The organism is Pelomonas sp. CA6, from assembly GCF_022549225.1.
Lineage (GTDB): Bacteria > Pseudomonadota > Gammaproteobacteria > Burkholderiales > Burkholderiaceae_C > Roseateles.
In genome coordinates this window covers 344,040-387,646 of the sequence record NZ_JAKZFD010000004.1, presented here as the reverse complement: position 1 = coordinate 387,646, position 43,607 = coordinate 344,040, and the positions used below count along the sequence as shown (strand labels likewise).

43 protein-coding genes (1 of these 43 only partly in view) are annotated in these 43,607 nt (G+C 69.3%); 31 read left to right on the top strand and 12 right to left on the bottom strand.

Annotated elements, in window-relative coordinates:
* Nucleotides 1–495, bottom strand: a 495-nt coding sequence (locus LZ017_RS09765) for an IS110 family transposase (RefSeq protein ID WP_241396629.1), incomplete at its 3' end; no start/stop codon positions are given.
* Nucleotides 496–839: 344 nt separating this feature from the next.
* On the opposite strand from LZ017_RS09765, the gene LZ017_RS09760 reads away from it, so the two are divergent.
* The 5 genes from LZ017_RS09760 (at nt 840) to LZ017_RS09740 (ending at nt 2,642) form a co-directional block, all read left to right on the top strand.
* On the top strand, nt 840–995 hold the full coding sequence (locus LZ017_RS09760) for a hypothetical protein (RefSeq protein WP_241396604.1): 156 nt from the start codon (nt 840–842) through the stop codon (nt 993–995).
* Between the two features lie 2 nt (nt 996–997).
* Complete coding sequence (locus LZ017_RS09755) at nt 998–1,213, top strand: hypothetical protein (RefSeq protein WP_241396601.1); 216 nt, start codon at nt 998–1,000, stop codon at nt 1,211–1,213.
* A gap of 79 nt (nt 1,214–1,292) precedes the next feature.
* Nucleotides 1,293–1,574, top strand: coding sequence for a hypothetical protein (locus LZ017_RS09750; protein WP_241396599.1), 282 nt, complete (start codon nt 1,293–1,295; stop codon nt 1,572–1,574).
* 120 nt (nt 1,575–1,694) lie between these two features.
* Nucleotides 1,695–2,093 carry a DUF2946 family protein gene (locus tag LZ017_RS09745; RefSeq protein WP_241396597.1) on the top strand — a complete coding sequence of 133 codons (399 nt, stop codon included), beginning with the start codon at nt 1,695–1,697 and terminating at the stop codon, nt 2,091–2,093.
* Nucleotides 2,094–2,141: 48 nt separating this feature from the next.
* A complete protein-coding gene (locus LZ017_RS09740) occupies nt 2,142–2,642 on the top strand; it encodes a copper chaperone PCu(A)C (protein WP_241396595.1) in 501 nt (166 codons plus the stop codon).
* A gap of 30 nt (nt 2,643–2,672) precedes the next feature.
* Here the strand turns inward: LZ017_RS09740 and LZ017_RS09735 are convergent, their stop codons facing one another.
* Nucleotides 2,673–3,389 carry a Crp/Fnr family transcriptional regulator gene (locus LZ017_RS09735; protein WP_241396592.1) on the bottom strand — a complete coding sequence of 239 codons (717 nt, stop codon included), beginning with the start codon at nt 3,387–3,389 and terminating at the stop codon, nt 2,673–2,675.
* Between the two features lie 357 nt (nt 3,390–3,746).
* Between LZ017_RS09735 and kdpF the strand changes: the two genes are divergently transcribed.
* From kdpF to kdpE, 8 genes are all read left to right on the top strand, one after another.
* Nucleotides 3,747–3,836: a K(+)-transporting ATPase subunit F gene (gene kdpF / locus LZ017_RS09730; protein ID WP_241396591.1), complete on the top strand. Its 90-nt coding sequence runs from the start codon at nt 3,747–3,749 to the stop codon at nt 3,834–3,836.
* Complete coding sequence (gene kdpA / locus LZ017_RS09725) at nt 3,836–5,635, top strand: potassium-transporting ATPase subunit KdpA (RefSeq protein WP_241396590.1); 1,800 nt, start codon at nt 3,836–3,838, stop codon at nt 5,633–5,635. The genes kdpF and kdpA overlap by 1 nt, the downstream gene beginning before the upstream one ends.
* Nucleotides 5,636–5,644: 9 nt before the next feature.
* Entirely contained in the window at nt 5,645–7,738 is a 2,094-nt protein-coding gene (gene kdpB / locus LZ017_RS09720; RefSeq protein WP_241396589.1) for a potassium-transporting ATPase subunit KdpB, read from the top strand.
* Between the two features lie 13 nt (nt 7,739–7,751).
* Nucleotides 7,752–8,339: a potassium-transporting ATPase subunit KdpC gene (gene kdpC / locus LZ017_RS09715; RefSeq protein WP_241396588.1), complete on the top strand. Its 588-nt coding sequence runs from the start codon at nt 7,752–7,754 to the stop codon at nt 8,337–8,339.
* 142 nt (nt 8,340–8,481) lie between these two features.
* A complete protein-coding gene (locus LZ017_RS09710) occupies nt 8,482–9,336 on the top strand; it encodes a TorF family putative porin (RefSeq protein WP_241396587.1) in 855 nt (284 codons plus the stop codon).
* Nucleotides 9,337–9,373: 37 nt separating this feature from the next.
* Entirely contained in the window at nt 9,374–10,348 is a 975-nt protein-coding gene (locus tag LZ017_RS09705) for a magnesium and cobalt transport protein CorA (RefSeq protein WP_241396586.1), read from the top strand.
* Nucleotides 10,348–13,074: a DUF4118 domain-containing protein gene (locus LZ017_RS09700; protein WP_374109905.1), complete on the top strand. Its 2,727-nt coding sequence runs from the start codon at nt 10,348–10,350 to the stop codon at nt 13,072–13,074. The genes LZ017_RS09705 and LZ017_RS09700 overlap by 1 nt, the downstream gene beginning before the upstream one ends.
* Nucleotides 13,067–13,768, top strand: a complete 702-nt coding sequence (gene kdpE, locus LZ017_RS09695; RefSeq protein WP_241396580.1) for a two-component system response regulator KdpE — start codon at nt 13,067–13,069, stop codon at nt 13,766–13,768. The genes LZ017_RS09700 and kdpE overlap by 8 nt, the downstream gene beginning before the upstream one ends.
* On the opposite strand, the gene LZ017_RS09690 is transcribed toward kdpE, so the two are convergent.
* The gene (locus tag LZ017_RS09690; protein ID WP_241396577.1) at nt 13,750–14,499 is read right to left on the bottom strand and encodes a type 1 glutamine amidotransferase; all 750 of its coding nucleotides are present in this window, start codon (nt 14,497–14,499) and stop codon (nt 13,750–13,752) included. The genes kdpE and LZ017_RS09690 overlap by 19 nt on opposite strands.
* A gap of 195 nt (nt 14,500–14,694) precedes the next feature.
* On the opposite strand from LZ017_RS09690, the gene LZ017_RS09685 reads away from it, so the two are divergent.
* Nucleotides 14,695–15,096, top strand: a complete 402-nt coding sequence (locus tag LZ017_RS09685) for a hypothetical protein (RefSeq protein WP_241396575.1) — start codon at nt 14,695–14,697, stop codon at nt 15,094–15,096.
* A 170-nt stretch (nt 15,097–15,266) separates the two neighbouring features.
* On the opposite strand, the gene LZ017_RS09680 is transcribed toward LZ017_RS09685, so the two are convergent.
* Nucleotides 15,267–16,802, bottom strand: a complete 1,536-nt coding sequence (locus LZ017_RS09680) for a peptide MFS transporter (RefSeq protein WP_241396574.1) — start codon at nt 16,800–16,802, stop codon at nt 15,267–15,269.
* Between the two features lie 218 nt (nt 16,803–17,020).
* On the bottom strand, nt 17,021–17,515 hold the full coding sequence (locus LZ017_RS09675) for a PEP-CTERM sorting domain-containing protein (RefSeq protein ID WP_241396572.1): 495 nt from the start codon (nt 17,513–17,515) through the stop codon (nt 17,021–17,023).
* A 340-nt stretch (nt 17,516–17,855) separates the two neighbouring features.
* Here LZ017_RS09675 and LZ017_RS09670 point away from each other — a divergent pair, with 340 nt between their 5' ends.
* Nucleotides 17,856–19,397, top strand: coding sequence for a methyl-accepting chemotaxis protein (locus tag LZ017_RS09670; protein ID WP_241396570.1), 1,542 nt, complete (start codon nt 17,856–17,858; stop codon nt 19,395–19,397).
* A gap of 15 nt (nt 19,398–19,412) precedes the next feature.
* On the opposite strand, the gene LZ017_RS09665 is transcribed toward LZ017_RS09670, so the two are convergent.
* Nucleotides 19,413–20,201 carry an exodeoxyribonuclease III gene (locus LZ017_RS09665; protein WP_241396568.1) on the bottom strand — a complete coding sequence of 263 codons (789 nt, stop codon included), beginning with the start codon at nt 20,199–20,201 and terminating at the stop codon, nt 19,413–19,415.
* A 260-nt stretch (nt 20,202–20,461) separates the two neighbouring features.
* Between LZ017_RS09665 and LZ017_RS09660 the strand changes: the two genes are divergently transcribed.
* From LZ017_RS09660 to LZ017_RS09650, 3 genes are all read left to right on the top strand, one after another.
* Nucleotides 20,462–22,696 carry a TonB-dependent receptor gene (locus tag LZ017_RS09660; RefSeq protein WP_241396567.1) on the top strand — a complete coding sequence of 745 codons (2,235 nt, stop codon included), beginning with the start codon at nt 20,462–20,464 and terminating at the stop codon, nt 22,694–22,696.
* Between the two features lie 81 nt (nt 22,697–22,777).
* Nucleotides 22,778–23,452 (top strand): orotate phosphoribosyltransferase, encoded by a 675-nt coding sequence (pyrE, locus tag LZ017_RS09655; RefSeq protein WP_241396566.1) that lies wholly within the window; start codon nt 22,778–22,780, stop codon nt 23,450–23,452.
* Nucleotides 23,452–24,144: a hypothetical protein gene (locus LZ017_RS09650; protein WP_241396565.1), complete on the top strand. Its 693-nt coding sequence runs from the start codon at nt 23,452–23,454 to the stop codon at nt 24,142–24,144. The genes pyrE and LZ017_RS09650 overlap by 1 nt, the downstream gene beginning before the upstream one ends.
* Before the next feature lie 20 nt (nt 24,145–24,164).
* Here the strand turns inward: LZ017_RS09650 and LZ017_RS09645 are convergent, their stop codons facing one another.
* From LZ017_RS09645 to gatC, 4 genes are read right to left on the bottom strand one after another with little or no spacing between them, the layout of a single operon-like run.
* Nucleotides 24,165–24,968, bottom strand: a complete 804-nt coding sequence (locus tag LZ017_RS09645) for a phosphodiesterase (RefSeq protein WP_241396563.1) — start codon at nt 24,966–24,968, stop codon at nt 24,165–24,167.
* Between the two features lie 22 nt (nt 24,969–24,990).
* Nucleotides 24,991–26,448 (bottom strand): Asp-tRNA(Asn)/Glu-tRNA(Gln) amidotransferase subunit GatB, encoded by a 1,458-nt coding sequence (gene gatB / locus LZ017_RS09640; protein WP_241396560.1) that lies wholly within the window; start codon nt 26,446–26,448, stop codon nt 24,991–24,993.
* A gap of 2 nt (nt 26,449–26,450) precedes the next feature.
* Nucleotides 26,451–27,938, bottom strand: a complete 1,488-nt coding sequence (gene gatA / locus LZ017_RS09635) for an Asp-tRNA(Asn)/Glu-tRNA(Gln) amidotransferase subunit GatA (RefSeq protein ID WP_241396557.1) — start codon at nt 27,936–27,938, stop codon at nt 26,451–26,453.
* A complete protein-coding gene (gene gatC / locus LZ017_RS09630; RefSeq protein WP_241396556.1) occupies nt 27,938–28,237 on the bottom strand; it encodes an Asp-tRNA(Asn)/Glu-tRNA(Gln) amidotransferase subunit GatC in 300 nt (99 codons plus the stop codon). The genes gatA and gatC overlap by 1 nt, the downstream gene beginning before the upstream one ends.
* A gap of 300 nt (nt 28,238–28,537) precedes the next feature.
* Here gatC and LZ017_RS09625 point away from each other — a divergent pair, with 300 nt between their 5' ends.
* The 5 genes from LZ017_RS09625 to rodA all read left to right on the top strand — a co-directional run bounded on the left by LZ017_RS09625 (nt 28,538) and on the right by rodA (nt 34,493).
* On the top strand, nt 28,538–29,581 hold the full coding sequence (locus LZ017_RS09625; protein ID WP_241396554.1) for a rod shape-determining protein: 1,044 nt from the start codon (nt 28,538–28,540) through the stop codon (nt 29,579–29,581).
* A 129-nt stretch (nt 29,582–29,710) separates the two neighbouring features.
* Entirely contained in the window at nt 29,711–30,712 is a 1,002-nt protein-coding gene (gene mreC, locus LZ017_RS09620; protein WP_241396551.1) for a rod shape-determining protein MreC, read from the top strand.
* On the top strand, nt 30,709–31,230 hold the full coding sequence (gene mreD / locus LZ017_RS09615) for a rod shape-determining protein MreD (protein WP_241396550.1): 522 nt from the start codon (nt 30,709–30,711) through the stop codon (nt 31,228–31,230). Before mreC ends, mreD begins: the two co-directional genes overlap by 4 nt.
* 27 nt (nt 31,231–31,257) lie before the next feature.
* Nucleotides 31,258–33,339 carry a penicillin-binding protein 2 gene (gene mrdA, locus LZ017_RS09610; RefSeq protein ID WP_241396547.1) on the top strand — a complete coding sequence of 694 codons (2,082 nt, stop codon included), beginning with the start codon at nt 31,258–31,260 and terminating at the stop codon, nt 33,337–33,339.
* Nucleotides 33,336–34,493: a rod shape-determining protein RodA gene (rodA, locus tag LZ017_RS09605; protein WP_241396544.1), complete on the top strand. Its 1,158-nt coding sequence runs from the start codon at nt 33,336–33,338 to the stop codon at nt 34,491–34,493. Before mrdA ends, rodA begins: the two co-directional genes overlap by 4 nt.
* A gap of 17 nt (nt 34,494–34,510) precedes the next feature.
* Here rodA and LZ017_RS09600 read toward each other — a convergent pair whose 3' ends face one another.
* Both LZ017_RS09600 and LZ017_RS09595 read right to left on the bottom strand, forming a co-directional pair.
* On the bottom strand, nt 34,511–36,010 hold the full coding sequence (locus tag LZ017_RS09600; protein ID WP_241396541.1) for a sensor histidine kinase: 1,500 nt from the start codon (nt 36,008–36,010) through the stop codon (nt 34,511–34,513).
* 10 nt (nt 36,011–36,020) lie between these two features.
* On the bottom strand, nt 36,021–36,692 hold the full coding sequence (locus LZ017_RS09595) for a response regulator transcription factor (protein WP_241396538.1): 672 nt from the start codon (nt 36,690–36,692) through the stop codon (nt 36,021–36,023).
* A 349-nt stretch (nt 36,693–37,041) separates the two neighbouring features.
* Between LZ017_RS09595 and recA the strand changes: the two genes are divergently transcribed.
* From recA to LZ017_RS09555, 8 genes are all read left to right on the top strand, one after another.
* Complete coding sequence (recA, locus tag LZ017_RS09590; protein WP_241396529.1) at nt 37,042–38,085, top strand: recombinase RecA; 1,044 nt, start codon at nt 37,042–37,044, stop codon at nt 38,083–38,085.
* Between the two features lie 6 nt (nt 38,086–38,091).
* Nucleotides 38,092–38,616, top strand: coding sequence for a hypothetical protein (locus LZ017_RS09585; RefSeq protein WP_241396521.1), 525 nt, complete (start codon nt 38,092–38,094; stop codon nt 38,614–38,616).
* Nucleotides 38,613–39,137, top strand: coding sequence for a regulatory protein RecX (locus LZ017_RS09580; RefSeq protein WP_241396518.1), 525 nt, complete (start codon nt 38,613–38,615; stop codon nt 39,135–39,137). Before LZ017_RS09585 ends, LZ017_RS09580 begins: the two co-directional genes overlap by 4 nt.
* A 151-nt stretch (nt 39,138–39,288) precedes the next feature.
* Nucleotides 39,289–39,873, top strand: coding sequence for a DUF2889 domain-containing protein (locus LZ017_RS09575; protein WP_241396516.1), 585 nt, complete (start codon nt 39,289–39,291; stop codon nt 39,871–39,873).
* Nucleotides 39,874–39,897: 24 nt separating this feature from the next.
* Nucleotides 39,898–41,058: an ADP-forming succinate--CoA ligase subunit beta gene (gene sucC, locus LZ017_RS09570; protein ID WP_241396515.1), complete on the top strand. Its 1,161-nt coding sequence runs from the start codon at nt 39,898–39,900 to the stop codon at nt 41,056–41,058.
* A 27-nt stretch (nt 41,059–41,085) separates the two neighbouring features.
* Nucleotides 41,086–41,979, top strand: a complete 894-nt coding sequence (gene sucD, locus LZ017_RS09565) for a succinate--CoA ligase subunit alpha (RefSeq protein WP_241396512.1) — start codon at nt 41,086–41,088, stop codon at nt 41,977–41,979.
* A 159-nt stretch (nt 41,980–42,138) separates the two neighbouring features.
* On the top strand, nt 42,139–42,870 hold the full coding sequence (locus tag LZ017_RS09560) for a TerC family protein (protein WP_241396510.1): 732 nt from the start codon (nt 42,139–42,141) through the stop codon (nt 42,868–42,870).
* An 18-nt stretch (nt 42,871–42,888) separates the two neighbouring features.
* On the top strand, nt 42,889–43,607 hold the 5' portion of the coding sequence (locus LZ017_RS09555; RefSeq protein ID WP_241396507.1) for a serine/threonine-protein kinase. The gene runs 367 nt beyond the window's last position; only the first 719 of its 1,086 coding nucleotides appear in the window; it begins with the start codon at nt 42,889–42,891; its stop codon lies off the right edge, out of view.

Here is a 43,607-nt window from a genome sequence, read left to right as displayed (position 1 = left end):
CCTGGATCCATTGGGCACGGCGATGCCGAACTCCAGCAGCAGGCCGCGAATGCGATTGATGCAGGCCGTGCGGTCCGCCTTGAGGCCTTCGCGCAGGCGATGCACGCACAGCAGGCTCTGCTGCTCGACGCTCTTGACCGGAACAAAGCGCATGTGAGGGCGGCTCGCCGCCTCGCAGATGGCCGCGGCGTCGTTGGCGTCGTTCTTGCCGCAGTGGCCCTCGGCGCGATAGGGGGCGGCCAGGTGAGCCGAGATGATGCGGGCGTCCAGCCCCATCGCGCGCAGGGCCCGGGCCCAGTGGTGTGCGCTGGAGCTGACCTCCATCACCACCATGCAGCCGGTCTGCAGCAGCGCACACCAAGCGAGGAACTTGTCGCGGGCCAGCGCCCGGTTCGTCAACACGCGGCCACCGCCGTCAACGGCGTGCACCTGGATGACTCGCTTAGAGAGATCCACGCCTACGCGCACCGCTGGAACTTGGGTATTCTTGTCCATGGACTTCCCCTTTCGAAATGGCTGCAGATTGATGATCGACACCACCAATCTTGGCGCTTTGACGCCGTTGCCTGAAGGTGGGAAGTCCCTTCGTATTCCTTATATGGACTCCCCCACAACGGCAAAGGCCTGATCGATAGTGACTGGCTGGGAGAAGTATCTGCAGTCGTAGATCCGGCATCTGGTGTGGGATCGAGTTGGTCCCGTGCCGACATGGAATCATGACGGCAATGCGGCGGATAGTGTTAGTTCACTGCCCGGCGCCGCTCGACCGCATCCACTGCGTAGTGGTCTTTCATTGCCGGACGGCAGCTTCAGTCTTCAAGACTTGAATTCAGGCGCCCATGAAGATCCTCGCGGCCACGCTTGTCAGTGCAGCGGACGGCCACGCGGCCCGTGATCCGCAGGGAGTCTTCCAGGTGATCCAGGCGGTATCTCCGGGCATGGCGCTTGCCTCGCCGTTTTCCATGCCCGGGTCCCCGACCCGGACCGGAGACTGAGCATGCCCACCTCTCACACCCCGCGCCCCGCACCGACCAGACCCGCGCCCGTCGACACGGGCCTGGAACGCGCCCGCGAGCGCGAGGAGTCCGCGCTGGACAATGTGCGCGAGGGCTACGACGACCCGCCTGACAGGCCCGATCTGCCGGCGGGCGGACCCGGCGATGCGCCGCGCCCGCCCGCCCCCGGCCGCAAGGACACGGGAGCGCCGGCATGAGGCGGAGCGCGCCCGCCCAGAAACCTTTGGCAACCGTCTTTCGCACGTGGCGACACGGGCACAGGCCACAATCGCCGCAATGAGCAGTTCTTCCCCCGCGCAGACCGCCGACCAGCGCTTCATCGACAAACAGATGGCCGGCGTGATCGAAGCCATCCTGATCCAGAGCTACAGCATCGCCAACAAGGGCTTCATCCCGTCCGATGCCCAGCTCGCCTCCTACATCGCCGGGCTGGACAGCGAGACCCTGCTGGGCCTGATACGCCGCCATCCCGGCGCCGTGGCCACGCGCGCCCAGACCGCCGACGACGCCGAGCTGCTGCGCTGGGCCGGGCTGGTGGGCGCGGCGGCCCGCCGCTGAGCCTCGCGCCGCCCATCGCTGGGCGGCAGTCGCCCGGCGACGCGACGACATCCTGACGCCGCGCGCACCGGCCCGCGCGCAGAGGCCGGGGGGCGCGGGGCGCGTGCCAGAATGCGCGCCATGCAAGCCCTGCAGGCCTTCAAGACGCGCTTGGCATGGATGGCCAGCGCCGCGCTGCTGCTGGCGGCGCTGATGCCGGCGTTGTCGCAGCTGCTGGCGGCCGCCACCGGCGCCGCGGACTGGACCGAGGTCTGCACGCGCGGCGGCGCGCGACTGGTGCGGCTGGACGGCGCGACACCGGCGACGCCGGACCTGCCGCGCGATCTCGGCGCCACGGGCCTGGAACACTGCCCCTATTGCGCCATCCACCACGGCGCGCCGGGGCTGCCGCCCGCGACGTCGGCGCCGGCCTTGCTGCAGACGCTGGACTTTCCTCCTCCCGCACGCTTCGCCACCCAGCCCCGGCCGCTGTTCGCCTGGGCTGCGGCGCAGCCTCGCGCGCCGCCTGCGCGCGCCTGAGCCCCGTCCCCCCGTCTGCTTCTTTCTTTTTTTCACGAGGAGTGCGTCATGTCGTACGCCAAACAATGGTTGCTGGCCGCCGCGGCCGGCCTGTCTTTCCTGTCCGCCCCGGTGCTGGCCCAGGTCCAGGTGCAGGACGCGTGGATACGCGCCACGCTGCCGCAGCAGAAGGCCACCGGTGCCTTCATGAAGATCCAGGCCGAGCGCGCGGTGCGTCTGGTCGGCGTGGGCTCCAGCGCGCTGCCGGTGGTCGAGCTGCACGAGATGCGCATGCAGGACCAGGTGATGAAGATGCGCCGCATCGACACGCTGGACCTGGCCGCCGGCCAGACGCTGGAGCTCAAGCCCGGCAGCTACCACCTGATGCTCATGAACCTGGACCGCGCGCTGCAACCCGGCGAGCGCATTCCGCTGGAGCTGCAGTTCGAGGACGCCAAGGGCACGCGCAGCCGCGTGCAGGTGCAGGCCGAGGTGCGCGCGATGACGCCGCCCGCCGCGCCGGCCTCGCAGGGCCAGAACCACGGGCACGGGCACGGCCACGGCCATTGAGCCGCGGTCGGCCGGGCCTGCCGCTTTGCGTCAGGCCCAGCAGCGCCGCCGGCCGCCGCCTTCGCCCAGGCTAGCGGCGCGCAGCGCCTGCAGCAGCGGCTCCAGCGCGAGCCGGGCGCGGCGCACGCCCACCAGTTCCAGCAGCCCGTCCTGGCGGCAGGCCGAGACCAGGCGGCTCGCGGTTTCCAGCGTGATGCCCAGCATGTCGCCGATCTCCTGGCGGCCGGGCATCCAGATCAGGCCCAGATCGTCCGTGTATTCGCTGAGCTTGAGCAGCAGGCGCAGCATGCGTTCGCGCGCGCTGCCGCGCGCCAGCTCCACGCGCCAATCCTCGACTTCGTCGAGCGCGTGCTGCCATTGCCGCATCAGCTCGCGCTGCAGGCCGGCGTGCTGGGCGCACAGCTCTTCCACCAGTGGCCGCGACAGGCGGCAGACCTCCAGCTCGCCGCAGGCGCGCGCGTCGGCGCGGTAGGGCTGGCCCAGCAGCGCTTCCAGGCCTACCAGGTCGCCGGGGCCGGCCAGGCGCACGATGCAGCGGCCGCCATCGTGGCTGCTGCGTTCCAGGCGCAGGATGCCCGAGCGCAGCGCATAGGCGGCGGTGCCCTGCTTGTGCGTGGCGTAAAGCCGGCCGCCGGGCTCCAGCCGCAGCGTGCTCAGCCGCGGCTGCAGGCGCGCCAGCGTGGCGGGGTCCAGGCTGCCCAGCAGCGCCAGCGGCGGTGGGTTCGTCGGGTGTAAGGGCGGTGTCAACGCGGACGCCGGCCCGGGCAAGGCAAGAGTCATGGGGAGGGGCTGAAATGCGCTGGAGGCAGTGCCCCCATGGCACGCCATGCTGCCGCGCGGCCCGCGCCGCGACAAGGCGCAGCGGGCGGCTTTCTCATGCGTAGCAGTTGGCCGGATGTGCCGAGCAGGTGTCGTCTTGATGGTTTCTTGATACCGCTGCCGACAGCTTCTACGGGCTCTTGAGGCCTCTGTTTCTAAGCTTCCGCTCATCCCCACAGACTCATGTGAGATGACGATGGATGCGATCTTTCTGGGCCTGAGCACCCTGCTCTTCGCCCTGGCATTGGGGCTGGCCGCGTTGAGCCAGCGCCTGGAGCCGCGCTCATGAGCGCGCTGTACTGGGCCAGCGGCCTGCTCGCCGCGGCGCTGTTTGTCTACCTGCTCTACGCGCTGCTGCGCGCCGAGGAGTTCTGATGACTCAGCTCGCTTGGATCAACCTGGCCCTGTTCCTGGGCCTGCTCTTCCTGGCGGCCTGGCCGCTGTCGCGCTGGCTCACGGCCGTGGCCCAGGGCCGGCTGCCGGGCTGGATGTTGCGCGTGGAGCGCGGTCTGCTGCGCGCCTGTGGCGTCGCCGACCCCGAGGAAGGCATGCACTGGCGCCGCTATGCGCTGGCGCTGCTGCTGTTCAACTTCCTGGGCGTGTTGGCGGCCTATGCGCTGCAGCGCCTGCAGGGCCTGCTGCCACTGAACCCGCAGGGCATGGGCGCGGTAAGCCCGGACTCGGCCTTCAACACCGCGATCAGCTTCGTCACCAACACCAACTGGCAGGGCTACGGCGGCGAGTCGACGATGAGCTACCTGACCCAGATGCTGGCGCTGACGGTGCAGAACTTCGTCTCCGCGGCCACCGGCATCGCGGTGGTGTTCGCGCTGATCCGCGGCTTCATTGGCAAGCTCAGTGGCCAGGTGGGCAACTTCTGGACCGACCTGACGCGCGTGACGCTGTGGGTGCTGCTGCCCATCTCCTTCGTGCTGGCGCTGTTCTTCGTCAGCCAGGGCGTGATCCAGAACCTGGACGCCTACAAGGACGTGACGACGCTGGAGGTGACGCACTACGACGCGCCGCGCCTGGACGCCGACGGCCAGCCGATGAAGAACGAGCAGGGCGAGGCGCTGACCGAGCCCGCCGAAAGCGCGACCCAGCAACTGGCGATGGGCCCGGTGGCCTCTCAGCTGGCGATCAAGATGCTGGGCACCAATGGCGGCGGCTTCTTCAACGCCAACTCCTCGCACCCGTTCGAGAACCCGACCCCGCTGTCCAACCTGTTCCAGATCCTGGCGATCTTCCTGATCCCGGCGGCGCTGTGCTTCAGCTTCGGCCAGATGGTGGGCGACCGCCGCCAGGGCGTGGCCATCCTCGCCGCGATGACGGTGATGTTCGCGACCGGCGTGATCGCCGCGACCAGCGCCGAGCAGGCCGGCAACCCCGCGCTGACGGCGCTGTCCGTCGACCAGCGCGCCAGCGAGCTGCAGGCCGGCGGCAGCATGGAGGGCAAGGAGACGCGCTTCGGCATCAACGCCACCACGCTGTTCGCGGTGGTGACCACCTCGGCCTCCTGCGGCGCGGTCAACGCGATGCACGACTCCATGACCCCGCTGGGCGGCATGGTGCCGCTGGTGATGATGCAGCTGGGCGAGGTGGTCTTCGGCGGCGTCGGCACCGGCCTGTACGGCATGCTGGTGTTCGCGATGCTGGCGGTCTTCATCGCCGGGCTGATGATCGGCCGCACGCCTGAGTACCTGGGCAAGAAGATCGAGAGCCATGAGATGAAGATGGTGGCCCTGGCCATCCTCGTCACGCCGGTGATGGTGCTGGTGGGCACCGCGATCGCGGTGCTGGCCGCGGCGGGCAAGGCGGGCATCGCCAACCCCGGCGCGCACGGCTTCAGCGAGGTGCTGTACGCGCTGACCTCGGCGGCCAACAACAACGGTTCGGCCTTCGCCGGCCTGTCCGCGAACACGCCCTTCTACAACACCCTGCTGGGCATCGCGATGTGGGTGGGCCGCTTCGGCGTGATCGTGCCGGTGCTGGCCCTGGCCGGCAGCCTGGCGGCGAAGAAGCGCATCCCCGCCGGCGCCGGCACCCTGCCCACGCATGGCCCGCTGTTCATCGTGCTGCTGATCGGCACCGTGCTGCTGGTGGGCCTGCTGAACTACGTTCCTTCCCTGGCCCTGGGGCCGGTGGTCGAGCACCTGATGCTCTGGGCCGCCTGAGGACTGACCATGACGAGCTCTAACCAACAATCCCTGCTGGATCCGCGCCTGATCAAGCCGGCCCTGATCCAGTCCTTCACCAAGCTGGACCCGCGCGTGCAATGGCGCAATCCGGTGATGTTCGTGGTCTATGTGGGCAGCCTGCTGACCACCGCGCTGTGGGCCATCAGCCTGGGCCAGCCCGCGCTGGCGGGCGCCGAGGGGCCGGGCTTCATGCTCGCGATCGCGTTGTGGCTGTGGTTCACCGTGCTGTTCGCCAACTTCGCCGAGGCCATCGCCGAGGGCCGCTCCAAGGCCCAGGCCGCCGCGCTGCGCGGGCTCAAGGCCAAGGCCTGGGCCAAGAAGCTGGAGGCGCCCCGCCATGGCGCGTCCTGGCATCCGGTGCAGAGCGAGGAGCTGCGCAAGGGCCATGTGGTGCTGGTCGAGGCCGGCGACCTCATCCCGCTGGACGCCGAGGTGATCGAGGGCGTGGCCTCGGTGGACGAGAGCGCCATCACCGGCGAGTCCGCGCCGGTGATCCGCGAGTCCGGCGGCGACTTCGCGTCCGTCACCGGTGGCACCCGCGTGCTGTCGGACTGGCTGGTGCTGCGCATCGCGGTCAACCCCGGCGAGTCTTTCCTGGACCGCATGATCTCCATGGTCGAGGGCGCCAAGCGCCGCAAGACCCCCAACGAGATCGCGCTGACCATCCTGCTGGTGGCGCTGACCCTGGTCTTCCTGGTCGTCACCGTGACCCTGCTGCCCTTCTCCCTCTTCAGCGTGGAGGCGGCGGGCTCGGGCACGGTGGTGTCGGTGACGGCGCTGGTGGCACTGCTGGTGTGCCTGATCCCGACCACCATCGGCGCGCTGCTGTCGGCCATCGGCGTGGCTGGCATGAGCCGCATGATGCAGGCCAACGTGATCGCGACCTCCGGCCGCGCGGTGGAGGCGGCCGGCGACGTGGACGTGCTGATGCTGGACAAGACCGGCACCATCACGCTGGGCAACCGCCAGGCCAGCACCTTCGTGCCGGCGCCGGGGGTGGGCGAGCAGCAGCTGGCCGACGCCGCGCAGCTGGCCTCGCTGTCCGACGAGACCCCGGAGGGCCGCAGCATCGTCGTGCTGGCGAAGAACCGCTTCGGGCTGCGCGAGCGCGAGCTGTCGCCGCTGCAGGCGCACTTCGTGCCTTTCACCGCGCAGACGCGCATGAGCGGCGTGGACTTCGGCCCCGCCGAGGCCCCGCAGCGGCGCATCCGCAAGGGCGCGGCCGACGCGATACGCCGCCATGTCGAGCAGTTGGGCGGCCGCTTCCCGGCCGAGGTGCAGCAGGCGGTGGACGAGGTCGCGCGCCGCGGCAGCACGCCGCTGGTCGTCGCCGACGACGCGCGCGTGCTGGGCGTGGTGGAGCTCAAGGACATCGTCAAGGGCGGCATCAAGGAGCGGTTCGCCGAGCTGCGCCGCATGGGCATACGCACGGTGATGATCACCGGCGACAACAAGCTCACCGCCGCCGCGATCGCTGCCGAGGCCGGCGTGGACGACTTCCTGGCCGAGGCCACGCCCGAGGCCAAGCTGAAGATGATCCGCGACTACCAGGCCGAGGGCCGCATGGTGGCGATGACCGGCGACGGCACCAACGACGCGCCCGCGCTGGCCCAGGCCGACGTCGCCGTGGCGATGAACAGCGGCACGCAGGCGGCCAAGGAGGCCGGCAACATGGTGGACCTGGACTCCAACCCCACCAAGCTGCTGGAGATCGTCGAGACCGGCAAGCAGCTGCTGATGACGCGCGGCTCGCTGACCACCTTCTCGATCGCCAACGACGTGGCCAAGTACTTCGCGATCATCCCGGCGATGTTCGTCGGCGTGTACCCGCAGCTCGGCGCGCTCAACGTGATGCAGCTGCACAGCCCGTCGTCGGCCATCCTGTCCGCGGTGATCTTCAACGCGCTGATCATCATTGCGCTGATCCCGCTGGCGCTCAAGGGCGTGGCCTACCGCGCGATCGGCGCCGGGGCGCTGCTGCGCCGCAACCTGGCCGTCTACGGCCTGGGCGGCCTGATCGTTCCCTTCATCGGCATCAAGGCCATCGACCTGGTCCTCGTGGCCCTGGGCATGGCCTGAAGGAGAGTCCCTCATGTTCAAGAACACCCTGCGCCCCGCGCTGTCCTGCCTGGTGCTGCTGTCGGCGGTGGTGGGCCTGGCCTACCCCTTGCTCGTCACCGGCGTCGCCCAGAGCCTGTTCCCCAAGCAGGCGGCGGGTTCGCTGATCGAGCGCGACGGCAAGGCCGTCGGCTCCGAGCTGATCGGGCAGAACTTCAGCAGCCCGCGCTATTTCTGGGGCCGGCCCTCGGCCACCGCGCCCATGGGCAACAACGCCGCCGGCTCCACCGGCTCCAACCAGGGCCCCAGCAACCCGGCGCTGGCCGACGCGGTGAAGGCGCGCGTGGAGGCACTGCGCGCCGCCGATCCGGGCAACACCCAGGCCGTGCCCGCGGACCTGGTCACCGCGTCGTCCAGCGGCCTGGACCCGCACATCACCATGGCCGCGGCGCGCTACCAGGCGCCGCGCGTGGCGCGCGAGCGTGGCCTCTCCCTCAAAGAGGTGGAGCGCCTGATCCAGGCCCACACCGATCCGCGCGACCTGGTCGTGCTGGGCGAGCCGCGCGTCAACGTGCTGCGCCTGAACCTGGCGCTGGACGCCGCGACGGCGCCGCCGCGCTGAGGCGTCGCGCACGCCTTTCTTCTTCCGCCCGGTCGCCGCAGGCCGGCCCCCTTTCGACGAAGCCCGAGGAGAGCCCGGGCCCATGGACCCGGTGCGCACACGGGGGAGGGGCTTCGTCGTCTTTTCCAAGAACCATCCGTCTATGAAGACCTTGCCATCGAAGATCCCGAGCCGCGCGCTGCCGGCGCTGGCCGCCTCGGCCCTGCTGTCGCTGGTCCAGCCCGCGCTGGCGCAGGACGCGCCCGCGTCCCAGCCCGCGCCCGAATACACGCTGACCGGCAACCTGAGCTTGAACAGCGACTACCGCTTCCGCGGCATCAGCCAGACCTGGCGCCTGCCGGCCGTGCAGGGCGGGCTGGACTACAGCCACCGCAGCGGCTTCTACCTGGGCAGCTGGGCCTCCAACGTCTCGGGCAACAGCTACATCAACGGCGCGGGGCTGGAGGTGGACCTCTACGGCGGCTGGCGCTTCAGCCCCGCCGCCGACTGGACCCTGGACCTGGGCGTGCTGGCCTACCTCTATCCCGGCGCGCGCATGAACAGCGCGCCCGGCGTCGCCACCGATCGCCGCTACGACAACGTCGAGCTCTACGCGGGCCTGAGCCGCGGCGGGTTCAGCGCCAAGCTGTCCTATGCGGCGACCGACTACTTCGGCCTCAATGCGACCACGGCGGGCTACGCCTTCTTCAGTGCGCTGCCGGAGCGTGGCGGCTCGCGCGGCAGCCTCTACCTGGACCTGAACTACAACCTGGACCTGGGCCATGGCGTCACGCTGGGCGCCCACCTGGGCCACCTGAAGGTGCGTCACTATGGCGAGCTGTCCTACACCGACGCCAAGCTCAGCCTGAGCCGCGAGATGCTGGGCCTGAACTGGAGCGCCGCCCTCGTCGGCACGAATGCCGACAAGGCCTTCTATCAGGCCGGCAACGCCGCCGGGCAGGACGCCAAGCGCCTGGGCCGCAGCGGCGTGGTGCTGAGCGTGGCGAAGACCTTCTGACGGTCTCGCGGCCGTCGCCTGCGTTGACAATGTCAGGATGCTGATCAACTGTGCGGCCTACCAGGCCGGGCGCAAGGTCGCCGATTTCGCGCCCGAGAACCTGGACGAACTGTCGGGCTGGCTGGAGCAGCCCGGCTGCTTCGTGTGGATCGCGCTGCGCGACCCGGCGCCCGACGAGCTGCAGCCCTACCAGCGCCTGTTCAACCTGCACCCGCTGGCGGTCGAGGATGCCAGCCATGGCCACCAGCGGCCCAAGGTGGAGGAGTACGGCGATTCGCTCTTCGCGGTGATGCACCTGGTCGACTGGGTGCAGGCCGAGCTGAGCCTGGGCGAGATCGCGGTGTTCTGTGGTCCGAACTACGTGCTGTCGGTGCGCAGCGGCAGCAGCGCCCATTTCCTGGGCGTGCGCGAACGCTGCGAGCGCGAGCCCGAGCTGCTGGCCCACGGCCCCAGCTTCGTGCTGTATGCGCTGATGGACGCGGTGGTGGACCGCTACTTCCCCATCCTGGACCGGCTGGAGTCCGAGCTGGAGGAGATCGAACAAAGCATCTTCACCCCCGGCGCGCAGCTGGACAACATCAAGCGCCTCTACGAGCTCAAGCGCCGGCTGATGCTGCTGCGCCGCGCCGTGGCGCCCATGCTGGAGATGCTGTCCAAGCTGCATGGCGGCCGCACGCCGCCGCTGTGCGCGCGCACCGGCGATTACTTCCGCGACGTGGCCGACCATCTGGCGCGCATCCACGGCGCGATCGAATCGGTGCGCGACACGCTGGGCACGGCGATACAGGCCAACCTCTCCATGGTGGCCATCGACGACAGCGCGGTGACCAAGCGCCTGGCCGCCTGGGCCGGCATCTTCGGCGTCGCCACCGCTTTCGCGGGCATTTGGGGCATGAACTTCGAGCACATGCCCGAACTGAAATTCGCCTGGGGCTATCCGGCGGCGCTGGGGCTGATCGTCTCGGTCTGCGGCCTGCTGTGGTGGCGCTTCCGGCGCGCGGGATGGCTGTGATGGACGCCGAGGCAAGACCCGACCCCGACACGCTGCTGGCGCAGCTGCGCGACGAGGAGCGCAGCGCCAGCCGCGGCCGCCTGCGCATCTATTTCGGCTCGTCGGCCGGCGTCGGCAAGACCTACGCGATGCTGGCCGCGGCGCGCAAGCTGCAGGGCGAGGGCACGGACGTGCTCGCCGGCGTGGTCGTGACCCATGGCCGCAGCGAGACGCAGGCCATGCTGGACGGCCTGCCGCAGCTGCCGCTCAAGGCGGTGGCCTACCGCGGCCGCGCGCTGCCCGAGTTCGACCTGGACGGCGCGCTGGCGCGCCGCCCGGCGCTGATCCTGGTCGACGAGCTGGCGCATTCCAACGTGCCCGGCTCGCGTCATCCCAAGCGCTGGCAGGACGTCGAGGAGCTGCTGGCCAACGGCATCGACGTCTACAGCACGCTCAACGTCCAGCACCTGGAGAGCCTCAACGACATCGTCGGCGGCATCACCGGCGTGCGCGTGCAGGAGACCCTGCCCGACACCTTCTTCGACGCCGCCCACGAGGTGGTGATGGTGGACACGCCGGCCGACGAGCTGCTCGCGCGGCTGGCGGCAGGCAAGGTCTACATGGGGCCGCAGGCGGAGCGCGCGGCGCGCAACTTCTTCCGCAAGGGCAACCTGATGGCGCTGCGCGAGCTGGCGCTGCGCCGCACCGCCGACCGCGTCGAGGACGACGTGCAGGCCTGGCGCAGCAACCAGCGTGTCGCCGAGGTGTGGAAGACCGAGGCGGCGCTGCTGTGCGCGATCGGGCCGGATGCCGCGTCCGAGGCGGTGGTGCGCGCCGGCGCGCGCCTGGCCCAGCAGCTCAACGTCTCCTGGCATGCGGTGTATGTGGAAACGCCGGGGCTGAGCCGGCTGCCCGACGCGCGGCGCGAGCGCATCCTGCGCGTGGTGCGCCTGGCCCATGAGCTGGGCGCGCAGACCGCAGTGCTGAGCGCGCAGGACGTGACCCAGGCGCTGCTGGCGCATGCGCGCGAGCACAACCTGTCCACGCTGGTGCTGGGCCGCGGCGAGGGCGGCGGGGCCGGCTGGCGCCGCTGGGCGCAGCGGCTGGGCCTGCCCACACTGGCCCAGCGCCTGCAGCGCCAGGCCGAGGAGCTGGACGTGCTGACCGTCGCGGCCAGTCCGGCCGCACGCGGCGCATCGGCGACGCCCGCGCAGCCGCCTCTCGAGGCCTGGCCCGACGTGATGCGCCGCTACGGCGCCGCGGCGCTGGCCTGTGTCGGCGCGACGCTGCTGTGCTGGCCGCTGCAATTCCATTTCGCCCAGCCCAACATCGTGATGCTCTTCCTGCTCGCGGTGCTGGGCGTGGGCCTGAAGCTGGGGCGCGGGCCCGCGGTGCTGGCCAGCTTCCTCAGCGTGGGCCTGTTCGATTTCTTCTTCGTCTCGCCCAAGCTCAGCTTTGCGGTGTCCGACGTGCAGTACCTGCTCACCTTCTCGGTGATGCTGGCCGTGGGCCTGATCACCGGCCAGCTCACCGCCGGGCTGCGCTACCAGGCCGAGGTGGCGGCGCAGCGCGAGCGGCGCGCGCGGCTGCTGTTCGAGCTGACCAGCGACCTCGCCGGCGCGCTGCAGACCGAGCAGGTGCTGCAGGTCGCTGAGCAGACCCTGGCCCACGAGGTCAACGGCCAGGCGCTGATCTTCACGCTGGACCTGGAGGAGCGGCTGCAGCCCTCGCCGCGCATGGCCCAGCTGGCCGAGGCCGAGCGGCCCGACCCCGGCACCGCGCGCTGGGCTCTGGACCACCGCCAGCCCGCCGGACTGTCGACCGACACCCTGCCCGGCAGTGCCTGGTTCTTCCTGCCGCTGGCCGCACCCATGCGCGCGCGCGGCGTGCTGGCGCTGCGCCCCGGTGCCGCGGCCGTGCTGATGCAGCCCGAGCTGCGCGCCCAGCTGGACACCTGCGGCCGCATCGTCGGCCAGGCGCTGGAGCGCGTGCACTACGTCGAGGTGGCGCAGCAGGCGCTGGTGCACATCGAGTCGGAGCGGCTGCGCAACTCGCTGCTGTCGGCGCTGTCGCACGACCTGCGCACGCCGCTGGCCGTGGTCTATGGGCTGTCGCAGACCCTGGCCGGCATGGACGGGCTGCCGGGCGCGGCGCGCGAGCTCAGCGAATCGCTGCTGCAGCAGACCCGCCGCGTCGGCGCGATGGTCGGCAACCTGCTGGACATGGCGCGGCTGCAGAGCGGCAATGTGCAGCTCAACCGCCAGTGGCAGCCGCTGGAGGAGGTGGTGGGCACCAGCCTGCAGGCCATGCAGCCGCTGCTGGGCGCGCATCCGGTGGAACTGGCGCTGGATCCCGGCCTGCCGCTGCTGGCGCTGGACGCGGCGCTGATGGAGCGTGTGCTCTGCAACCTGCTGGAGAACGCCATCAAGTACACGCCGCCGGACGCGCGCATCCGCCTTGCCGCCACGCTGGACGGCGACGCGGTGCGCCTCACGGTGGCCGACGACGGCCCCGGCCTGCCGGCCGGGCGCGAGGAGCAGCTGTTCGCCAAGTTCAGCCGCGGCGAGCGCGAATCCAGCACGCCCGGCGTGGGGCTGGGGCTGGCCATCTGCCGCGCCATCGTCGAAGCGCATGGCGGCCGCATCTGGGCGGAGCGCAGCGAACTGGGCGGCGCCGCCTTCGTGATCCGCCTGCCTCGCGGCGAACCGCCCGCCGTGCCCGAACTGGAAGAGATCGAACATGAGTGAGCCCACTCCCGTGGCCCTGCTGGTCGAGGACGAACCCGGCATCCGCCGCTTCGTGCGCCTGGCGCTGGAAAGCGAAGGCTGGCAGGTGCACGAGACCGGCACCGTGCGCCAGGGCCTGGTGGACGCTGGCACGCGCCACCCGGACCTCATCATCCTGGACCTGGGCCTGCCCGACGACGACGGGCTGGAGCTGCTGCGCGACCTGCGCGCCTGGTCCGGCGTGCCGGTGATCGTGCTGTCGGCGCGCGCCGGCGAGGCCGACAAGATCGCCGCGCTGGATGCCGGCGCGGACGACTACCTGAGCAAGCCCTTCGGCATTGGCGAACTGATGGCGCGCGTGCGCGTCGCGCAGCGGCGCAGCCAGTCGGCCGCGCGTTCGGGGGAGCCGGCGCAGAGCCTGTTCCGCTTCGGCGACGTGGAGGTGGACCTGCTGCACCGCCGCGTGACCCGCGCCGGCGCCCCGGTGCATCTGACGCCCACCGAGTACCGGCTGCTGACGCACCTGATCGCGCATGCCGGCAAGGTGCTCACGCACCGCCAGCTGCTCAAGGCCGTGTGGGGGCCAAGCCATGTGGACGACAACCACTATCTGCGCGTGTACATGGGCAATCTGCGCCAGAAGCTGGAGGCGCAGCCGGCCACGCCGCGCCACCTGCTGACCGAGACCGCGGTCGGCTATCGGCTGATGGCCTGAGCGGCCGCGAACGGGGCGCCGACGCGCACGCGCGGTGGGCGCAGCAGGCCGGCGGTCCAGTGCTGGTAGGCGCAGCGCGCCAGCCCGTGCAGGCGCTGGGTGCGGCGCGGCAGTTCGCGCAGCAACTCGGCCTCGGACTGGATCGCCGGTCCTTGCAGCTGCAGCTCGTGGCGGCCCATGCGGCACCAGTCGCGCACGCTGTTCTCGGTCACCTCCAGATGGCATTGCAGCGCCAGATGCGGGCCCAGCGCGAAGCCCTTATTCAGGCAGTGCGGCCCGAACAGCAGCCGGCGGCCGCCGCGCGGAATCTCGAAGGTGTCGTAGTGCCAGTTGAAGACCTCGACCAGCGGCTCGCCGCGGAACAGCGCGCGCGCGTCTGGCGTGACCCAGACGCGCGACCAGCCGATGTTGGGCCAGGCATTGCGCGCCACGCGCGCGCCGGCGGCCACGGCGAGCAGCTGGGCGCCGAAGCAATGGCCCAGCACCGGCACCTCGCGGGCCAGCGCGTCCTGCAGCAGCGCGCGTTCCGGCGCGATCCAGGCGACGTCGTCATGCACGCCGTGTTCGCTGCCCAGCACGACGATGCCGGCGAAGTCCGCGGCACGCCGCGGCATCGCGTCGCCCAGGTCGGGGCGGATCAGTCGGTAGCGCAGGTCCTGCTGTTCCAGGAACTGCTGCAGATACCCCGGGCCCTGGTGGGGCTCGTGCTGGATCAGGGCGATCGGTCTCATAGGGTGGGCCGCGACGCGGGCGCGGCCGGTGGTTGCGGTGACGCCAGTCTCCCCGCGGGGCCGTCAAGACACCGTCAAGACTGCGGGGCTGGGCGTCAAGAGCGCATGAAGCGTGGCGCGGGGGTGCGCAACGGGGCGGCCAGGCGCGACAATCGGCAACAAGGGAAAGCGGCCGCAACAGACGGCGGAGGAGCGATGGCCAAGGGATTCGGCTGGGGTCAAGTCTTGCGCGACCGTGTCGTCGGGCCGGTGCTGGCTTGGCGCGCGGGCGGCCGGATGAGCATACGGCGCCAGGGCGCCTTGCGGCTGGAGCTGGTTTCCCGGCTGGGGATGCTGGCCGCGGATCGCCGCGACCGCATGCTGAGCCGCAACGGGCGGCTGCTGGCGCGCTTCGAGCAGGTGCGCTCGGTGGACATCGTCCACCTGCCCGGCAATGAGCACGAGCCCCACCGCTGGGAGCTGCGCCTGCAGCTGCACGGCAGCGATGGCGCGCTGGCGCTGGGCAGCGCGCCCAGCGCCACCCAGGCCTCGCGCATCGCCGAGCGGCTGTCCGACCATCTGCAATGCGAGCTGATGGCGTGGACCGAATGGCTGTGAGCTAAGGCCTCTCGCCCCGCGGGACCGCTGGGCTGCCCCCCGCGGGGGCGGCGATGCCGGCGGCATTGAGCCGCCAGCACATCGCCACGTGGGCCGGCCCGGCGCTCGGCCCGGAAGCCAAGACACAGGCCCCCGCCGCGCGCGGGGGGGCGCCGTCCCAACGAGCCGAATCAATGCACGCCGTGCATCTTCTTCTTCATCCAGGGGCTCAGCAGCATCAGCAGCACCCCGGCACCGGCCGGGATCAGCGTGAAGATCAGGAAGAAGGTGGACATCGAGTAGGCGCTGGAGATCTCGTCGATGTAGGCCCCGGTGGAGCCGGCGATCTTGTTGGCGATCGCGGAGTTCAGGAACCAGACGCCGAACATCAGGCCCAGCAGGCGCGCCGGCGCCAGCTTGGAGATGTAGGACAGGCCCACCGGCGACAGGCACAGCTCGCCCATGGTGTGCAGCAGGTAGGCCAGGGTCAGGAACATCATGCTGACCTGGGCGGTCTTGGCGCCGGCCGGGATGCCGGCCGAGCCATAGGACAGCACCGCGAAGCCCAGGCCCAGCAGCACCAGGCCGACGCCGAACTTCACCGGGCCGCTGGGGTTCCAGTGCCGCTCCCACATCTTGGAGAACATCGGCGCCAGGATCACCAGGAAGAAGGAGTTCAGCACGCCGAACCAGGTGGCCGGCACTTCGGACTGCTCCATCGCGAACTCGCGGCCCAGCATCCACAGCGCCAGGCCCCAGATGATGGCCAGCGCGCCCCACAGCAGCAGGTTGGCCTTCAGGTAGCGCGAACCGGTGCCGCGCTGCAGCTGCACCAGCAGCCAGCTCAGGATCATCAGCGGGATGACGGTCATCAGCGAGTTGATGATCTTGAACACCAGGCCGCCGGTGCCCGCCAGCGCGCGGTCGGTGTAGTCGGCGGCGAAGATGGTCATCGACCCGCCGGCTTGTTCGAACGCGAACCAGAAGAAGATGGTGAAGAAGGAGAACACCAGGATGGCCATCAGGCGGTCGCGCACCACATGGCTGGGCGTGTCGTCCACCTCCTCGACGCGCGCGACGCTGCGGTCCGGCACCCCGCCGATCTTGCCGAAGATGGCCTGGCTGAAGAAGAACTGCAGCGCGCCCAGGATCATGAACACGCCGGCCAGACCGAAGCCCAGGTGCCAGGAGATCTTCTCGCCGATGTAGCCGCACAGCGAGATGCCGAAGAAGGCGCCCGCGTTCACGCCCATGTAGAACAGCGTGTAGCCGCCGTCGCGGGCACCTTCGTTGTCCTTGTCATAGAGCTGGCCGACGATGGCCGAGATGTTGGGCTTGAACAGGCCCGTGCCCGCGATCACCAGCGCCAGACCCAGGTAGAAGGTGGTGCGCGAGTCGAAGAACAGCGAGACGTGGCCGGCGGCGATGATGAAACCGCCCAGCAGCACCGCGCGGCGCGTGCCGAGGAACTTGTCGGCGATGTAGCCGCCCAGGATGGGCGTCAGGTACACCAGCATGGTGTAGGTGCCGTAGAGGCTGGTTGCCTCGGCCCGGCTCCAGCCCCAGCCGCCCTTGGCGGTTTCGGAGACCAGGAACAGCACGAGCAGCGCCCGCATGCCGTAGTAGGAGAAGCGCTCCCACATCTCCGTGAAGAACAGGACGAACAGGCTGTCGGGTTGGCCGAGGATGGTGTGCTGCGGCGCCCCGGGGGTTTGAATTTTGTTCAAACGACGCTCCGATAGGGTCAGAAGGAAAGCTCCGGAGCAGGGCAAGAGGTCCCCACGGCGGGCGCGATATTGTCAGCCAAGGGTCAGGCCTTGCCCCGTTTGTGCGACCTAGGGACAGCCCTAGGTGTCATAGGTCACCGTGACGGCCGGATCGCCATGAAAAAAGGCCGCCGGCCCGGTGCGGGCGGCGGCCTGGTCGCCGAAGGCGGGACGGGGGCTCAGTCCGCGCGGCGGCGGCGGCTCAGCGCCACGCCGGCCAGGCCCAGCGCCACCAGGGCGGCGGACATGGGCTCGGGCACCTGGTTGGTGGGCTTGTCGACGCGGAAGGCGTAGTTGAACGCGTTACGGCTGCCGGCGTTGTCGCGCACCATCGCGCTGGTGTCGCCGCGGACGTCGTACTTGCCGTTGTGGTTGCTGTCGACCTTGTAGTCTTCGGCGAACTTGGCCACGCCGATGTAGATCTGGTCCAGCCAGGCCATGTGGTCGATCTTGGCCACGTCTTGGCCCTGGGTGGAGATCACGTAGTCGCTGGCGACGCCGCCGAACAGCTGGGCGGCGGCTTCCTGGCCGGTCAGCGTGGGGGCGTTGCCGCCGCCCCAGTATTCGCCGGAATACAGATTCCAGCTGCCGACAAAGACGGGCGAGGCGAGGCAGGCGGTGCTGCTGCCCAGCAGCAGGACGAGGGCGGAAAGCTTGGAGGACACTGACTTCATGGGATGGGGCAAGGGGGTTGTTGTTGTGAATGTGAGGCGCCATAGGCGCTGGGCGATAAAAAAGCAATCCCTATGCCCGTCTGAAAATCCCCAGTCATATCAGGGGATTAAACCCGGAGGGGCCATCGCCGCGTCCGCCGCTGTCAGGAAATCCGACAGACGCCCCAACGCGACGGGGCAATTGGACGGTGCCCAAGGCGGCCGCGACGCGGGCGCGTCGCGGGGAGGGCAAGCGAGAACAAATTGGCAGCCCGGGCGGCCCGCAGACCGGGAACTCCAGGGGAGGAAGATTCGATGCAAATATCATTTGAATCATTTATCTCAATACAAGAGACACTCCATGAGGCTTGGGTTGATCGCACGGCTGCTGCTCGTGTCGGCCGTGTTGATGGCCGGCTGCCTGCTGGCGGCGTTCGTGACTTATCAGAAACTGGACCGGGTGCAGGACCTGGCCGAGCACGCGGAGAAGAACCGTGTCCCGCAGCTCAGCGATGTCGCGTCGATCGAGCTGAGCATCACCCGGGTGTCGCTACAGCTGCGCCATGCCATCCTGGCCCGCAATCCCGCCGAGCTGCAGACCGCCATCGACGACATCGCCGCCAAACGCCAGGCCATCGAGAAGGCGGCGCGCGACTATGAGTCGCGGCTGTTTTCGCCGGAGGGGCGGCGGCGTTTCGTGCCGGTTCCGGATCTGCTGCGGGAGTTCTGGCGCGTCGGTGATCTCAACCTGGCGTTGATTCGCGAGGGCCGCAAGGACGAGGCCTTTGCCTTCCTGGTGGACCGCACGATCCCGGCGCGCAATGCCTTGCTGAAGGTGCTGGACGACACCGTGAACTATCAGACCCAGAGCCTGTCCGGGGACATCGATGGCATCCACCAGTCGGTGAGGGAGACCATGTATCTGCTGCTGGCGGTCTTTGTCTGCCTGGCCGTCTGTCTGGTCGGTAGCGCGCTGTGGCTGCGCGCCGCGATGCGGCGGCGGCTGGCCCTGGCGCATCGCGTGGCCGAGCGTGTCCGCGATGGCGACTTGACGCACGAGGTCCATGACGACGCGAAGGACGAGCTGAGTCCGCTGATCGGCGCGCTGCGCGACATGCAAGGAGCGCTGGTGCGCCTGGTCTCGGGCGTGCGCCAGGGGGCCGAGGGCGTGGCCACCGCCAGCGCCGAGATCGCGCAAGGCAACCAGGACCTGTCGCAGCGCACCGAGAGCCAGGCCAGCGCGCTGCAGCAGACGGCCCAGACCATGTCCGGGCTGGGGGCCGCGGTGCGCGACAACGCGCAGAACGCGCAGTCGGCCAGCCGGCTGGCGGGCGAGGCGGCCGGGCTCGCGGCGCAGGGCGGCGACCTGATGAAGGAGGTGGTACGCACGATGGCGTCGATCTCCTCCGCGTCGGCGCGCATCGGCGAAATCATCGCCGTGATCGACACCATCGCCTTCCAGACCAACATCCTGGCGCTGAACGCCGCAGTGGAGGCGGCCCGCGCCGGCGAGCAGGGGCGTGGCTTCGCGGTGGTGGCCAGCGAGGTGCGTGGTCTGGCCGGTCGCTGCGCCGACGCGGCGCGCGAGATCCGCGGCCTGATTCAGGACAGCGGCACCCAGGTGTCCGCCGGCGTGCAGCAGGTACACGGCGCGGGGCGCACCATGGACGACATCGTCGCCGCCATCCAGCGTCTGCATGCGCTGATGGGCGACCTCAGCGCGGCCAGCGCCAGTCAGAGCGACGATGTCGGCCAGGTTGGCAGCGCGGTCGAGCAGATCGACCTGGCCACGCAGCAGAACGCCGCGCTGGTCGAGCAATCCGCCGCCGCAGCGGCCAGCATGAGGGCTCAGGCTCAGGCCCTGGTGGACACGGTGGCGGTGTTTCGCCTGAAGCCCGCCTGAGCGAGGCGCGGGCGGCTACAGGCTGAAGTCGTAGTCGATGGTCAGCGGCGCGTGGTCGCTGAAGCGCTGGTCCAGGTAAATGGCCTCGCGCTTGGCGGTCGCGGCGATGCCGGGCGTGGCCAGGTGGTAGTCCAGCCGCCAGCCCACGTTCTTGGCCCAGGCCTGGCCGCGGTTGCTCCACCAGGTGTATTGCTCGGCGCGGTCGTTCAGGGTTCGGAAGACGTCGATCAGTCCGCCCTGGGCCGGGTCCAGCAGCTGGGTCATCCAGGCGCGCTCCTCGGGCAGGAAGCCGGAGTTCTTCTGGTTGCCCCTCCAGTTCTTCAGGTCGATTTCCTTGTGCGCGATGTTGACGTCGGCCACCAGGATGAACTCGCGTTCGGCGCGCAGCTCCAGCAGGCGAGGGGCCATCGCGGCCAGGAAGCGGAACTTGGCCTGCTGGCGCTCCTCGCCACTGGAGCCGCTGGGGAAATAGCAGGAGATCAGGCTGAGCTTGCGCCCCGGCTTGTCGAAGCGCTTCTCCACCCAGCGGCCCTCGTCGTCGAACTCGGGTACGCCGATGCCGGTGATCAGGTCGCTGGGTTCCTCGCGCGTGTACAGGCCCACGCCGGAATAGCCCTTCTTCTGGGCGTAGTGGAAATGGCCCTTGAGCTTCTCGCACTCGGAGAACTGGCTTTGCACCACGTCCGCCTGGGCCTTGAGCTCCTGCACGCCCAGCACGTCGGCCTGCTGCTGGGGCAGCCAGTCGAACACGCCCTTGCTGGCGGCGGAGCGTATGCCGTTGAGATTGAGGGTGATGAAGCGCATGGATGGTCGCGGCACCTCCGCCTTGCCGGAGGCCCTGGATGAAAGAGGCGCGAGTATCGCAGGCGGCCCCGGTCGGCGCGGCGGCCGCCGTGTTGCCGTGTTTTGGCAACACTTGTGCGCCAAGTACGGGGGCTTGGTGACGCCACGATGAAGGAATTGCTAGATTCCTGCCCCATCACCCTCAGGCCCCCGCAAGCCGCCGCGTCCCGCGCCGGCCGGGCCGCCCGCAGCGCCTTTCCATCCTTTCGGAGCTTTCCTCGATGAACGCACAACGCCCCCCTTGCCTGCCGCTGCGCGCGGCACTGGCCGTGTCCCTGGCCGTCGCCGCGTGGCCGGCGCTGGCGCAGAGCGAGTCCGCCGCCGCCCCCAAGGTGGAAAAGAACCAGCTCGAGGCCGTGGTGATCACGGCCGAGCGGCGCGCCGAGAACATCAAGGACGTGCCGAATGCGGTCACCGCGATCTCCGGCGAGAAGCTGGACGTGCTGAACTCCAGCGGCCAGGACGTGCGCTTCCTCTCGGGCCGGGTGCCCAGCCTGAATATCGAGTCCTCGTTCGGTCGAGCCTTCCCGCGCTTCTACATCCGCGGCTACGGCAACACCGACTTCCGCCTCAACGCCTCGCAGCCGGTCTCGCTGATCTATGACGAGGTGGTGCAGGAGAACCCCATCCTGAAGGGCTTTCCGGTCTTTGACCTGAAGGCGGTCGAGGTGGTGGCCGGCCCGCAGGGCACGCTGTACGGTCGCAACACGCCGGCCGGCGTGGTCAAGTTCGAATCGGTGCGGCCCTCGCGTCAGCAGGAAGGCTATTTCAGCCTCTCCTATGGCCGCTTCGGCACCACGAATGCCGAAGGCGCGTTCAACCTGCCGCTGGGCGGCGACTGGGCGGCGCGCATCTCGGCCCAGGTGCAGCACCGCGACAACTGGGTGAAGAACCAGCTGCCCAACGCGGTCACGCCCAAGACCGAGGGCTATGACGACCGTGCCGTGCGCGCCCAGCTGCTGTACGAGCCGCACAAGCAGTTCTCCGCCCTATTCAACATCCACAACCGCGAGCTGGACGGCAGCCCGCGCCTGTTCCGCGCCAGCATCATCAAGCAGGGCACGAACGAGCTGGTGGACGGCTTCGACCCAGCCAAGATGTACATCGACGGCCGCAACGAGCAGCGCCTGCACGCCACCGGCGCCAACGCGCGCCTGCGCTGGTCGCTGGGCGACGTGGTGCTGCATTCGGTCACCGCGATCGAGACCGTGCAGCCCTTCTCGCGCGGTGATATCGACGGCGGCAACTTCGGCCCCACGCAGGGGCAGGAGGGCTGGATCCGCTTCCCGGTCGAGACCTCGGACGCGCTGAAGAACCATCGCCAGCTGAGCCAGGAATTCCGCGCCGAGTACAACCCGGCCGGTCCGCTGCGCTACCAGGGCGGCCTCTACGTGTTCGACGAGCGCTACACCGCGATCGCGACCAACTACGACACGCCCACCGGCGCCTATGCCTCGTCGTCGAGCACGCGCCAGACCAACCGCGCCTATGCGCTGTTCGCTTCGGTGAACTATGACGTCACGCAGGACTTCAAGCTGCGCGGCGGCCTGCGCTACACCCGCGACAAGAAGACCCTGGACGTCAGCTCCGCCGACATCCCGCTGAACGCGGCCAACGGCCTGTCCGCGACCAGCTCCGACGCCAAGTGGACCTGGGATCTGTCCGGCACCTATGCGCTGGACCGCAACACCAATCTGTATGCGCGCGTCGGCACCGGCTTCCGCGGGTCGGCCATCCTGCCGGCCTCGCAGTTCGATCCGCTGTCCAAGGCCAAGCAGGAAACGCTGACGTCCTACGAACTGGGCATCAAGAGCGACCTGTGGGACCGCCGCGCGCGCCTGTCCGCCAGCCTGTTCCGCTATGACGTGAAGGGGCTGCAGCTCACCGAGGTGGGCGGCGGCGCCAACAGCAACTCGGTGAAGAGCGCCGACAAGGCGGTGGGGCAGGGCGTGGAGTTCAACCTCGAGATCCTGCCCATCGACCGCCTGTTCCTGACCCTGGGCGGCAGCTACAACGACGCCAAGATCAAGGACGGCCTGCTGACGGTGGGCGGCTGCGGCGCCCCCTGCACGGTGCTGAACCGGCCGGCCGGCGGCGGCCAGTTCTACATCGACGGCAACCAGCTGCCGCAGGCGCCCAAGTGGGTGGCCAACCTGACCGCGCGCTATTCCATCCCCACCGCCGGCGGCAACGAGTTCTACATCTACACCGACTGGGCCTACCGCTCCAAGGTGAACTTCTTCCTCTTCGAGTCGGTCGAGTTCACCGGCAAGGCACTGACCGAAGGTGGCGTGCGCCTGGGTTATGTCTGGGACAACGGCAAGTACGAGGCGGCGGCCTTCGTGCGCAACGTCACCAACCAGGTGCGCGTGACCGGCGCAATCAACTTCAACAACCTGACCGGCTTCATCAACGACCCGCGCACCTACGGTGTGCAGTTCAAGGCTCAGTTCTGAGTACCCCCGGGCCGGGGGGCGCCGCGTGGTGGGCGGCGCCTACAATCCCGGCCCAGTTCCAACCGCCTCTTTCGCAAGCCCATGAACACCGCCGCCCATGACGCCCTGGCCCAGGATTTCGTTGCCTTCGCCGTGGAGGTGGGCGTGCTGCGCTTCGGCGAGTTCAAGACCAAGGCGGGCCGCCAGAGCCCTTACTTCTTCAACGCCGGACTGTTCGACGACGGCCTGAAGCTGGGCCGCCTGGCGCAGTTCTACGCGCGCCGCCTGATCGAGTCGGGCCTGGCCTTCGACATGATCTTCGGCCCCGCCTACAAGGGCATCACGCTGGCGGCGGCGGTGTCCATGGAGCTGGCGCGGCTGGGCCACAACAAGCCCTTTGCCTACAACCGCAAGGAGGCCAAGGACCATGGCGAAGGTGGCACCCTGGTCGGTGCGCCGGTGCGCGGCCGCGTGCTCATCATCGACGACGTGATTTCCGCCGGCACTTCGGTGCGCGAGTCCATCGCGATGATCCAGGCGGCCGGTGCCACGCCCTGCGGTGTCGCGATCGCGCTGGACCGCCAGGAAAAGGCGGCCGAGAACGGGCAGGACCTGCCCTGGTCCGCAGTACAGTATGTGAGCCGGCAGCTGCAACTTCCCGTGGTGGCGATTGCCGGCCTGTCGGACCTGCTGCAGTACCTGCAGACGACCAGCAGTCCCGCCATCGCCGCGCATGCGGCGGCGGTCCACGCCTATCGAGATCGTTACGGAGTCTGATGCAGCTCGTTCCTCTCGCCCTGTTTCTGTGTGCCGCGTCGATGGCGGCGCTGGAGGCCTCTGCCCAGCAGCAGTCCCCGGGCAAGGGAGGCATCTACAGCTGCGTCACCGCCGACGGCCGGCGCCTGACCTCCGACCGGCCCATTCCCGAATGCAAGGAGCGCGAACAGCGCCTGCTCAACAACGACGGCTCGACGCGCCGCGTCGTGCCGCCGGCGATGTCGCCCGACGAACAGGCCGTCTATGACGCGCGCCAGCGCCGCGAGGCCCAGGAGCGTGTCGCACAGCAGGACGCGGTGCGTCGCGACCGCAACCTGCTGCAGCGCTTCCCCGACGCCGCGGCGCACCAGCGCGCCCGCGAGGCGGCGCTGGACGACATCAACAAGGCGCTGGAATCGTCCGAGCGCCGCATCCGCGAGCTGGCCGCCGAGCGCAAGCCGCTGCTCGAAGAGGCCGAGTTCTACAAGAACAAGACCGTGCCGCTGAAGCTGCGCCAGCAGCTGGAGACCAACGAGGCCTCGACCGACGCGCAGCGCGTGCTGATCGAGAACCAGAAGGCCGAGCTGGTGCGGGTCAACAAGAACTTCGACGAGGAGCTGGCGCGGCTTCGCAAGCTCTGGGCCGGCGCCACGCCGGGCAGCTTGCCGCTGCGTCCGGCCGCATCGGCGGCGTCGGAGCCGGCCGTGCGCTGAGCGAGACCGCCGCCAGACCGTCAATCGCCATAGTGCTGTGGCGGCCCAAAGTCGCCAACCGCGACATGGTGGGTCAGCAGCCCCAGCCCGTCGTCCCAGTCATGCAGCAGCAGGCCCGGGGGCTCCAGCCGCCAGGCGGCCTCGTGGGCGCCCGGCGCGCCCAGCACGATCTGGTGCGCGCAGCTCGGCGCAACCGACAGCGGCAGCCCCGCGAAGGTGGTCTCGATGTGGCGGTGCACATGGCCGCACAGCAGCTTCAGCAGCTGCGGCGCCCGGGCCACGATGCGCGCCAGGGCGTCCGCGCCGTCGAAGAGCCGCATCGCGTCCATGAAGGGCAGGCCCAGTGCGCGCGGCGGATGGTGCAGCGCCAGCAGGGTCGGCCGGTCGCGCTGCCGGGCGAGCGCGTCGGCCAGCCAGTCGAGCTGGGCGCTGTCCAGGCCGCCATCGGCGCGGCCGGGCCGCAGCGTGTCCAGCGCCAGCACACGCAAGGGTCCCAGCGCGCGGTCCTGGCACAGGGCCTCGCCGGGACCGGTGCCGGCCGGCCATTGCTCGGGAAACGCGTCGCGCAGCGCGCCGCGCTCGTCGTGGTTGCCGGGCAGCAGCACGCAGGGCAGGCCCAGCGCGCGCAGGCGTTCGCGCAGCCCGGCGTAGCTGGCGGGCGAGCCGTCGTCGGAGAGGTCGCCGCTGAGCAACAGCGCATCGGGCCGCAGCGGCCTCAGCGCGGCCAGCGCCGCGTCCAGCAGCGCGGCCGTGTCCACCCGGTCCATGCACAGCCGCCCCGCTCGCACCAGGTGCAGGTCGCTGAGCTGGGCGAGGCGGAACATGGCTTGTGCCGGGCGGCCGTCCTCAGCCCAGCTTCTTCTTCAGCAGCTCGTTGACCAGGGCCGGGTTGGCCTTGCCCTTGGTCGCCTTCATCGCCTGGCCGACCAGGGCGTTGAAGGCCTTGTCCTTGCCGGCGCGGTACTCGTCGACCGACTTGGTGTTGGCCGCCAGCACCTCGTCCAGGATGGCTTCGATGGCGCCGGTGTCGCTCATCTGCTTCAGGCCCTTGGCTTCGATCAGGGCGTCGACGTCGTGACCTTCGCCGCTCCACAGTGCGTCGAAGACCTGCCGGGCGGCGTTGTTGGAGATGGTGCCGTCCTGGATGCGCGCGATCAGCGCGGCCAGCGTGGCGGGCGCCACCGGTGCCGCGCCAATCTCGCGCTCCTCGCTGTTGAGGCGGCGCGAGATCTCGCCCATCACCCAGTTCGCCACCAGCTTGGGCGCCTTGCAAGCATCGCGCGCGGCCTCGTAGTAGCGCGCGGTGGCCAGGCTCTGGGTCATCATCGTGGCGTCGTACTCGGGCAGGCCGTCGACCTCGATGAAGCGCTTCGCCATCACGCCGGGCAATTCCGGCATCTCGCCCTTCACGCGCTCCACCCATTCCGGCGCGATCACCAGCGGCGGCAGGTCGGGGTCGGGGAAGTAGCGGTAGTCGGCCGAGTCTTCCTTGCTGCGCATCGCGCGCGTCTCGCCGGTGTCGGGGTTGTAGAGCACCGTGGCCTGCTGGATGGCCAGGCCGTCCTCGATCTGGTCGATCTGCCAGTTCACCTCGTAGTGCACCGCGTCGACCAGGTAGCGGAAGCTGTTCAGGTTCTTGATCTCGCGCCGCGTGCCATAGGGCTCGCCGGGCTTGCGCACGGAGACGTTGACGTCGCAGCGGAAGGAGCCTTCCTGCATGTTGCCGTCGCAGATGGAGAGCCACATCACCAGCGCGTGCAGGGTCTTGGCGTACTCGGCGGCTTCCTCGGCCGAGCGCAGGTCGGGCTCGGAGACGATCTCCAGCAGCGGCGTGCCGGCGCGGTTCAGGTCGATGCCCGACATGCCGTGGTAGTCCTCGTGCAGGCTCTTGCCGGCGTCTTCCTCGAGGTGGGCGCGGGTCAGGCGCACGGTCTTCTTCTCGTCGCCGACGAAGAAGCTCACCTCGCCGCCCTGCACCACCGGGATCTCGAACTGGCTGATCTGGTAGCCCTTGGGCAGGTCGGGGTAGAAGTAGTTCTTGCGCGCGAAGATGGACAGCGGCGCGACCTTGGCGCCCACCGCCAGGCCGAAGCGGATCGCGCGCTCGACTGCGGCGCGGTTGAGCACCGGCAGCGTGCCGGGCAGCGCCAGGTCCACGGCCGAGGCCTGGGTGTTGGGCTCGGCGCCGAAGGCGGTCGACGCGCCGCTGAAGATCTTGGACTGGGTGGAGAGCTGGACGTGGTTCTCCAGGCCGATCACGACCTCGTAGCCACGCACCAGCTTGCTGGGGGTCTTGGTGCTCATGCTCAGAATCCTGCCGGGGCGCGGGTGTGCCAGTCGGTCGCCTGCTGCAGCGCGTGCGCGGTGTGCAGCAGCTGGCCCTCGCGGAAGTAGTTGCCGATCAGCTGCAGGCCCACGGGCATGCCGCCCTCGCCAAAGCCCACCGGCACGCTCATGCCGGGCAGGCCGGCCAGCGAGCCGGGCAGCGTGAAGATGTCGGCCAGGTAGGCCTTGACCGGGTCGTCGGCGCCTTCGCCTGCCTTCCACGCCACGGTGGGGGCCACCGGGCCGGCGATCAGGTCGCACTGGGCCAGCGCCTGCTGGAAGTCGTCGGCGATCATGCGGCGCAGCTTCTGTGCCTGCAGGTAGTAGGCGTCGTAGTAGCCGTGCGAGAGCACGTAGGTGCCGATCATGATGCGGCGCTTGACCTCGGCGCCGAAGCCCTCGGCGCGGGTCTTCTTGTACATGTCCAGCAGGTCGCCGTAGTCCTTGGCGCGGTGGCCGAACTTCACGCCGTCGAAGCGGGAGAGGTTGGAGCTCGCCTCGGCCGGGGCAATGATGTAGTAGACCGGGATGGCCAGCTCGGTGCGCGGCAGACTCACGTCGACCAGCGTGGCGCCCAGCTTCTCCAGCTCGGCCAGGCCCTGGCGCACCGCCTGTTCGACGTCGGCCGACAGCCCGCTGGGGAAGAACTCGCGCGGCAGCCCGATGCGCAGGCCCTGCAGCGGCCGGCCGGCCGTGGCGCCCTCGCGGGCGGCCTGCATCTGGGCATGGAAGTCCTGCGGCGGCTGCTGCACGCTGGTGGCGTCGCGCTCGTCGAAGCCGCTCATCGCGGAGAGCAGCAGCGCGCAGTCCTCGGCCGAGCGTGCCATCGCGCCGGCCTGGTCCAGGCTGGACGCGAAGGCGATCATGCCGTAGCGCGAGCACACGCCGTAGGTGGGCTTGATGCCGGTGATGCCGGTGAAGCTGGCCGGCTGGCGGATGGAGCCGCCGGTGTCGGTGCCGGTGGCGCCGGGCACCAGGCGCGCGGCCACCGCGGTCGCCGAGCCGCCGGAGGAACCGCCGGGCACGCGTGAGCGGTCCCAGGGGTTGTGCGCCGGGCCGTAGGCGGAGTTCTCGTTGGCCGAACCCATCGCGAACTCGTCGCAGTTGAGCTTGCCCAGACTCACGGTGCCGGCGCTCTTGAGCCGGTCCACCACCGTGGCGTCGAAGGGGCTCATGTAGCCGGCGAGCATCTTGGAGCCGGCCGTCGTGGGCATGTCGCGGGTGACGAAGATGTCCTTGTGCGCGATGGGCACACCGGTGAGCGGCGCGGCCTGGCCGGCGGCCCGCTGCGCGTCGGCGGCGCGCGCCTGTTCCAGCGCCAGTGCCTCGTCGACATGCACAAAGGCACCCAATTCCTTCGCGCCGGCAACACGTGCAAGCAGTTGTTGGGTGACTTCCTGGCTGGAGAACCGCTTGTCCTGCAGCGCGCGGGCCAATTCGGCCACGCCCATCTCGTGAACGGATTTCATTATTCGATGACCTTGGGGACCAGGAACAGGCCGTCCTCGACGGCGGGCGCACTGCGCTGGTTCAGCGCGCGCTGGTTGGTTTCGGTGACGCGGTCTTCGCGCAGGCGCAGCTGCACCTCCTGCACCGCCGACAGAGGCGTGTACAGCGGTTCGACGCCGCTGGTGTCCACCGCGCTCATCTGTTCGACGATGGAGAAGAAGCCGTTGAGCTGGGGCAGCAGCGCGGCCTGCTCGGCGTCCGAGAGTTGCAGCCGGGCCAGGTGGGCGATGCGGCTGACGTCGTCGTGGGTCAGGGCCATGTTTCGGGTCTTCCGGACGGGCCTGCGCAAGCAGGCTCAAATCGCTGACTTGGTGCTTGCCAGCAGGTCAAAGTAAGGGGTGATCGGGTATTATCTCCGCTTATATCCATGGCACGAGGCTGCACGGCTGCACGCAGCGGCGCAGCCTCGTTGCACATGGTGCGAACACGTTCGCGCAGCCGGCCCGTTTGGGTGCGGCTGCGCGGTTGCTCCAGCCCCGCACCCGTACCCAAGGCCAGACCCCACCGCTTGCTGCAGCCCACCGCCCGGCCCGCCGGGATCCTGGCCCCCACATCCAACATGCTCGCCTCCCTGCGCCGCTACTTCTCCACCGATCTCGCCATCGACCTGGGCACTGCCAACACGCTGATCTACGTCCGCGGCAAGGGCGTGGTGCTCGACGAACCCTCCGTCGTCGCCATCCGCCACGAAGGCGGCCCCAACGGCAAGAAGACCATCCAGGCCGTCGGCCACGAGGCCAAGGCCATGCTGGGCAAGGTGCCCGGCAACATCGAGGCGATCCGCCCGATGAAAGACGGCGTGATCGCCGACTTCGTCGTGACCGAACAGATGATCAAGCAGTTCATCAAGATGGTCCACGACACCAAACTGCTGCGCCCCTCGCCGCGCATCATCATCTGCGTGCCCTGCGGCTCCACCCAGGTCGAGAAGCGTGCGATCCGCGACGCCGCGCTGGGCGCCGGCGCCTCCGAGGTTTACCTGATCGAGGAACCCATGGCCGCCGCGATCGGCGCCGGGCTGCCGGTCTCCGAGGCCTCGGGCTCCATGGTCATCGACATCGGCGGTGGCACGACCGAGGTCGGCGTGATCTCGCTGGGCGGCATGGTCTACAAGGGCTCGGTCCGCGTCGGTGGCGACAAGTTCGACGAGGCCATCATCAACTACATCCGTCGCAACTACGGCATGTTGATCGGCGAACCCACCGCCGAGGCGATCAAGAAGAACATCGGCTCCGCCTTCCCCGGCTCCGAGGTCAAGGAGATGGAGGTCAAGGGCCGCAACCTCTCCGAGGGCGTGCCGCGCAGCTTCACGATCTCGTCCAACGAGATCCTGGAGGCGCTGACCGACCCGTTGAACCAAATCGTCTCCGCGGTGAAGAACGCGCTGGAGCAGACCCCGCCGGAGCTGGGCGCCGACATCGCCGAGCGCGGCATGATGCTGACCGGCGGCGGCGCGCTGCTGCGCGACCTGGACCGCCTGCTGGCCGAGGAAACCGGCCTGCCGGTGCTGGTGGCCGAGGACCCGCTGACCTGCGTGGTGCGCGGCTGCGGCATGGCGCTGGAGCGCATGGAGCGTCTGGGTTCCATCTTCACCTCCGAGTAAGAAGAGCCCGCCATGCACCGCCACGAGCCGGCTCCTGCGCAACAGGGCCGGCTTGTCTCGTTCCATGCCCCCTCGGCCGGTGCCGCGTGGGTGGCACGCAAGACCTGACCCTGGCCCGCCACGTCCGCCATGTCTCTCGGCACCCTTGACCGCCGCCCGCCGCCGCTGTTCCGCGAAGGCCCGTCGGCGCTGACCAAGCTGGCGCTGTGCACCGCGCTGGCGCTGTTTCTGATGGTGGCCGACGCCCGCTTCGGCGTGATGGGGCCCATGCGCGCGTCGCTGGCGCTGGTGCTGCATCCGGTGCAGCGCGTGCTGCTCGCGCCGGTGGAGGGCTGGGAGCGCCTGGGCGACTACGCGCGCGGCATGGAACGCGCCACCGCGGCCGAGGACCAGGCGCGCCGCCAGCTGGCCCAGCAGGCGGTGGCGATGAACCGCGCGGCCCAGCTGCAGGCCGAGAACCAGCGCCTGCGCACGCTGCTGCAGCTGCGCGACGCGCTGACGGTCAAGGGCCTGGCCGCCGAGGTGCTTTATGAGGCCTCCGACCCGTATTCGCGCCGCGTCGTCATCGACCGCGGCAGCAAGGACGGCGTGCAGGCCGGCGCGCCGGTGGTCAACGAAGGCGGCGTGCTGGGCCAGGTGACGCGGGTCTACCTGCTGTCGTCCGAGGTCACGCTGCTGACCGACCGCGACGCCTCCATTCCGGTGCTGAACACGCGCACCCAGCAGCGCGGCGTCGCCTATGGCGGCGAGCGCGGCAGCATGGAGCTGCGCTTCATCGCCGCCAATGCCGACATCAAGGCGGGTGACCTGCTGGCCACCTCGGGCCTGGACGGGGTCTACCCCAGCGACCTGGCCGTGGCGCGCGTGACCCAGGTCGAGCGGCGCGGCGACAGCAGCTTCGCGCGCGTCAGCCTGGAGCCGGCCGCGCAGCCCGACGCGGCGCGCCATGTGCTGGTGCTGGAGCCCATGGCGGCGCACGAGGCGGCCCGCGCCGAGGCCGCCGCCGCCGCGGCCTCCGACGCGGCGGCCCGCCAGCAGGCGCGCGACAACGCCAAGGCCGCCAAGGCGGCCGCGAAGGCCGCGGCCAAGACCGCGCCTGCATCGACCCCGGCGTCGGGAGCTTCACGATGATCATGCCCCGTGGCGCCAGCCAGCTGCTGCTGCCGGCCAATCCGATCTTCATCGCCTTCAGCCTGATCGCCGCGCTGGCGCTGGACATGGTGCCGGTCGGCCGTCAGCCCTGGATGCCCGACTTCCTGGCGCTCACGCTGGTGTTCTGGAACGTGCACCAGCCGCGCCGCGTCGGTGTCGGCTGGGCCTTCATCTTCGGCCTGCTGGTCGACGTGCACCACGGCGCGCTGCTGGGCCAGCATGCGCTGTCCTACAGCCTGCTGGCCTTTGGCGCGGTGGCGCTGCACCGGCGCCTGCTGTGGTTCAGCCTGTTCGCGCAGGCCGCCCATGTGCTGCCGCTGTTCGTGCTGGCGCATCTGGTCTCGCTGCTGGTGCGCCTCGCGGTGGGGGGCATGTGGCCGGGTTGGTCGCTGCTCGTGGCGCCGTTGCTGGAGGGGCTGCTGTGGCCCTTCGCCAGTGCGCTGCTGTTGGCGCCGCAGCGCCGTCCGCCCGATCCCGATGCCCACCGTCCGCTGTGACGCGTCCGTCCGCCTGAGCCTGCGTCCATGACGGTCCTGAAGAACCTGCACCAGGAGTTGTCCCGCTTCCGGCTGCGCCTGATCGCGGCGGCGGGCTTCGTGCTGTTCTGCTTCGCGCTGCTGATGGCGCGGCTGATCTATCTGCAGGTGCTGCAGCACGACCGCTTCGCGGAGCGCGCCGAGCTCAACCGCGTGACCGTGGTGCCCATCGTGCCCAACCGCGGCCTGATCCAGGACCGCAACGGCGTGGTGCTGGCCAGCAACTACTCGGCCTACACGCTGGAGATTACGCCATCCAAGGTGGCGGACCTGGAAGAGACCATCAACGAGCTCGCCCAGGTGCTGGAGATCCAGCCGCGCGACCGTCGCCGCTTCAAGCGCCTGATGGAGGAGAGCAAGAACTTCGAGTCGCTGCCGATACGGACCAAGCTCAGCGACAACGAGGTGGCGCGCTTCGCCGCGCAGCGCTACCGCTTCCCCGGCGTGGAAATCAAGGCGCGGCTGTTCCGCAGCTATCCGCTGGGCGAGGTGGGCAGCCATCTGCTGGGCTATATCGGGCGCATCAACCAGGCCGAGAAGAAGGCCATGGACGACTGGCCCGAGGAAGATGTGGCCAACTACCGCGGCACCGAGTACATCGGCAAGCTGGGGCTGGAGCAAGCCTACGAGCGCGAGCTGCACGGCGTCACCGGCTTCGAGGAGGTCGAGACCAGCGCCGGTGGCCGCGCGGTGCGCCGCCTGGACCACCGGCCGCCGACGCCGGGCAACAGCCTGAAGCTGTCGGTGGACATCAAGCTGCAGGCCCTGGTGGAGCAGCTGTTCGGCGAGCGCCGCGGCGCGCTGGTGGCCATGGATCCGCGCAACGGTGAGGTGCTGGCCTTCGTCTCCAAGCCCACCTTCGACCCCAACCTGTTCGTCGACGGCATCGACGCGGACAGCTGGAAGGAGCTCAACGAGTCCATCGACAAGCCGCTGCTGAACCGCGCGCTGCGCGGTACCTATCCGCCCGGCTCCACCTTCAAGCCCTTCATGGCCATGGCCGCGCTGCACAGCGGCAAGCGCTCGCCGAGCACGGTGATCATGGACAACCTGACCTACAGCTTCGGCGGCCGCACCTTCGGCAGCCCGGAGACGGACCGGCCGGGCCCCAAGGACATGCGGCTGGCCATCGTCAGCTCGTCCAACGTCTATTTCTATTCGCTCGCCAACGAGATGGGCGTGGACCTGATCCACGACGAGCTGGAGCCCTTCGGCTTCGGCCGCAAGACCGAGATCGACCTGCTGGGCGAACTGACCGGTGACCTGCCCAGCACCGAGTGGAAGCGCAAGAAGTTCCGCCGCCCGGAGCAGCAGAAGTGGTATGCCGGCGAAACCATCTCGCTGGGCATCGGCCAGGGCTACAACAACTTCACCGTGCTGCAGATGGCCACCGCGATGTCCACCATGGCCACTGGCGGTCAGCGCTACCGGCCGCGTCTGGTGCAGGCCGTCGTCGACGTGGTCAAGCACGAGCAGCGGCGCATCTCCAGCGACGCGATGTCGCCGCTGGACCTCCGGCCCGAGCATGTGCAGGTGATCCTCAACGCGATGAACGGCGTGACGCAGGAAGGCACCTCGCGCGGCGTGTTCGCCGGCGCGCCCTACCAGAGCGGCGGCAAGACCGGCACCGCGCAGGCCGTGGGCCTGAAGGCCGGCGAACGCTACAGCAGCATCAAGGCCGACGAACGCAAGCGCGACCATTCCTGGTACGTGGCCTTCGCGCCGGCGCAGCAGCCCACGGTGGCTCTGGCGGTGATCGTCGAGAACGCCGGCTGGGGCTCGGCCGCCGCGGCGCCGATCGCGCGGCGCGTGTTCGACTATCTGCTGCTGGGGCAGTACCCCAGCGAAGAGGACATCGCGCTGGTGCAGCAGGGCAAGGCCACCGCGCCGGTGGGCCAGCCGCGCCGCGCGGCCGATGTGCCGCTGGTGGGCCAGGGCGGCCCGGTGGCCGCACTGGCGGCCAGTTCCGCATCGGCTGCGGCGGCCGCGGCGGCGAACGCGGCGGCGGCGTCCGTGCCGGCCTCGGGGCCCGCGTCGGCCCCGGCCCCAGACGGAAAGGGAGTGCGATGAGGTCCGTGCTGAGCAAGCCGAGCTGGTGGCAGCGGCTGCGGCCCTGGTTCCAGGGTTTCGACCTGCCGCTGCTGCTGGCCCTGGGCTGGTTGATGGGCCTGGGCCTGCTGTGCATGTACTCGGCCGGCTATGACCATGGCACCCGCTTCGTCGACCATGCGCGCAACATGGTGCTGGCCATGGGCGTTCTCTTCCTGGCCGCGCAGGTGCCGCCGCAGCGCTTGATGCAGCTGGCCGTGCCGTTGTACAGCGTGGGCGTGGTGCTGCTGGTCGCGGTCGCGGTCTTTGGTGTCACCAAGAAGGGCGCGACGCGCTGGCTGAACATCGGCGTGACGCAGATCCAGCCTTCGGAGCTGCTGAAGATCGCGACGCCGCTGATGCTGGCCTGGTGGTTCCAGCGCCGCGAGGGGCAGCTGCGCCTGCCCGACTTCGTTGCCGCGTTCGCGCTGCTGGCCGTGCCGGTGGGGCTGATCGCCAAGCAGCCCGACCTGGGCACGGCGCTGCTGGTGCTGGCCGCGGGGCTCTACGTGATTTTCTTCGCCGGGCTGTCGTGGCGGCTGATCCTGCCGGTGATGCTGCTCGCTGCCGCCGGCATCACCGCGCTGGTGATGAGCGAGGAGCAGATCTGCCAGCCCGATGTGGACTGGCCGGTGCTGCGCGAATACCAGAAGCACCGCGTCTGCACGCTGCTGGACCCGACCAAGGACCCGCTGGGCAAGGGCTTCCACATCATCCAGGGCGAGATTGCGATCGGCTCTGGCGGCCTCACCGGCAAGGGCTTCATGAAGGGCACCCAGACCCATCTGGAGTTCATCCCCGAGCGCACCACCGACTTCATCTTCGCCGCCTTCGGCGAGGAGTTCGGGCTGGCCGGCGCGGTGGCGCTGCTGGTGGGCTTCAGTGCGCTGATCCTGCGCGGGCTGATGATCGCGTCCGAGGCGCCGACCCTGTTCGGGCGTCTGCTCGCGGGGGCCGTCACGCTGTCCTTCTTCACCTATGTCTTCGTGAACATGGGCATGGTCAGCGGCATCCTGCCGGTGGTGGGCGTGCCGCTGCCCTTCATCTCCTATGGCGGCACCGCCATGGTGAGCCTGGGACTGGCGCTGGGCATGCTGATGTCCATCGCGCGCAGCCGCGGCGCGATGCGGCGCTGAGCCCGTCCCGGAGCGGCTCAGTCCGGCGCCGGGGCGTCGGGCGGCTGCGCCGGATGGGCGGCGAAGCGCACCGTGAAGCGGGCGCCCGGGCCCAGGCCCAGCTCCTCGGCCTGGCGGCGCGGGCGGGTGTCGTCCAGTGAGACCTCGGCCTCATGCGCCTGCGCGATCTCGCGCACGATGGCCAGCCCCAGCCCGGAGCCGTCGACATTGGTGCCCAGCGCGCGGTAGAAGGGCTGGAAGACCTGCTCGCGCTCGCTCTCGGGAATGCCGGGGCCCGAGTCCTCGACTTGCAGCACGCAGACCTGGCCGAAGGGATCTTCGACGACGCGCACCGTGACCGTGCCGCCGCGCGGGGTGTACAGCAGCGCGTTGTCGACCAGGTTGCGGATCAGCTCGCGGATCAGCAGCGGCTGGCCCCAGATGCGCAGGCCGGCCTGGGCTTCGTCCGGGCCTTCATAGCCCAGGTCCAGGCGCTTGTCCATCGCGCGCGGCACGAAGTCGCGCACCGTTTCCATCGCCAGCTCTGAGAGGTTGACCTCGCTGCGCCGCATTGCGTGTTCCTGGTCCTCGGCGCGGGCCATGGCCAGCAGCTGGTTGACCATGTGGGCCGCGCGCTGGCTGGACAGCGCGATCTGCTGCAGCGAACGCTTGAGCTCGGCCGGCGAGCTGCGCCCCTCGTCGATTTCGCGCTGGGCCAGCTCGGCTTGGGTGCGCAGGCCCGCCAGCGGCGTCTTCAGCTGATGGGCCGCGTCGGCCAGGAAGTGCTTCTGCGAGCGGATGGACTGGTCCAGCCGGTCCAGCAAGTCGTTGATCGCATGCACCAGCGGCGCCACTTCGTCGGGGATGCGGCGTTCGTCGATGGGGCTGAGGTCGGAACTGTCGCGCGAGCGGATGCGCCGTTGCAGATCGTTCAGCGGCGCGATGCCGCGCGCCAGCGCCATCCACACCAGCAGCACCGCCAGCGGCAGGATCACGAACTGCGGCAGGATCACGCCCTTGATGATCTCGTTGGTCAGGCGCGAGCGCTTGCCCAGGGTCTCGGCCACCTGGACCAGCATGGTGCGGCGGCTGTCCGTGCTGCCTTCCGGGGCCACCCACAGATAGGCCACGCGCACGGTCTCGTTGTCGACCTCGTCGTCGCGGAAGTGCAGCTCCCAGGGCACGACGCTGCTGTCGCTCTCGGGCACCGGCAGTCCGCGGTCGCCGCTGAGGAACTCGCCGCGCAGGCCCAGCACCTGGTAATACACCGTGTCGGCTTCGTCGGCGCGCAGCAGCGCGGCGGCCTCGGGCGCCAACGCATAGCGCGAGCGACGACTGCCGGCGGGCTGTTCGCTGGCCACCTGCAAGCCCAGCGAGCGCGCCATCTCGCCCAGTTCCCGGTCATAGGGTTTGCTGGCGATGTTCTGCGCCACCAGCCAGGTCAGCGCGACGCTGATGGGCCAGATGACCAGCAACGGGGCCAGCATCCAGTCCAGGATCTCGCCGAACAGCGAGCGATGGCTGGATTCAGCGGCCATGCGGCGTCATTCAGCCGGGGATCTTTTCCAGGCAATAGCCCAGGCCGCGCACGGTGGCGATGCGGATCGGGCCTTGCTCGATCTTCTTGCGCAGGCGGTGGATGTAGACCTCGATCGCGTTGTTGCTGACCTCTTCGCCCCATTCGCACAGGCGCTCGACCAGCTGGTCCTTGCTGACCAGGCGGCCGGCGCGCTGCAGCAGCACCTCCAGCAGCGACAGCTCGCGCGCCGACAGCTCCACCATCTGGTCATTGATGTAGGCCACGCGGCCGGTGGCGTCAAAGGACAGCGGGCCATGTTTGATCACGCTGGACGCCGTGCCCAGGCCGCGGCGCGTCAGCGCGCGTACGCGCGCCTCCAGTTCCTGCAGCGAGAAGGGCTTGGCCATGTAGTCGTCGGCGCCCAGGTCCAGGCCCTTGACGCGCTCCTCGATGCTGTCGGCAGCGGTGAGGATCAGCACCGGCACCGAGCTGCCGCGCGCGCGCAGGCGCCGCAGCACCTCCAGCCCATGCAGCTTGGGCAGCCCCAGATCCAGAATCAGCAGATCGAACTCATGCGAAGCCAGCGCGGCATCCGCCTCGCTGCCGCTGCCCACCTGGTCCACGGCGTAGCCGCAGGCGCGCAGCGAGCGCAACAGTCCGTCGGCCAGCACTTGGTCGTCTTCGGCGATCAGGATGCGCATTGCTTGTCTCCGCCGGTGGATTTGTGGATGAGCCGGCCTTGCGATTGTAGGAGCGATGCCAGGGGGCGCCCGCCGCTCGGCCTTGCCGCGGATGCTCATCGATGGAGGGCGTCGCGCACCCCCGTCGAGGCGTTGAGCACGCCCGCTCAGGAACGTTGAGAGACGGTCTCTGACAGGCGGCCAGGAGTCGGGGAGGCTGAAGGTTCGGCAGGCGATAGCCATTCGGCGTCGCACTGCCTCCGTCCTTCACGCCAATGGCTGGGTCGGGTGGAGGCCGTGAGACGCGCCAACCACTGTACAGATATCCAGTTTCAGCCATAATGCGCCCCATCACACAGGAGAGATTCCCATGGACGCCGTCGCCAAGCAGCCCAACACCGAGAAAGCCAAGGCCCTGCAGGCCGCCCTTGCCCAGATCGAGAAGCAGTTCGGCAAGGGCTCCATCATGCGCCTGGGCGAAGGCGAGAAGATCGAGGACATCCAGGTCGTCTCCACCGGCTCGCTGGGCCTGGACATCGCGCTGGGCGTCGGTGGCCTGCCGCGCGGCCGCGTGATCGAGATCTACGGTCCGGAATCCTCCGGCAAGACCACGCTGACGCTGCAGGTCATCGCGCAGATGCAGAAGCTGCAGGGGGTCTGCGCCTTCATCGACGCCGAGCACGCGCTGGACGTGCAGTACGCGCAGAAGCTGGGCGTCAACCTGCAGGACCTGCTGATCAGCCAGCCCGACACCGGCGAGCAGGCCCTGGAGATCGTCGACGCGCTGGTGCGCTCCGGCTCGGTGGACCTGATCATTGTCGACTCGGTCGCGGCGCTGACCCCCAAGGCCGAACTGGAAGGCGAGATGGGCGACGCGCTGCCGGGCCTGCAGGCGCGGCTGATGAGCCAGGCGCTGCGCAAGCTTACCGCGACCATCAAGAAGACCAACTGCACGGTCGTCTTCATCAACCAGATCCGCATGAAGATCGGCGTGATGTTCGGTAGCCCCGAGACCACGACCGGCGGCAATGCGCTGAAGTTCTACGCCTCGGTGCGCCTGGACATCCGCCGCATCGGCTCGATCAAGAAGGGCGAGGAAGTGATCGGCTCCGAGACCAAGGTCAAGGTCGTGAAGAACAAGGTCTCGCCGCCGTTCAAGACGGCCGAGTTCGACATCCTGTACGGCGAAGGCATCAGCCGCGAAGGCGAGATCATTGACATGGGCGTGGCCGCCAAGGTGGTGGACAAGTCCGGTGCCTGGTATGCCTACGGTGGCGAGAAGATCGGCCAGGGCAAGGACAACGCGCGCGAGTTCCTGCGCGAAAACCCCGACCTGGCGGTGGAGATCGAAAACAAGATCCGCGAATCGCTGGGCATCCCGCTGCTGGGCGTGAGCGGCGCCAACGCGGAGTAAGCCGCGATGTGGGCCTCGGCGTCCGACATGGCGCTGGTGCGCCGTCTCTGGGCCTGCTACCAGTCGCGTGACTGGGCGGCGGCCCAGGCCCTGTTCCATCCCGAGGCTTGCTGCCTGTGGTGGAGCACCGGCGAGCGCTTCGATGGCGCCGCCGGTGTGGTCCATGTGAATGCCATCTATCCCGAGGGCTGGCGGCTGCACTTGCTGTCGCTGAATGCACTGCTGGGCGACACGGATGCGTCCACCGGGCCGCCAGCGGCCAGCGTCGTCACGCAGGAAGCCGACTGCGCCGGTCCGGTGCCGGGCCTGGCCCGGGTCCACAGCCTGCTGCGCGTCGACCATGGTGGCGACAGCTTCTATGCCAACAGCTTCTTCGGTCTGCGCGGCGGGCTGATCGTCCGGGTGGACGAGTACTGGAGCGACTGCAAGGCGCCCCCCGCCTGGCGCGCCGAGGCCGATCCGGCGCTGCCGGGCCGTCAGAGCATGCGGCCGGATTTGCGCGACGGCTGGTCCTTGTCCCGCCACGAATGAAGCGCGCCAGTGCTGCCTCGCCCGGTCTGTCGTTGAAGGCGCGGGCGATCGCGCTGCTGGCCCAGCGTGAACACAGCAGCGCCGAACTGCGCCGCAAGCTGTTGCGCCTGGCGCAGCAGATCGCGCTGGCGCGCGTTGACGACGAGGCCTTGCCCGCCTCGCCGCCCGACGAGGAGGCCGTGGCCGAGGAGGTCGATGCCTTGCTGGCCTGGCTGCAGGCGCAGGGTTATCTGGACGAGGCGCGCTTCGTGGAATCGCGGGTGCATGCGCGATCGGGCCGCTGGGGCCAGCAGCGCATCGCGCAGGAATTGGCCCAGCATGGCTTGAGCCTGTCGGCCGAACAGCGTGAGGCGCTGGCTGCCAGCGAACTGGAGCGCGCGCGCGACATCTGGCAGCACAAGTTCGGCGGGCAAGTACCCGTGACGCCAGCGGACAAGGCCAGGCAGTTGCGCTTCCTGCTGGGGCGTGGCTTCTCGGCCGCGCTGGTTCAGCGGCTGTGGCGTTCGACATCGGACGAGTGAGGGGCGGCCGACGTGGCCGGCCCTCGCGCCCGGGTCAGCCCCGTGACAGGCTTGCCGCAGCGCAGCATGCTACATTGGCGGCTTCGCAAGCCCTGCCCGCTGCTGTCTCCGATGAAGCCGCGGGCGTGTTTTTGCGCGTTTGCACCGGTCTATGTCTGTCTCCGCCTCCCCCGCGCGTCAATTGCTGCATCGTCGAAGCCTCGACGTGCAGGTCTATGCGCGCGACGACGGGCTGTTCGACGTCGAGGCGGAGTTGAAGGACCTGAAGAACTGCGATCTGCCGCTGGCGGCCGGGCTGCGCAAGGTGGGCGAACCGCTGCACCACATGCGGCTGGTGCTGGTGGTGGACCGCGAGCTGACGATTCGTTCGGCCGGTTCTTCGACGGACTGGATGCCCTATCCGGGCCATTGCGAGCACCATGGCGACGCCTACCGCGCGTTGGTCGGGCTGAACCTGTTCAAGGGCTTTCGCGCCGGCGTCAAGGAGCGGCTGGCCGGCGTCAAGGGGTGTACCCATCTCACCGAGCTGTGCCAGATCCTGCCGACGGCGGTGATCCAGGCCCTGGCCGGCGTGGTGCTGGACACCCGCGAGGGCAGCGCCGATGGCCGGCCGCCCTTCCAGCTGGACCGCTGCCATGCGCTGCGCGCCGACGGACCCGTGGTGCAAACTCATTACCCCCGCTGGTATCGCGGCAGGCCGGCCACCCCGGCGCCGCTGCCCGCTTCCTCTTCCTGACCATCCAACAAGCGAGACGTCCCTATGAAGATTCACGAGTACCAGGGCAAGGAAATCCTGCGCCAGTTCGGCGTGCCCGTGCCGCGCGGCATTCCTGCGTTCACGGTGCAAGAAGCGGTGGAAGCCGCGCAAAAGCTGGGCGGCCCGGTCTGGGTGGTGAAGGCTCAGATCCACGCCGGTGGCCGTGGCAAGGGTGGCGGCGTGAAGGTCGCCAAGACCCTGGACGACGTGAAGGCGCTGTCGGAAAAGATTCTCGGCATGCAACTGGTCACGCACCAGACCGGCGCTGAAGGCCAGAAGGTTCGCCGCCTGTACATCGAGGATGGCGCCGACATCCAGAAGGAATACTACGTCTCGCTGGTGACCGACCGTGGCACGCAGAAGGTGGCCCTGATCGCCTCCAGCGAAGGCGGCATGGACATCGAGGAAGTGGCGCACGCCACGCCCGAGAAGATCGTCACCGAGTACATCGACCCGCTGGCCGGCCTGACCGCCGAGCAGGCGAAGAAGGTGGCCGCGGCCATCGGCATGAGCGGCCACACCGTGGACCAGGCCGTGGACCTGCTGCAGAAGCTGTACAAGTGCTACATGGACACCGACGCGTCGCTGGTTGAGATCAACCCGCTGAACTGCGACTCCAAGGGCAACCTGATCGCGCTGGACGCCAAGTTCAACTTCGACGCCAACGCGCTGTTCCGCCATCCCGAGATCGTCGCCTACCGCGATCTGGACGAAGAGGATCCGGCGGAAGTCGAGGCCTCCAAGTTCGACCTCGCCTACATCTCGCTGGACGGCAACATCGGCTGCCTGGTGAACGGCGCCGGCCTGGCCATGTCGACCATGGACACCATCAAGCTGTTCGGCGGCGAGCCGGCCAACTTCCTGGACGTGGGCGGTGGCGCGACGGCCGAGAAGGTGACCGAGGCCTTCAAGATCATGCTGAAGAACAAGGCCGTGAAGGGCATTCTGGTCAACATCTTCGGCGGCATCATGAAGTGCGACACCATCGCCGAAGGCGTGATCACGGCCTGCAAGGCGGTGAACCTGTCGGTGCCGCTGGTCGTGCGCATGAAGGGCACGAACGAAGAGCTGGGCAAGAAGATGCTGGCCGAGTCCGGCCTGCCCATCATCTCGGCCGACACGATGGCCGAAGCCGCGACCAAGATCGTCGCTGCCGTCAAGTAATCGCTGCCCCAGCCTGAGGATACAAACATGAGCATCTACATCAACAAGGACACCAAGGTCATCACCCAGGGCATCACGGGCAAGACCGGTCAGTTCCACACCCTGGGCTGCCAGGCCTATGCGAACGGCAAGAACGCCTTTGTCGCGGGCGTGAACCCGAAGAAGGCGGGCGAGAAGTTCTCCGACATCCCCATCTACGCCACCGTCAAGGAAGCCTCGACCCAGACCGGCGCCACCGTCTCCGTGATCTACGTGCCGCCCGCGGGCGCTGCCGCGGCGATCTGGGAAGCGGTCGAGGCCGACCTGGACCTGGTGATCTGCATCACCGAAGGCATTCCCGTGCGCGACATGCTGATGGTGCGCAACCAGATGAAGGCCAAGGAAGCCGCCGGCGGCAAGAAAACCCTGCTGCTGGGCCCCAACTGCCCGGGCCTGATCACGCCGGAAGAAATCAAGATCGGCATCATGCCCGGCCACATCCACAAGAAGGGCCGCGTGGGCGTGGTGTCGCGCTCCGGCACGCTGACCTATGAAGCCGTGGCGCAGCTGACCGAGCTGGGCATCGGCCAGTCGTCCGCCGTGGGCATTGGTGGCGACCCGATCAACGGCCTGAAGCACATCGACGTGATGAAGGCCTTCAACGACGATCCGGACACCGACGCCGTGATCATGATCGGCGAGATCGGCGGTCCCGACGAGGCCGAAGCCGCGCGCTGGTGCAAGGCCAACATGAAGAAGCCGGTGGTCGGCTTCATCGCCGGCGTCACCGCCCCTCCGGGCAAGCGCATGGGCCACGCCGGCGCGCTGATCTCCGGCGGCGCCGACACGGCCGACGCCAAGCTGGCCATCATGGAAGAGTGCGGCTTCACCGTGACCCGCAACCCGTCCGAGATGGGCAAGCTGCTCAAGGGCCTGCTGTAAGCGCAGACCCTGGCCCTGCGGTGCGCCCGTCGCGCCGCAGCGCCGGACCAAGACAAGAGGGGCGCTCGCGCCCCTCTTTCTCATTTCGGGGTGGCGCGCCGGCATTCGCTAGACTGTGCGCCGGGCCTTCTGCCCCAGGGACCCCCACGGCTCAATCACATGGACATGCTCACAAGCCCCGAGTTCTGGCTCGCCGTTGGCCAGATCATCATGATCGACATCCTGCTGGGTGGCGACAACGCCGTCGTCATCGCGCTGGCCTGCCGCAAGCTGCCCGCGGCGCAGCGCACCCGGGGCATTCTCTGGGGCACGGCCGGCGCCATCGTGCTGCGTGTGGTGCTGATCTTCTTCGCGCTGACGCTGCTGAAGCTGCCGGCGCTCAAGCTGATTGGCGGCCTGTTGCTGCTGTGGATCGGCATCAAGCTGATGCTGCCCGAGGGCGATGACGAGCACGCCAACATCCAGGCCAGCGACAAGCTGTGGGCCGCAGTGAAGACCGTGATCGTGGCCGACTTCGTGATGAGCCTGGACAACGTCATCGCAATCGCCGGCGCCGCCGAAGGCGCGGGCGGCACGCACCAGATGCCACTGGTGATCTTCGGGCTGCTGGTGTCCATTCCCATCATCGTCTGGGGCAGCCAGCTGGTGATCAAGCTGATGGACCGCTTCCCCGTCGTCATCGTGCTGGGGGCGATGCTGCTGGGTTGGATCGCCGGCACCATGATGGTGGGCGACCCGCTGCTGTCCGGCCATGTGCCCATGGTCGCGGGGGCCAAGGCCGGCGCGCAGCAGGTGCTGCCGGCGCTGTACTACGGCTGCGGCATTGCCGGCGCGTTGCTGGTGCTGGGCCTGGGCCGGTTGCTGGCGGCGCGCGCCCAGCCGCAGGGCTGATCCTCAAGGGAGACGCAGATGGGCACCGGTGGTTTCCTGAAGCGTCTGCTGGGGCGAGCGTCGGCCGAATCCGCGCCTGCGGAGTCCGAGCTGCCCACGACGCAGCCCGTGCCCCATGTGATCGAGCCCGCGTCGCTGCAGGACTATCGGCTGGGCGAGGAGATCGGCCGTGGCGCGATGGCCGTGGTCTACAAGGCCACGCACCTGCCCAGCCGCCGCCAGGTGGCGGTCAAGCGCCTGGCGCTGCAGCGCGAGTTCGCGGCCGAGGATCTGGCCGATGTCAAACAGCGCTTCATGCGCGAGGCCTCGGCCGCCCGCCATCTGCAGCATCCCGACATCCTGCAGGTGCTGGAGGCCGGCCAGACCCCGGACGGCCACGACACCTGGATTGCGATGGAGTACGTGTTGGGGCGCGACCTCAGCCATCACACGCGCCCCGGCCAGCTGTTGCCGGTCGGCGAGGCCTTGAAGCTGGGCGCTCGTCTGGCGCGCGCGCTGCACTATGCCCACAGCCAGGGCGTGGTCCACCGCGACATCAAGCCGGCCAACGTGATGCTGGATCGCGTGGGCAACGCGCTCAAGATCATGGACTTCGGCATCGCGCGCATGGCCGATGGCAGCCGCACCCGGACGGGCCTGGTGCTGGGCACGCCGTCCTACATGTCGCCCGAGCAACTGGCCGGCCTGCCGGTGGACGGCCGCAGCGATCTGTACTCGCTGGGCGTGATGCTCTACCA

Excerpts from the sequence above, each read along its gene's own strand:
- LZ017_RS09600 (WP_241396541.1), bottom strand. The coding sequence starts at position 36,010 with ATGGCCGCTGAATCCAGCCATCGCTCGCTGTTCGGCGAGATCCTGGAC.
- LZ017_RS09710 (WP_241396587.1), top strand. The coding sequence starts at position 8,482 with ATGAAGACCTTGCCATCGAAGATCCCGAGCCGCGCGCTGCCGGCGCTG.
- kdpE (WP_241396580.1), top strand. The coding sequence starts at position 13,067 with ATGAGTGAGCCCACTCCCGTGGCCCTGCTGGTCGAGGACGAACCCGGC.
- kdpA (WP_241396590.1), top strand. The coding sequence starts at position 3,836 with ATGACTCAGCTCGCTTGGATCAACCTGGCCCTGTTCCTGGGCCTGCTC.
- LZ017_RS09750 (WP_241396599.1), top strand. The coding sequence starts at position 1,293 with ATGAGCAGTTCTTCCCCCGCGCAGACCGCCGACCAGCGCTTCATCGAC.
- LZ017_RS09675 (WP_241396572.1), bottom strand. The coding sequence starts at position 17,515 with ATGAAGTCAGTGTCCTCCAAGCTTTCCGCCCTCGTCCTGCTGCTGGGC.
- LZ017_RS09645 (WP_241396563.1), bottom strand. The coding sequence starts at position 24,968 with ATGTTCCGCCTCGCCCAGCTCAGCGACCTGCACCTGGTGCGAGCGGGG.
- LZ017_RS09760 (WP_241396604.1), top strand. The coding sequence starts at position 840 with ATGAAGATCCTCGCGGCCACGCTTGTCAGTGCAGCGGACGGCCACGCG.
- LZ017_RS09580 (WP_241396518.1), top strand. The coding sequence starts at position 38,613 with ATGAAGCGCGCCAGTGCTGCCTCGCCCGGTCTGTCGTTGAAGGCGCGG.
- kdpB (WP_241396589.1), top strand. The coding sequence starts at position 5,645 with ATGACGAGCTCTAACCAACAATCCCTGCTGGATCCGCGCCTGATCAAG.
- mrdA (WP_241396547.1), top strand. The coding sequence starts at position 31,258 with ATGACGGTCCTGAAGAACCTGCACCAGGAGTTGTCCCGCTTCCGGCTG.
- LZ017_RS09670 (WP_241396570.1), top strand. The coding sequence starts at position 17,856 with ATGAGGCTTGGGTTGATCGCACGGCTGCTGCTCGTGTCGGCCGTGTTG.
- LZ017_RS09560 (WP_241396510.1), top strand. The coding sequence starts at position 42,139 with ATGGACATGCTCACAAGCCCCGAGTTCTGGCTCGCCGTTGGCCAGATC.
- kdpC (WP_241396588.1), top strand. The coding sequence starts at position 7,752 with ATGTTCAAGAACACCCTGCGCCCCGCGCTGTCCTGCCTGGTGCTGCTG.
- rodA (WP_241396544.1), top strand. The coding sequence starts at position 33,336 with ATGAGGTCCGTGCTGAGCAAGCCGAGCTGGTGGCAGCGGCTGCGGCCC.
- sucC (WP_241396515.1), top strand. The coding sequence starts at position 39,898 with ATGAAGATTCACGAGTACCAGGGCAAGGAAATCCTGCGCCAGTTCGGC.
- gatB (WP_241396560.1), bottom strand. The coding sequence starts at position 26,448 with ATGAGCACCAAGACCCCCAGCAAGCTGGTGCGTGGCTACGAGGTCGTG.
- LZ017_RS09755 (WP_241396601.1), top strand. The coding sequence starts at position 998 with ATGCCCACCTCTCACACCCCGCGCCCCGCACCGACCAGACCCGCGCCC.
- LZ017_RS09660 (WP_241396567.1), top strand. The coding sequence starts at position 20,462 with ATGAACGCACAACGCCCCCCTTGCCTGCCGCTGCGCGCGGCACTGGCC.
- LZ017_RS09690 (WP_241396577.1), bottom strand. The coding sequence starts at position 14,499 with ATGAGACCGATCGCCCTGATCCAGCACGAGCCCCACCAGGGCCCGGGG.
- LZ017_RS09685 (WP_241396575.1), top strand. The coding sequence starts at position 14,695 with ATGGCCAAGGGATTCGGCTGGGGTCAAGTCTTGCGCGACCGTGTCGTC.
- gatA (WP_241396557.1), bottom strand. The coding sequence starts at position 27,938 with ATGAAATCCGTTCACGAGATGGGCGTGGCCGAATTGGCCCGCGCGCTG.
- kdpF (WP_241396591.1), top strand. The coding sequence starts at position 3,747 with ATGAGCGCGCTGTACTGGGCCAGCGGCCTGCTCGCCGCGGCGCTGTTT.
- sucD (WP_241396512.1), top strand. The coding sequence starts at position 41,086 with ATGAGCATCTACATCAACAAGGACACCAAGGTCATCACCCAGGGCATC.
- LZ017_RS09585 (WP_241396521.1), top strand. The coding sequence starts at position 38,092 with ATGTGGGCCTCGGCGTCCGACATGGCGCTGGTGCGCCGTCTCTGGGCC.
- pyrE (WP_241396566.1), top strand. The coding sequence starts at position 22,778 with ATGAACACCGCCGCCCATGACGCCCTGGCCCAGGATTTCGTTGCCTTC.
- LZ017_RS09740 (WP_241396595.1), top strand. The coding sequence starts at position 2,142 with ATGTCGTACGCCAAACAATGGTTGCTGGCCGCCGCGGCCGGCCTGTCT.
- LZ017_RS09700 (WP_374109905.1), top strand. The coding sequence starts at position 10,348 with ATGGACGCCGAGGCAAGACCCGACCCCGACACGCTGCTGGCGCAGCTG.
- LZ017_RS09665 (WP_241396568.1), bottom strand. The coding sequence starts at position 20,201 with ATGCGCTTCATCACCCTCAATCTCAACGGCATACGCTCCGCCGCCAGC.
- LZ017_RS09575 (WP_241396516.1), top strand. The coding sequence starts at position 39,289 with ATGTCTGTCTCCGCCTCCCCCGCGCGTCAATTGCTGCATCGTCGAAGC.
- LZ017_RS09650 (WP_241396565.1), top strand. The coding sequence starts at position 23,452 with ATGCAGCTCGTTCCTCTCGCCCTGTTTCTGTGTGCCGCGTCGATGGCG.
- LZ017_RS09745 (WP_241396597.1), top strand. The coding sequence starts at position 1,695 with ATGCAAGCCCTGCAGGCCTTCAAGACGCGCTTGGCATGGATGGCCAGC.
- LZ017_RS09595 (WP_241396538.1), bottom strand. The coding sequence starts at position 36,692 with ATGCGCATCCTGATCGCCGAAGACGACCAAGTGCTGGCCGACGGACTG.
- LZ017_RS09625 (WP_241396554.1), top strand. The coding sequence starts at position 28,538 with ATGCTCGCCTCCCTGCGCCGCTACTTCTCCACCGATCTCGCCATCGAC.
- mreC (WP_241396551.1), top strand. The coding sequence starts at position 29,711 with ATGTCTCTCGGCACCCTTGACCGCCGCCCGCCGCCGCTGTTCCGCGAA.
- recA (WP_241396529.1), top strand. The coding sequence starts at position 37,042 with ATGGACGCCGTCGCCAAGCAGCCCAACACCGAGAAAGCCAAGGCCCTG.
- gatC (WP_241396556.1), bottom strand. The coding sequence starts at position 28,237 with ATGGCCCTGACCCACGACGACGTCAGCCGCATCGCCCACCTGGCCCGG.
- mreD (WP_241396550.1), top strand. The coding sequence starts at position 30,709 with ATGATCATGCCCCGTGGCGCCAGCCAGCTGCTGCTGCCGGCCAATCCG.
- LZ017_RS09705 (WP_241396586.1), top strand. The coding sequence starts at position 9,374 with ATGCTGATCAACTGTGCGGCCTACCAGGCCGGGCGCAAGGTCGCCGAT.